General features: G+C 39.0%; 33 protein-coding genes and 1 pseudogene. 6 read left to right on the top strand and 28 right to left on the bottom strand.

All coding sequences use genetic code 11. From position 1 onward, the window contains the following. Positions 1-657: 657 nt before the first annotated feature. A complete protein-coding gene (locus HMPREF2731_RS14840) occupies positions 658-2,367 on the top strand; it encodes a YiiX/YebB-like N1pC/P60 family cysteine hydrolase (protein ID WP_231601482.1) in 1,710 nt (569 codons plus the stop codon). Between the two features lie 269 nt (positions 2,368-2,636). Here the strand turns inward: HMPREF2731_RS14840 and HMPREF2731_RS03590 are convergent, their stop codons facing one another. Then, positions 2,637-3,224, bottom strand: a complete 588-nt coding sequence (locus HMPREF2731_RS03590) for a metallophosphoesterase family protein (RefSeq protein ID WP_002313362.1) — start codon at positions 3,222-3,224, stop codon at positions 2,637-2,639. Positions 3,225-3,353: 129 nt separating this feature from the next. Beyond that, complete coding sequence (locus HMPREF2731_RS03585) at positions 3,354-4,631, bottom strand: MFS transporter (RefSeq protein ID WP_070872336.1); 1,278 nt, start codon at positions 4,629-4,631, stop codon at positions 3,354-3,356. Positions 4,632-4,821: 190 nt separating this feature from the next. On the opposite strand from HMPREF2731_RS03585, the gene HMPREF2731_RS03580 reads away from it, so the two are divergent. Continuing rightward, complete coding sequence (locus tag HMPREF2731_RS03580) at positions 4,822-5,604, top strand: hypothetical protein (RefSeq protein ID WP_002312053.1); 783 nt, start codon at positions 4,822-4,824, stop codon at positions 5,602-5,604. A 108-nt stretch (positions 5,605-5,712) separates the two neighbouring features. Here the strand turns inward: HMPREF2731_RS03580 and HMPREF2731_RS03575 are convergent, their stop codons facing one another. From HMPREF2731_RS03575 to HMPREF2731_RS03560, 4 genes are all read right to left on the bottom strand, one after another. Beyond that, positions 5,713-6,057, bottom strand: coding sequence for a DUF1831 domain-containing protein (locus tag HMPREF2731_RS03575; RefSeq protein ID WP_002286736.1), 345 nt, complete (start codon positions 6,055-6,057; stop codon positions 5,713-5,715). A 136-nt stretch (positions 6,058-6,193) separates the two neighbouring features. Beyond that, on the bottom strand, positions 6,194-7,339 hold the full coding sequence (locus HMPREF2731_RS03570) for a cysteine desulfurase family protein (protein ID WP_002308210.1): 1,146 nt from the start codon (positions 7,337-7,339) through the stop codon (positions 6,194-6,196). Between the two features lie 169 nt (positions 7,340-7,508). Further along, on the bottom strand, positions 7,509-8,483 hold the full coding sequence (locus tag HMPREF2731_RS03565; protein WP_070872334.1) for a ribose-phosphate diphosphokinase: 975 nt from the start codon (positions 8,481-8,483) through the stop codon (positions 7,509-7,511). Between the two features lie 79 nt (positions 8,484-8,562). Further along, the gene (locus HMPREF2731_RS03560) at positions 8,563-9,438 is read right to left on the bottom strand and encodes a hypothetical protein (RefSeq protein ID WP_002308207.1); all 876 of its coding nucleotides are present in this window, start codon (positions 9,436-9,438) and stop codon (positions 8,563-8,565) included. A 131-nt stretch (positions 9,439-9,569) separates the two neighbouring features. Here HMPREF2731_RS03560 and HMPREF2731_RS03555 point away from each other — a divergent pair, with 131 nt between their 5' ends. Continuing rightward, positions 9,570-11,477, top strand: coding sequence for a M13 family metallopeptidase (locus HMPREF2731_RS03555; protein ID WP_002308205.1), 1,908 nt, complete (start codon positions 9,570-9,572; stop codon positions 11,475-11,477). Positions 11,478-11,652: 175 nt separating this feature from the next. Here HMPREF2731_RS03555 and HMPREF2731_RS03550 read toward each other — a convergent pair whose 3' ends face one another. The 5 genes from HMPREF2731_RS03550 to HMPREF2731_RS03530 form a co-directional block, all read right to left on the bottom strand. Further along, positions 11,653-14,922: a right-handed parallel beta-helix repeat-containing protein gene (locus HMPREF2731_RS03550; RefSeq protein WP_083325465.1), complete on the bottom strand. Its 3,270-nt coding sequence runs from the start codon at positions 14,920-14,922 to the stop codon at positions 11,653-11,655. 265 nt (positions 14,923-15,187) lie between these two features. Further along, the gene (locus HMPREF2731_RS03545; protein ID WP_002308201.1) at positions 15,188-15,733 is read right to left on the bottom strand and encodes a cysteine hydrolase family protein; all 546 of its coding nucleotides are present in this window, start codon (positions 15,731-15,733) and stop codon (positions 15,188-15,190) included. An 11-nt stretch (positions 15,734-15,744) separates the two neighbouring features. Then, complete coding sequence (locus HMPREF2731_RS03540; protein WP_002308200.1) at positions 15,745-16,437, bottom strand: 5'-methylthioadenosine/adenosylhomocysteine nucleosidase; 693 nt, start codon at positions 16,435-16,437, stop codon at positions 15,745-15,747. 18 nt (positions 16,438-16,455) lie between these two features. Further along, on the bottom strand, positions 16,456-16,740 hold the full coding sequence (gene macP / locus HMPREF2731_RS03535; protein ID WP_002286760.1) for a cell wall synthase accessory phosphoprotein MacP: 285 nt from the start codon (positions 16,738-16,740) through the stop codon (positions 16,456-16,458). A 12-nt stretch (positions 16,741-16,752) separates the two neighbouring features. After that, positions 16,753-17,316, bottom strand: a complete 564-nt coding sequence (locus HMPREF2731_RS03530) for an NUDIX hydrolase (protein WP_002334953.1) — start codon at positions 17,314-17,316, stop codon at positions 16,753-16,755. A gap of 227 nt (positions 17,317-17,543) precedes the next feature. On the opposite strand from HMPREF2731_RS03530, the gene HMPREF2731_RS03525 reads away from it, so the two are divergent. Both HMPREF2731_RS03525 and HMPREF2731_RS03520 read left to right on the top strand, forming a co-directional pair. Beyond that, positions 17,544-18,206 carry a 5-bromo-4-chloroindolyl phosphate hydrolysis family protein gene (locus HMPREF2731_RS03525; RefSeq protein WP_002308198.1) on the top strand — a complete coding sequence of 221 codons (663 nt, stop codon included), beginning with the start codon at positions 17,544-17,546 and terminating at the stop codon, positions 18,204-18,206. Positions 18,207-18,328: 122 nt separating this feature from the next. Next, entirely contained in the window at positions 18,329-19,525 is a 1,197-nt protein-coding gene (locus HMPREF2731_RS03520) for a toxic anion resistance protein (protein ID WP_002313359.1), read from the top strand. 99 nt (positions 19,526-19,624) lie between these two features. Here the strand turns inward: HMPREF2731_RS03520 and HMPREF2731_RS03515 are convergent, their stop codons facing one another. From HMPREF2731_RS03515 to HMPREF2731_RS03455, 13 genes are all read right to left on the bottom strand, one after another. Next, complete coding sequence (locus tag HMPREF2731_RS03515) at positions 19,625-21,001, bottom strand: amino acid permease (RefSeq protein ID WP_002308196.1); 1,377 nt, start codon at positions 20,999-21,001, stop codon at positions 19,625-19,627. A gap of 36 nt (positions 21,002-21,037) precedes the next feature. Beyond that, complete coding sequence (locus tag HMPREF2731_RS03510; protein ID WP_002291228.1) at positions 21,038-21,904, bottom strand: GRP family sugar transporter; 867 nt, start codon at positions 21,902-21,904, stop codon at positions 21,038-21,040. Positions 21,905-21,992: 88 nt separating this feature from the next. Continuing rightward, positions 21,993-23,018: a two-component system sensor histidine kinase SapS gene (gene sapS, locus HMPREF2731_RS03505; protein ID WP_002308195.1), complete on the bottom strand. Its 1,026-nt coding sequence runs from the start codon at positions 23,016-23,018 to the stop codon at positions 21,993-21,995. Between the two features lie 17 nt (positions 23,019-23,035). After that, entirely contained in the window at positions 23,036-23,710 is a 675-nt protein-coding gene (sapR, locus tag HMPREF2731_RS03500) for a two-component system response regulator SapR (protein ID WP_002291233.1), read from the bottom strand. A 183-nt stretch (positions 23,711-23,893) separates the two neighbouring features. Continuing rightward, complete coding sequence (locus HMPREF2731_RS03495; RefSeq protein WP_002316506.1) at positions 23,894-24,787, bottom strand: class C sortase; 894 nt, start codon at positions 24,785-24,787, stop codon at positions 23,894-23,896. Between the two features lie 74 nt (positions 24,788-24,861). Beyond that, the gene (locus HMPREF2731_RS03490) at positions 24,862-26,577 is read right to left on the bottom strand and encodes a SpaH/EbpB family LPXTG-anchored major pilin (protein ID WP_002313357.1); all 1,716 of its coding nucleotides are present in this window, start codon (positions 26,575-26,577) and stop codon (positions 24,862-24,864) included. Next, positions 26,570-27,883 (bottom strand): pilin N-terminal domain-containing protein, encoded by a 1,314-nt coding sequence (locus HMPREF2731_RS03485; protein ID WP_002313356.1) that lies wholly within the window; start codon positions 27,881-27,883, stop codon positions 26,570-26,572. The genes HMPREF2731_RS03490 and HMPREF2731_RS03485 overlap by 8 nt, the downstream gene beginning before the upstream one ends. Continuing rightward, positions 27,883-32,379: a SpaA isopeptide-forming pilin-related protein gene (locus HMPREF2731_RS03480; protein WP_002320173.1), complete on the bottom strand. Its 4,497-nt coding sequence runs from the start codon at positions 32,377-32,379 to the stop codon at positions 27,883-27,885. Before HMPREF2731_RS03480 ends, HMPREF2731_RS03485 begins: the two co-directional genes overlap by 1 nt. Before the next feature lie 300 nt (positions 32,380-32,679). Continuing rightward, positions 32,680-33,198, bottom strand: a complete 519-nt coding sequence (locus HMPREF2731_RS03475) for a phosphatase PAP2 family protein (protein WP_002312039.1) — start codon at positions 33,196-33,198, stop codon at positions 32,680-32,682. Position 33,199: 1 nt separating this feature from the next. Beyond that, positions 33,200-33,820, bottom strand: coding sequence for a DUF624 domain-containing protein (locus tag HMPREF2731_RS03470; RefSeq protein ID WP_002313354.1), 621 nt, complete (start codon positions 33,818-33,820; stop codon positions 33,200-33,202). Beyond that, positions 33,817-34,671, bottom strand: coding sequence for a carbohydrate ABC transporter permease (locus HMPREF2731_RS03465; protein ID WP_002308183.1), 855 nt, complete (start codon positions 34,669-34,671; stop codon positions 33,817-33,819). The genes HMPREF2731_RS03470 and HMPREF2731_RS03465 overlap by 4 nt, the downstream gene beginning before the upstream one ends. Then, positions 34,668-35,579: a carbohydrate ABC transporter permease gene (locus HMPREF2731_RS03460; RefSeq protein WP_002291248.1), complete on the bottom strand. Its 912-nt coding sequence runs from the start codon at positions 35,577-35,579 to the stop codon at positions 34,668-34,670. The genes HMPREF2731_RS03465 and HMPREF2731_RS03460 overlap by 4 nt, the downstream gene beginning before the upstream one ends. A 40-nt stretch (positions 35,580-35,619) precedes the next feature. Beyond that, positions 35,620-36,954: an ABC transporter substrate-binding protein gene (locus HMPREF2731_RS03455; RefSeq protein ID WP_002316508.1), complete on the bottom strand. Its 1,335-nt coding sequence runs from the start codon at positions 36,952-36,954 to the stop codon at positions 35,620-35,622. A gap of 207 nt (positions 36,955-37,161) precedes the next feature. On the opposite strand from HMPREF2731_RS03455, the gene HMPREF2731_RS03450 reads away from it, so the two are divergent. Further along, complete coding sequence (locus tag HMPREF2731_RS03450; protein ID WP_002286789.1) at positions 37,162-37,992, top strand: manganese catalase; 831 nt, start codon at positions 37,162-37,164, stop codon at positions 37,990-37,992. Positions 37,993-38,052: 60 nt separating this feature from the next. Here the strand turns inward: HMPREF2731_RS03450 and HMPREF2731_RS03445 are convergent, their stop codons facing one another. From HMPREF2731_RS03445 to HMPREF2731_RS03430, 4 genes and pseudogenes are all read right to left on the bottom strand, one after another. Further along, on the bottom strand, positions 38,053-38,313 hold the full coding sequence (locus HMPREF2731_RS03445; RefSeq protein ID WP_227140619.1) for an ArsR family transcriptional regulator: 261 nt from the start codon (positions 38,311-38,313) through the stop codon (positions 38,053-38,055). A 107-nt stretch (positions 38,314-38,420) separates the two neighbouring features. Then, positions 38,421-39,224, bottom strand: a pseudogene (locus HMPREF2731_RS15255) (AAA family ATPase). Beyond that, positions 39,217-39,474, bottom strand: coding sequence for a helix-turn-helix domain-containing protein (locus tag HMPREF2731_RS03435; RefSeq protein ID WP_070872332.1), 258 nt, complete (start codon positions 39,472-39,474; stop codon positions 39,217-39,219). The pseudogene HMPREF2731_RS15255 and the gene HMPREF2731_RS03435 overlap by 8 nt, the downstream one beginning before the upstream one ends. Then, positions 39,452-40,036 (bottom strand): recombinase family protein, encoded by a 585-nt coding sequence (locus HMPREF2731_RS03430; RefSeq protein WP_002308171.1) that lies wholly within the window; start codon positions 40,034-40,036, stop codon positions 39,452-39,454. The genes HMPREF2731_RS03435 and HMPREF2731_RS03430 overlap by 23 nt, the downstream gene beginning before the upstream one ends. Positions 40,037-40,452: the final 416 nt, after the last annotated feature.

Genomic DNA, 40,452 nt, shown 5'->3' with positions numbered 1-40,452 from the left:
CTTTTTAGTGGTAACATCCACACATCTCCTTTCTAATTGATTGATACTTGTCTATCTTCAAAAAAACTCTAAACAAAAAATCTAGAAATTTGTTATTTAAAAATAAACAAATAAAAAATATAATAACGAAACAAAACAAACAGATATACAAATCAACACGTCTGTTCAATACTCATCCCTACCAAGAAATTGTATCTTCTGTAGACTATCTAACCCCAAATAAAATATAACGTCTTTGATTTTATTCGTAAAACTTAAGTTAAATGCTAATTATTTCATTAAAGATAACAGTTCTCAATCATCGATATAGCTGATTTTACTCTTTGGTGTTATGTGCAATATACGCCTAGATTAAATAACTTATACATTTTATTTTCAAGCTATCATCATACTTATTCATATGTTATTATTCTAGCATAAAACAAGGAGGGATTACATTGAAATCAAAAATTAAATTGTTTCTGACTACCTGTTTACTCGCCGTCGCATTTGCCATCCCAATCACGACTGTACATGTGATACAGATACCCAGCAGATATTGGAGGAGTATTATGAAGAATTCAAAAATGAATACGCTTCCTTCGATCAGACATTTGAAGAATTACTTCGAATTATTACAATCAACCATTCAATTCCGCGATTTCCGAAGAAGACCAATTGCGTGACTACCTAAACACCGTCAATGAGCACTATATTCGTAAAGAAGCCGAACAATTATCCAAAGACCCGCCTCTTTGGTCATTTAATATCGGAAATGCTTTGGAGAATATCACTTTTGAAAAAGTACCGACTTATCATAAATATGATCTGATGAATATCGTTCAACCAGGAGATATCATTTTCGAACGGAAAAGGGCTGGAATCACTCCAGTATTTCTTCATCATGTGATGATCGTAGAAGGCATTTATGAAGAGACACATAGCATCAATGGAAAACCAGAGACCTTCACATATATCCGAACTATCGAAGCAACTGATTATAGTCCTATACTTGAAACAAAAGCTGGAGGCGTTGTTTACGGTGTCTTGGATGATGAACGATTCGATTATACTGATTCAACTATTTTAAGAGTTCCAGCAGGGACAACAGCACAAAGAAATGCAGCCATCTCATTTATGCGTGGACAATTAGGTAAACAGTATAGTGTATGGGGAGATATAATGGGACGGGATCGCTCATCCACTAGAAATGACTGGTATTGCTCTTCCCTTATCTGGGCTGCATATATGAACGCAACACCTGATGGTAGAATCGATGAGCTAACTAATGAAAATGATCCTAGTTTCCAAGGTATTGATTTAGAAAGAACAGATTTTATTAACGGAATGGGTGTAACTCCAAATGATATAAAAAAATCCGATAAAGTCGAAAAAATCAATCCTTTTTTCGTAAATTATAAAGATTACGCAGAAAACATACGATGGTCGAACGCCGGCACTCCTATAGATGGCGAAGATTTCATTTTTAGCCGCGGTTCCAACTCATACACCTTAAGGAATGATTATTATTTCATCGCCACGGACAAAAATAACGGGAGACCTTATGCAAGTACACGTCTTACTTTCGGGCGTAATCATTCTGGAACGATCGTCGTAGAATTCGATATGTTCACCCGTTTTCTTTTAACAGACGAAGCAAGAGCCAAATTTTCTGACAGGAATATCCCGCTTATTCCAGAGACGATCGAAGATCATGATGTTCCGAACTATGTGATGAACTGGATCAATACCTATACCCAATGTTCGTTGGAGATCGTTTATTCTAACAATATCTCTACTGACAACAATCACTTAAGATATAATCCTTCTTTTACAAAAATCACGAAGAAAAAACATCCAGTCAATCCTTATCAGATCAACCAAGTCGTCCATACACCGCCTGCCTTCACTCAGCAAAGATTTGACTATACAGAGAACCTCAGTATCTATGACAAATATGAAATGACGCGACCGAATCCTTTCAATGCAGATGTTTCTTATAATCGAGCTACACCAAGCTGGTATTATTTTTACAATAATTATCATGCGTTGATAAAATTAGAGAATGGTACCTATCGCCACGCCTCTTATCTAAGGATCCATGGTTCATTCACAACTGCTGCTTCTGTCAGGAATGGTTATGGCTTCAATCATGATTTCACGATGACGGACGAAGCAAAAGCGATTTATGGGAATTATTTCTATCATATCGGCGTGAATCAGTCAGTGGATTATGCGATTGACTGGCTAAACCGATACACAAAAGAAAACACCCTGATCGTCTATTCCACTAATATAGATAATGATGTTAGGAAATTGAATGATGGTACTGCCACGGTCAGAAAAGCAGTTAATGATCAAGGGAAATTCGTGTACTGTATTTTGTAGTTCCTCCTTACAACATATGACTGTATTACTAAAAAATAGGATAAAAAGCCGCGCCAAAAAGGGACGACTTTTTATCCTATTTTTGAAAATCAGGTACTTCAATTCTTTTATAACATGCAGCGAACTGTTTTTCTATTTTGATCCTTATGGCACAGAATTGGGCAGCAGGCTCAAAAGCTTGTATTTGTGGGGACAAGTCCTACCCAATCAAAAACACGAGAAGCTGTTTTTGATTGCCTGTTCTTATCACTTGATGCAGGGCAGCTTTTTCACGACCTCTTTGCTTCATATATTTCTTTGATTTGCTTTTCGGATAACGGCGTACCGAATGGCAGTTTTTCTTTTAGAAGGTCTCTTTCTGGTGCGTCTACGCCTACATTGACGACATTTTCAATGGGTACACTATAATGATGGATATGCCCGTGAAGGTTTCGAATGGTGTCGTTAGGTCCGAGTAACATTGGATAATGCGTCAAGTAATATTGCTGATGATCGAACTTCACGATAGCACCTACGTCATAAAAATAAAATTTGGGACTGCCATCAGAAAGTCCAGGATCGTTTTTTTCTAAATAACGGAAGAACGCACGACTGTCATGATTCCCTTTGATCAAGTGGATCGTTCCTTGCAGTTGACTGACTAATTCTAAGATGTCTGCATTTGCTTTTTCATACTGCGGATGCATGGCAAGATCACCTAGATGATAGACGTGATCCGTTTCTTTTACTACTGCATTCCAGCTGGTGATCAACTGTTGGTTCATCTCATCTACATTTGCAAAGAGTCGCGGAGCAAAGTCATTTTCTCCTAGTAAACGCTCATGAAAAAAGTGCATATCACTCGTAAAATAATTCATGTTTCTCCTGCCTCCCTTTTCCTTAGAGTAAACAAAATTGCTGATCGGAGCAACTCATAACATCTAAAAAAGCTGTGAAAAAACCACTTGATTTCAAGTAGGAAGAAAATTTTTATCACCGCTCCTTTTCTATTCGTTTTCTTGTTCACGGTGTTCTTTCACCAGTTTTTTCTGTAATTCTTTATCATAATTTCGAGCAACGGGTGTCAAAAATAAAACGATTCCACATAAAAGCGTACCAATTACCGCAATCAGAAACATCTTTTCTACACCAATCTTATCTGTCAAGGGGCCGGCAAATATTAAGCCAGTCGGCCCTGGCAAAGTCATTAATGAGTTGAATACACCTAAGACTCGTCCTAAAACGTTCGGTTCATAACTCTGTTGGATGATCGCCATCAGTAAGGTATTGAAATAAGGTGTGGCAAAACCTGCCCCGGCATTCAGTAAAAGAAAATAAAAGAATCCCTGTGTTGTCCCCGGCAACAATCCACTAGCCCCAATCGTGGTACCTACGACTACATAAGCCATGAAAATCGGCTTCATCCGGTCTTTCCATTTTCCAAAAAAGCCAATCACCGCTCCACCTGCAAGCATTCCTACTGAATAGACTACTTCGACAAGACCCGCCTGTCCTACATTTTGACCAAAATAGCCCATCGTCATCAACGGATACAGACTGGCAGCTGGCATAAACAATAACGTGAACACAGCACCGTTGAGCATGATATGCCAAAGACCTTTATTCTCGTACAATTTTTTCACACCAAATTTTGTATCTGTCAACAAATGAATGGTTTCTCCTTGCGAAATAACCTTAGGGATCGTCACAAAAACAAGTAATCCCACACCAAATACCGCGCCTAGCACATCAAGCAAAATCAGCCAATTGATAGGTATCACTGTAAATAAAAATGCACCTATTGCAGGCGCAATGATAAAATTCGCTGACTGGACCATGCCTAGCTGTCCATTGATACGTGTCAGCTCTTCTTCTGGGACCATCGTAGGAAGGATCGATTGGATCGTCGGCATCTGGAAAGTTTGAGCAATTGCACGAATGAACAACGATACAAACACTAGCCACAACGGAAATGTGTCAGAAATCGTACCGACTACTACCAAGACCATTGCAAACAACGCGACAATGATATCTGTCAAAATCAACAATCGCTTTTTGTCCCAACGATCCACCAACGGACCAGCAAACGGACTCAGCAAAACCATTGGGATCATACCTAATAACGTAGCAAAGCTCAAGATTGTTGCTGAACCTGTTTCTTTCGTCAGATACCAAATGATTGCATATTGCACGATCATACTCGTGATTCCAGATAAAAACTGACCTGTCAAAAACAAGTTGATATTTTTACGCCAATGTAAAACCGGCTCCTTTTCTTCTCCCATATCCTTCCCCCACTTCTTCTAAGACTTATCGTCCTTACGTAGCTAGAATTATACTTGATTATTTCCTTGAAACCTAGCTGTTTGTTCAAATACCATCGTTATATATTTTCAGTTTTGGTAAAAAAGTAAAATTAGCAGAAAAAAATCAGCAATCATGCTAAACTAAGAAAAAACTAGGAGGGCATCAGTCATGAAAATCAACTTTCAGACCACTCTTACCCCTGAAGAAATCAAAATCGTACTTGAACAGACACAAGGTACGATCTGGATCAGCCACAAACTACCTAAGCTTCCAGAAAATGCTTTTTATCTCTTTTATCATCAAAAGGTGTGTACAGCAATTGGGAAAACAGTCCAACCAGAAACAATCGATACCGTCATCATGATCCAGCTTCCTTGGGATATAGAAGCCGATTATATGATCTACATGCTAACCGAACAAGCAGAAAAAGCTGGTCTTACAATAGCCAAAGAATCGTTCCCTTCGATTCCTGAAACGGCTAGAAAGAAAATGGCAGAACACCAAGAGAAGATTGCTGCTATACTAAGTACATTTGGTTATCCAATCGATTCTTCCGTGCCATCTGCCGCTGAAGATACGAAGAAAAAACCAGCAAAAGCTCGTCATCGCTGGTCAAAAGAAGTCAGTGAGATTCCTTTTACCGTCGATTTCAGGGGAAGTCAAGCAACGCTTTACTGGATCAAACGAAATGAATTGCTGATCAAAGCAGGCGCGACGCTCGTCAAAGATCCTCCTTTAAATAAAGACGGCTCATTAGGTTATGCTGCAAAATATGGGCAAAAGCTACGAGATGATTATAAAGACAAGATTTCAGGCACAACCACGATCGAAGATATCATCGTAAAAAGTGTGAATGAGGCAAGCTTGCTGTTGTACTTTGCCGGAACAAATAGTTGGTTGGAAATAGTGGATGAACATGGAAAATCCATTGATGAGTGGACGAGAGTCTGATTTACAGCAGAAAAAATAAAAAAGACAACTATTTTGTGTCGTCCTTTCAAAGTTAGAGATCTAACGATTAGGCCGTTTCAAAACTAGTTGTCTTTTTATATCCACAGGTTATTCGACTTTTTCGAATAACCCTCGACTGATCATCCCATCCATCAAAAAATAGAATTTATCTTGACTCATTTTCTGTTTTGGATCTTTGAAAATATTGACTGCTTTCAGTCCGTTTGCTGTAGTGATCGACATTTTCAATGTTTGGATATCTTTTGATACAGTGATTTTCAGTTTGAAGCCTTCTTTGCTTTGCGGCGTTGCATCTAATGGTCGGATCAATTGATAATTGCCTCCGTTTGTTTCTGTAAACCCATTATCGCGCAATGTATATCTTTTTGCATCAGGATGCAAACGATAGCTGATTGGTGCGCCAAGTACAGTTGCTGTTGTTTCAAATGCCATGATTTTCACCTCGATAAAATTAGTTTCTCTTTATTATAAAAGTTTATCCTGATTTTTACTAGGTTTTTCAGTTAAGTTCCCTAAAAAATGAAGGCGTTCTCTCAGACATCCGTCCACATCAGAATGACTTTATTAGTTATTTTTTGACAGCACGAACTAATTGATCAAGGAAATAATGGATGTCTTCTTCAGTATTATCTAATCCAAAGCTGATACGAATGGATTCTTTTAGTATCGGCGTATCTTCTCCATACATCGCTTCTAATACGTGAGAAGGTTCGATGTTCCCTGCTGTACAAGCCGAACCAGTAGAAATAGCGATTCCGTTCAGATCAAGCTTCATCAGTAGCAAATCATTTGCTTCGCCAATCAAGCGAAGATTCAACACATGAGGGAGTTTATTCGTTAAATCACCATTTACTTGATAAGGGATTTCGTTTGCTTCTAATGTATCAAGAATCAATTGTTGGAATCCTTGATATTTGTTGTTACGTGCTTCACGTTCTTCAGGTGATAGCAGTTCAACTGCTTTTGCCATTCCCCAGATTCCTGCTAAGTTTTCTGTACCTGCACGCCGCTTTTCTTCCTGCTCGCCACCTAAAAGCAAGGCAGGGATATTTACTCCGTCTCGTTTATATAAGAAACCGACGCCTTTTGGTCCATTGATTTTATGAGCAGAGATACTTAATAAATCGATCCCTAATTCTTCTGGGTGGATCGTTTGGTTTCCATAAGCTTGTACCGCATCTGTATGGAAATAAGCTGGATGATCCGCTAAAAGTTCACCGATTTCTTTGATTGGCATCAAATTTCCGATTTCATTGTTCCCGTACATCACAGAGACCAAGATCGTATCTTCTCGCAACGCTTTTTTGATCTCTTCGATCGACAGATTTCCTTTTTCATCTACAGGCAGATATGTAACGTCAAACCCCTTTGTCTCTAAATATTTCATGGTATTAAGAACAGCAGGATGTTCGATAGCTGTAGTGATTAGATGTCTGCCTTCTTTTTGACGCGAGAACGCTGTTTCTAAGATAGCTGTATTATCCCCTTCTGTTCCCCCACTATTAAAGATGATCTCATGAGGTTTTGCTTGCAGACTATCTGCAATGATTTGTCTTGCTGTTTCCATTTTTTCATGCGCGTGGCGGCCAAACCCATGTATGCTTGAAGGATTACCAAACGTTTCTTGCATGATCGCCGTCATCGCTTCAATTACTTGCGGATGCATGGGGGTAGTTGCCGCATGATCCAAATAAATAGTTTTCACTTCATTCATCCCTTCCAAATTATCGCTAGGCACATTCTAGCATAAAACAGCGAATATACCAAAGAAGAGATTACTTTTACCTAGAAGGCACTTAGTGTAGCGAAAAAAAGACTGCCCAAAATAAGGTGCAGTCTTTCTTCTCGTTGCTAATTAATCTTCTCGTTTTTTGTCTTTTTTCTTATTCGAATTCTTTTTCTTCCAGACGGAATAACGGACTCATCGGTGTATTTTCATGGATGCGTTTGACCGCTTCACCCATTAATTCTGAACATGTCACGATCGTTAAGTTTTCTGGATGACGATTTTCTTCTGTGAAAACAGAATCAGTGATACAAATATCTTTGATTGGTGCATTGTCTAAAATGCTTTTCGCATGATCGGACAATAATCCATGTGACGCACAGGCATATACTTCTTTTGCGCCGTTTTCTTTTAATACATTTGCTGCTCGTGCAAGCGTTGCTCCGGTGTTCAAGATATCATCTACCATGATACATGTCTTTCCTTGAACATCACCAATCACATAACCAACCTCCGTTGAGGCATCATCTGCATGGTCTACGATGGCTAATGTACTGTTCAAATATTCTGAAAGACTACGTGCACGCTGAACGCCGCTGTTTTTTGGCGACACAACTACGATGTCATCTCCCATCAGACCTAATTGACGGTAATAATGAGCAAACAATGGCATCGTAAATAAATTATCTACAGGAATATCAAAGAATCCTTGTACTTGAACCGTGTGCAGATCTAAAGTCAGTACTCGAGTTGCCCCTGCTTCTTCGATCAAGTTAGCAATCAATTTCGCAGTGATCGGTTCATGAGGTTTCGCCGTGCGGTCTTGTCTAGCATACCCATAGTAAGGCAATACGACATTGATCGTTTTCGCACTTGCTCGCTTCATTGCATCAATCATAATCAGCAGTTCCATGTAATAGTCATTGACAGGTGCATTCGTTGATTGAACGATGTACACGTGATCCCCACGGATACTTTCTTCAATATTGATGGAAATCTCCCCATCACTAAATTGCTTCACGACGCTTTTACCTAATTCTGTTCCAAACACTTTCGCGATTTTTTCAGCTAATGGACGATTCCCATTCAAACTAAAAATCTTCAACGTGTCATCCTGATACTTATTACTCATGTAGTCCTCCCCAAAACTTCTCTATTCTTCGATAGTTTAACATATTTTCCCAAGATTTTCTGTTAATTTCAGCAAATTCTTAAGGAAGTGAAACTGTTCCGTTACTCCAACTGGCAGGAATAACTTTATGGTAGTCCCCCCAATTGTCGTGTACTTTGTAATAACGTTCCCCTGTTTCAGTTTCAAAATAAGCATACGCCGTCACCCAATGATTGCCGTAAGTACTACCAAGTACTTTCAGGATTCCAATCATCACAGGCTTGCCTTCACGTATACGTTTTGTGGCTCGCTGCCATGAACCTAGAAGAGTTGCTCGTGCACGCTCGTGATTGCCATTCTTCTTTAAAAAACTAGAAATCCCTGTACTGACTTGAAAAGGGATCGTAGGAAGGCCTAGTGGTTGGATTTGGCTACGCAACGCCTTTGTCAATGCCATCGAGTTAGACGTGTTTTTCTTGCGGATCTCTAGGGGAAGCATCCACTCTTTACGATAGTCTTGATAGTAGGCAAGTAAAACCGCCGCCGCATAAGTCCCGCAAAGATAACCTGAAGGAGTAGCCCATTTCTTATATCTTAAAAAACGTTCTTCTGGCAATCCCACCCAACAATTTACGAGTTCTTTTCCTGACCTTTTTTCTTCGATCAAAACAGGCACCTCTTCTTTTCCGTTGATCCATTGAGAGAACTCGATTGGTGCTTCATTGAGCAGTCTCCATTGGCTACGAGAAATGCCCTCTTGATAGGTATATTCTGCTGGAGAATATTCTGTCGGATGTCCTGATTGATCGATGATCACATAACTTTGATCTTCAAAAATCAGTGCTAAAAAAAGCCGTTCGCTTTTTTTTGACTGTAGTTGCTGGGTGCTGGCTAATTTTTTGATTTTTTTATCTATTTTAAAATAGAAAGGTTTATCCACTACTTGTTTCAGTTGGGATCGCCTCCTTTTTTTCATTATAAGTGAACGATTGAAAAAAACAAATCAGTTTGATTGTCCGAATTTTCAAATTTTTTTATGTTCTATTTGTTAATTCCTTCATTTTGTAAGATAATGGGCACACGAAACAAAAAAGGAGCGATCGATGAATGAACAAAGAACGATTGAAACAAGATTTCTATGAAGCAGTCAATGAAGAATGGCAAAAAACAGCAAAAATCCCTGCAGATAAACCAGCTACAGGCGGTTTCCAAGACTTAGTTGACGGAATCGACCAACTTTTGATGGGAGAAACAGACGATCTGCTTGCCCATCCAGAAAAAGTATCTTCAGAAAAAATGAAACATTTCCTTGCTTATTATCAATTGGCAAACGATTATGACCGAAGAAATGAGTTGCATGCTCAACCACTTCAGCCTGTAATCGAGAAAGTTGAATCATTGCAGTCTTTCGACGAATTGAATGAGCAATTCCCGGAATGGTTGTTGGATACACTACCATTGCCATTTAATCTAGATGTAGATGCTGATATGAAGAATGCACAGACGAATGCCTTCTTTGCTTATCCGCCTTCTTTATTTCTTCCAGATAAGACGTATTATGCACCAGAACATCCTAACGGTGCACAACTAATGGGCGTTTTCTTTGATATGGCAGTTCAATTATTGGAGCTTGCTGGCAAAGAAAAAAGTCAGGCAGAAGCAATCACAGAACAAGCAGTGCAATTTGATAAATTGATTGCTCCTCATGTAAAAAGTGCAGAAGAAAACGCAGATTACAGCAAAATGTATAATCCGCAATCTTTTGACACATTTATTCAATACACAGATAAACTTGACTTGAAAAAACTTGTCACTAGTTTGATTGGGACAACCCCAGATAAAGTGATTGTCACTGATCCAGTGTACTTTGATCATTTGAATGACATCCTGACAGAAGCTCATTTTCCCTTATTCAAAAGCTGGATGATCATTAAAACAGTACGTTCTCTTAGTGGGTATCTATCAGAAGAATTCCGCCAAGTCAGCGGAATCTATTCTCGCGTATTGTCTGGAACAGACGAAGCAATGCCTCAGAAAAAAGCAGCTTATTACCTTGCTTCTGGTCAATTTGATCAAGTCGTTGGTGATTACTACGGGAAAAAATATTTCGGCGAAGCTGCTAAAAAAGATGTAGAGCAAATGGTGAAAAAAATGATTGCCGTTTATAAAAAACGGCTAGAAGAAAATGACTGGCTTGGGGATGCAACAAAAGAAAAAGCCGTCATAAAATTAAATAACTTAGGTATCCAAGTCGGTTACCCCGATAAGATCCCAGCACTATTCGACCAATTCAAAACAGTGCCTGCAGATCAAGGTGGTACTTTGCTTTCAAACACCCTTGCTTTCAGCAAACTCACATTGAAAGATCGTTTCAGCAAATGGAATAAACCAGTGGATCGTTCAGAATGGGAAATGAGCGCTGATACAGTCAATGCTTATTACCATCCATTCCGGAATGTGATCGTTTTTCCGGCAGCCATCCTTCAAGCGCCATTTTACAGTCTAGAACAATCAAGCTCTGCTAATTACGGGGGAATCGGAGCTGTTATCGCTCATGAGATTTCCCATGCATTTGATAATAACGGCGCTTTGTTTGATGAATATGGCAACTTGAACAATTGGTGGACAGAAGAAGATCTTGCACAATTCCAAAACAAAGCACAAGCAATGATCGAAGAATTTGATGGTCTGCCTTTTGCTGACGGAAAAGTAAACGGAAAATTAACCGTTTCAGAAAACATTGCGGATGCAGGCGGTCTAAGCTGTGCATTGGAAGCAGCAAAAACAGAATCAGATCTTTCTATCGAAGAATTCTTTGTCAATTGGGCAACGATTTGGCGTACAAAAGCAAAAAAAGAATACCAACAACTTTTACTGCAAATCGATGTTCATGCCCCTGCTAAACTCCGAGCAAATGTGCAACCCAAAAACCTTGACGAATTCTATGAAACATTTGGTGTCACGGAACAAGATGCTATGTATCTAGCGCCAGAAAAAAGAGTGCGAATCTGGTAAGAGGTTGTGAAAAAGCTGTCCTGCATCAAGTAATAAGAACAGCCAAACAAACACAGCAAGTGGGATCTCATCTATAAAAATGATAGAAGGAAGTGGAACGAATGGACGTCTCACTTCCTTCTTTTTTTACTTTCCTCAACTAATTGTTCTACCTTATCAAAAGGATACAGTGCGTTTATTTTTTTCGCTGTTTCATGACATAAGCAGCTACACCGATTAACAAAATTCCTCCAGCTACTGCTAACAACGGGCTATTAGACTCTCCCGTTTGTGGAAGTCCTTGAGCGCCATCTTTTTCCCTTTCTTTTGCTGCCCCATCTGGATCAGAAGGTTTTTCATTTGGCGATCCATTTCCTGGATTTTCCCCTTCTGGTTCATCAGTTCCTGGTGGCACACTGACAGCTTCTCGCACTGTGATCGCTTTTTGCTGGGTAACAGGTTCTGTATGAGCAACCCATTTTTCACCATCAAATATTTCCGAACGATAAGTGACTTCTAGCGTATATTCTCCTTTTGAGGGTGCTGAAAAAATAGCGGTATGATTAGAAAATTGAGCACTTGACTGTGTTTCAACGATTTGGATCTTTTCTGGGAAATAACGCATATCTTCAAAGACAGGTGTTCCTTGATTTGGTGTGAATGTTGACACAGATACTGTAAAAGGCTTCAGTTCGATGATATTTCCTTCTGCATTCTCCGTCACACCATTTGCCTCTTGGATAATGATTGGATTATTTTGTTCGTTTGGTTTTGTCTGATTTGGTTCTTGTACGATTGCATATTCTGGATACTCCGAAGACGGTGAGGTTTCTCCGTCAAAAGTAGCACCTACAGATAGTGGAAGACCATCTACTTTTCCCTTTTCTGTTTGACGATTCTCCGGTTTGATTTGCATCAATCCATGGACATGGATGCTTCCATTCGCATAGCGCGTAACAGGCTGCTGCCCTTCTTGCGAATGTGTATTTAGAGATTCGATCCAATCTTTTGATACGGTATGTCCAAGAGTATTTTCTGATTGTTTCTCTCGTTCATTCCAATAGTAGTTCAACGAGTGATAGATTTGATCTTCGTTTTGATTCAATGGGCGGATCTGCTCTCTCATCTCAAGATTTTCTGTTCGGAAAGATAAGATACCAGAAGCATGGAAGTCTGTGTTTCCTGCCGAAGAGGTATAAAGAGCCACATTATAGGAACCATTGTTGAAGCTTGTACTGCTATTGACGATAATATCTGTTCCACTATTGGAATCGATTCCTTTCGCAAGATTTTCGAAAGACAAACTATTGATCAATTCATGAGGGCCCGATAAAGAGGAACCACCCATTTTGAATCCATTGCCGTTCCCTTCTCCTTCAACTCCCGGTACCCAACCGTTTCGATAAGCAACTGAGTTTTTGATGACTACTTTCCCGATCGAACCTGTTTCATTTTTAGCAAAAAGATCCCAACCATCATCTGCATTATGATAAGCGATACAACCGTCAAATACATTCCCTTCTCCTGTCGTCAGTTTGGCCGCAAATCCATCGGCATCTTCAAATCCCGGGTCAGCATTTTCAAAAGATGTACAGTTCTTGACTAAGTTATGCGCTGGCCATGCTTCGAAAGGATCATTTGAGCTACCACTGATTTGGATTCCTGTATTTCCATTCCGATAAGCATGAATCTCTTCAATCAAATTATGGTTTCCAGAAATCTGCAATCCTTTTTGCATAGCAGCACTATTTGTAACGTCAAACCCACGTAAAACCCAGTAGTGACTAAACAGTGTCATCCCATTTCCAGTTCCTTTAAAATCAAGTACAGGTCGCTTGTTTTCTTGATTTTTCTCTGCAATCAATTGAATCGGGTTTTCTCTAGTCCCGTTAACTCCTTTTGGAATCGTTAATCCTCTTTCAAAGGAATAAGTTCCAGGAGCCAGGACGATTGTCTGCCCAGCATATGCGTATCTCAATGCTTGCGTCAGAGATAACGGATTTTGTCTGCTTCCGCTTCCTGTATCTGACCCTTCCGGTGTTACATAAACTGTCGAGTATTTAGGTTTATGGTAGTCAACTGTATGCAGGATCTCCTTTGTTTCATAACTAGCCATCTCTACGTATTCTTCTGGCGGATAGTTTTTATCTGGCGTAAAACTGAAAGTAAATTCGTTCGTTCCTTCCATCAGTTTTGTCTGATAATCAAATTCCCGATTTGCAGTGATTGCCAAGTCTTTCGCGTTCTCAAGTACCTCTCCTGTTGCTTGATTTTTGATTGTTAATAATCCGTCAGCATTTGCTCTAAAGGACATAGTATGGTCTTGGTTTCCTGAATGATTACTAGAGGTCACAGTGTAAATCGGATCAATCAAGCGAGTGGGCCTTTCTTGTCCAGGAGGATCTGTCGCAGGATCTGAGTAAGCCACTTCGATTCCTTCTACCTTGATCGTCATATTCCTTGCTGCAGCAAATCCTGCATAGATAACCGATTCATCGGAAGCATATAGCTTTTCCCAGTCATACATGATGTTAGAAGCTAGTTCTTCCCCTGTTTCAGGATCGTAATAATATGCCTCTAAACCAGTGTTCGTTTTTTTCATCTCTACATCTAGTTTAGTAATCGAATCCGTAGCCGGAAACAGATTCCCATGACCGTTTCCGAATATATTATAAGAACCTGCTTCTTTTTCTAAGAGCCCTGCTGAAGTCTCTAAAGGCGTTGTTTCCACTGAGACACTCCCAGGAGCAGGTGCGGCTTGAGGATCTTCAGATGATATCCCTGTGATTGCCCGTGTCCCCAATCCAAGTCGCATCGTATATTTACTGCCGTTCGTGTTGACCACTTCTTGTCTATCCGAGTCCCAGACATATTCGATCCGACTGCCCAGTATAGCAAATGAATTCGAATAAAATGCTTGCCCAAACAAATGATCTTTTGGCACTGTGTCTCTCACCATCAAAGCAAATCCTTCTTGAGCATTCGTATAGGTCCAAGATTCTATTTCAATCGTCGCCCGTATCCTAAAATTGGTATCTTTCGGAATGGCTTGATAATAATAGGTCATTCCATCTGATCCGCTTGACTGGAATTTCCCACCGTTATTCGTGGAAGAAAGCCGCACGCCGTCTTCTAATGGTTCAATCGCATATCTACTGGCACTTGTGCTTTCTCCGAAAACTACCCCTTTCCACTCTTCAGGAACTTCATCAGATTGCTTTTCTTCCTTTTCATTTTCTGATTCTTTTATCATAGGATCATTTCCTTCTTCCACATCCTTCTCTTCACTAGCCGTTGATTCTTCCTCCAATATTGACGTTTCTTTGCTGTTCACGTGTGCATTTTGTTCGTTCACAGTCTGTTCGTTAGCAGCAACTTCAACGACAGAAGTCAAAATCGAGGTACTAAGCATGAGGATATTCATCATTAGTGCACTGTATTTTATTCGTTTTTTTATCAAGTCCATCCCTCCTGAAACAAGTTAGAAAGCGTTTACCTAAAGTATTACCTAATTTATTTTTGCTGTCAATAAAAAACAAAATTATAATAAGTGATATTTTATAAAAAGAAAAATATAACTTTAGTTGTTAATAATAAAGGGATTTATTATAATTGAAATTATATTTTTGATAAAAAATAACAAATAAAAGAAGAGCGCAAAACAATGTAATTCGTTTTACGCTCTTCTTTTATTATTTTTTGATTTTTATTTTAAAAAAAGTTTTGTTTTTTTATAGAATCTCTGCACCTAACGCGGATTCAAAATGTCTCAATGCCCATTCGTGTCCGACAGGATCAAAACTTGCCACGGCATCTTTGAAAATATGGAGTTTGTATCCTAGATTATACGCATCAACTGCTGTATGCAACACACAAATATCTGTACACACGCCGGACAAATAAACATCTGTGATCTGACGTTCTCGCAAACGAATGTCTAGATCTGTTCCACTAAAAGCGGAATAATGCCGTTTGTCTATCCAATAAACATTTTCCTGCTGCTCATGCTCTTGGTACAAATTTTTTAAAGAGCCGTACAATTCCCGTCCACTCGTTCCTATCACATTATGCGGAGGAAATAAGCGGTTCTCTGGATGGAAAGAATCTTTTGGATCATGTGCATCAATGGCAAAAATGACAAAATCCTTTTGCTCCATAAACTTTTTTGTGTGGGCAGTCAGCTTTTTTTCAATTGCTTGACCTGCTGCACCAGTCGTCAGCTTTCCATCCTCTGCAACAAAATCATAGGTATAGTCAATCGAAATCAATGCGTTCATCTTAGTCCTCCTTATACGAGATGTTTGACAAATTCGATCACCATTTCTGCTGATCGCTTGCCTGCGTCTTCGATAAATTCATCAAAGCTTTGTGTCGCCGAGTGATCTGCTGTGTCACTCATTGCACGTACGATCAAAAATGGGATATTGAACTGACGGGCCGTCTGTCCAACAGCGGCTCCTTCCATTTCACAAGCTAAAGCTTCAGGGAAATTCGTTAAGATTTCTTTGATTTTATCTGGAGAGTCGACAAATGTATCGCCTGTAACGATCAATCCTTCTTTTGCATTCAAATCCGTTGCTTTTGCTGCTTTAGCCATTTCACTGCGCAAATATGTGCTTGCTTCATAATATAGAGGCATTCCTGGTAATTGACCTGGTTTGTAGCCAAATCCTGTTGCATCTGCATCAAAGTAAGCTACTTTGTCTGATATAACAATGTCGCCTACTTGTAAACCTTCACCGATCCCGCCAGCTGAACCTGTATTGATCACCATGTTCACGCCGTATTGTTGGATCAACAGACTTGTGGTAATAGATGCTAAGACTTTTCCTATACCGGAACGTACGACAATCACTTCGTGGTTACCTAATGAACCTGAAATAAATAAAGCGCCTGCGCGTTCCCATGATAATGGTTCGCTTAGGTTCTCTCTCAAAATTTTTACTTCTTCTTCCATTGCGCCGATAATACCGATTTTCATCTTTTTAATTCCTTCTTTCTATATAAATGCGATTGCTAAAAAAACCACACATAACATTAGGATAACAATAATAAGAGATTTCATCAAAAAAGAGTTCCATTTGGTCGTCTTTTCTCGTTCACTGATCCTTGTTTTCGTGATTGGTTTATTCTTTTTGCTTTCTTTACGATAAAAGCTGGCAATCTTTTTTTCTTCTTGCTGATAAGCTGTTTCTGCTTTTCGCTGTTTTTTTAATGACTCGCTTGCTTGTGCTTGTTGTCGCTTGCGAAGTTCGCTTCGCGTAATAAGCGGTCCTTTGGCCATAAGCCGATCCCTCTACTTTCCTTTGGTCAATAATTCCCAGTATTGAATCGCATAAATCGTCTTTGCATCACAAATCAACTGATCTTTCATCGCTTGTTGTGCCTCTTCAAGAGTTAGATGATACAGCTCCAGTACTTCGTCTTCATCTTGAGCTAAAGGATTCTCGACCTTCTCTACTCCTTGTGCATGATAAATATGAAGGACTTCATTTGCAAAACCTGGTGAAAGATACATCGAAATAAGATGGCTCAGCGACTTCGCACGATAGCCGGTTTCTTCTTCTAATTCTCTGGCTGCAGTCATTTCAGGATTTTTTCCTTCTCCTGGATCGATTTTTCCAGCTGGGATCTCCAAGATCACTTTTTCTAAAGGCTTTCGAAACTGTTTGACAAGGAGCAGGCGGTCATGTTCATCAAAAGCAATGATCCCAACACCGCCAGGATGAAATACCAGTTCCCTCTTCGAAGTTCCTCCGTCTGGTAAACGAACTTCATCTACAGCAACATCGATAATTTTCCCGCTATAGATTTCTTTGCGACTGATTGTTTTTTCTTCAAATTGCTCATTGTTCAGCATATCTTCTCCTGCTTTCTTTGTAATCATAACTGCTTTTTTTTCATTTTTCAATTTTTCTCGAAAACTCCCTATTAGTTTACCATAGATAAACCTTAGATTTTCTCTAAATATAGAAAATCCTTCTTTAGTCCGATACTCTTTCTAGTAGTCAGTATGCTAAAATAAGAATGTAATCGAATAACGGAAAGAATTCAATACTCAATGATAAATGACTTGGAGGGCTTATTATGATAAAACGAAATTGGCCGTGGCTTCTAGCACTGGTCTTGCTGTTTCTCTTTGTCCGAAACAATGGTTTTTCTTTTGTTCTAGGACTATTATTGATAGGCGTAGTTTTAGTTTTGTGGGGGCTCTTCGGTTCGCGCAGGAAAAAGGGAAAACAAGAAGAAATTCCTGCACTGACTGACGAACTTGAAACTCACTATGAAAAAAACGGTATGACAGCGAATGAAATCTCATTTTTTCGACAAACAATGAATCAAACAAAAAATGAGATCAATCAATTGCAAATGAATATGCAGCAGACAGCCAAACTTAAAGCAATCGATCTCCGCCATGACCCAGTCAAAGCAGCAAAAGCTTTATTCAAAGAATTGGTGAAAGAACCAAACCGACTGCATGAAGCAAGTCAGTTTCTTTATACGCATCTGCCGAATCTAGTTGATTTGACAAATAAGTATAATGAGATCAATGACCATGAGATCAAAAACAAACAGACCTATGAAAAGCTAGAAGAAAGCGCGCAGATCATCGACCAGCTGTCAGCTTTGATCGCACAAGATTATCAAAAATTCGTCGCTGATGACCTAGACGACATCGACGTAGAGATATCTGTTGCGAAACAAAGCTTAAAGCGTGATAATAAACATGAACCAGAACAAAAAGAGTAACTCTTTTGTTCATAAAAAAGACTCGGAACATTCAGATGATGTCTGGTTGTTTCGAGTACTTTTTCTAAAGTAGAGATATTCATGTAAGAATCGAGAACAGATTCGACAAGGAGGAATTTTTTATGGATCATAAACCGACTGAAACAAAAGATGTCACACCAGTTAACGATACACTTGAAGACTTATTGAACAACCCGTTTTCAACCCCAACAGATACGCTGACCACTTCACAACAAGCGGAGATTGATCAGCTCCAAGAGCAGCAGACAGCTGCTCGCTTAATTGACAAACTACCGGCGGAACGTCAAGAACAAGCAAAACAGCTGGCAGCAAAAATCGATGCCAATGATGCACAGTCTGTCACCAGCTATGGCTCAGCTGCTCAAGCGAAATTAAGTGAGTTCTCACAATCAATGTTGAATCACGTACAAGCTCAAGATATTGGCCCAGTCGGAGATTCGTTGACTGAACTAATGTACCGTCTCCAAGAAGCCAACCCTGACGAACTGCGTGCCGGAGAAGGAAATATCTTCCAACGTGTCTTCGGTAAGGTCAAACAATCGATTTATGAAGTGACAGCAAAATATCAAAAAATTGGTGCACAAATCGACAAGATCTCAGTGAAATTAGATAAAGAAAAAGACGGACTATTAAAAGATAATCTGATGTTAGAACAGCTTTACCAAAAAAACAAAGACTACTTTGATGCATTGAATATTTATATTGCTGCTGGAGAATTGAAAATGGAAGAACTTCAATCAACGATCATTCCAGAAGCAATGAAAAAAGCAGAAGAAACTGGTGACCAGATGGATGTCCAGATTGCCAACGATTATACACAATTCCTAGATCGTCTGGATAAACGTACACATGACCTTCGCCTAGCTAGACAGATCACGATTCAGCAAGCCCCACAAATCCGCTTGATTCAAAACACGAATCAAGCCTTAGCTGAAAAGATCCAAGCATCTATCGCTACAGCCATTCCGCTGTGGAAAAACCAAGTCGTGATCGCATTGACTTTGCTTCGTCAAAAAGATGCAGTGACCGCTCAACGCCAAGTCTCTGAAACAACAAACGACTTATTGAAGAAAAATTCAGAGATGCTGAAAATCTCAGCCATCGAAACAGCGAAAGAAAACGAACGCGGAATCGTGGATATTGAGACCCTGCAAACTACACAAAACGATTTGATCGAAACGATCCAAGAAACTTTGCGTATCCAAAAAGAAGGAAAAGAAAAACGTCGTCATGCAGAAGTAGAACTTGGACACATGGAAGAAGATCTGAAACAAAAACTTTTGGATTTAACCCAATAGACCATTTTTCGTTCGTTACTAAAACAAACGCCCATCAACAGTTTATTACACTGTTGGTGGGCGTTTTTCTTATCTTTCTTCTAACTTCTCCATTGGAGCCTATTTCTCGTTCATCTTGCTGTGTCCATAGCCATAGCCAAAATAAATGATCAGTCCAATAACCATTACGATACCGAACACGATCCAAGTCACCGTTTGCAGACGAAGCATCAAGACGATACAAGTCAAGATCGAGACGATTGGCAAGATAGGAACGAATGGCACTTTGAATTCTCCTGCTTTTGGTTTGCCAAACATTTTTCTTAACTTCAGTAAGCCTAGACTAACTAGCATCAAATAGGCAAGCGCCATGATATTCGTTAGTTCCGCTAATACATTCAATGGGAAAAATCCGGCAAAGAATATGGCTGCCACACCAGCGGCATAAGTCGCTTTTTTCGGTGTACGATGCTTTTGATCGATTTCTGTCATAAATTTAGGCAGCAAACCATCCTTGCTGACAGCAAACAACAAACGAGCGAGTGAATACATCATCGAGATCGTCACCGTCAGCAACGTCAAGATTGCCCCTACAGCGATCACTGCGCCAACTGTCCCATGTCCTACATACCTCATGGCAAAGGCCACTGGATCATTAACGCCTAGTTCAGTATAAGGAACGATTCCTGTCAAAATCAGCGTCACGATAATGTAAAGGACCGTAGCGATCAGTATCGAACCAATAATCCCTCTTGGTACGTCTTTTTGTGGATTTTTGACTTCCTCAGATGCCATTGCAACAGCATCAAATCCCAAGAAAGCAAAAAAAACAAGAGCTGCACCATCTAGCACACCGGAAAAACCAAAAGGCATGAATGGCTGCCAATTATCAGGCTTAACGAAAAATATCCCTACAATGATAAACAACGCGATGATACCAAATTTGACATATACCATGACATTATTCAAACGTAATGCTTTCTTGGCTTCAAGCGACACGATGTAAGTGACGAATATCACTACGAGCACCGCAATCAAGTCAATGTATGTACCATTTTCCGGATTGTACCCGCCAGTTAATGCTTGTGGAAGTTCGGCCCCTAAGCTTTTCAAGAAACCTTGCATATAGCCAGACCAGCCGGAAGCCACAGAAGAAACTGCTAGCAAAAATTCCCCGATCAACAACCACCCTGTCAACCAGGCAGCAAATTCACCAAAGACAACATACAGATAGGCATATGGCCCACCGATCACTGGCACTCGCGAAGCAAACTCTGCGAAACTCAGTCCAGACAAAATGACAACGATTGCAGCTAAAACAAATGAAAGTGACAGTGCTGGACCAGCATTTTGATTGGCCGCAACCCCTGTCACCACAAATATTCCCGTACCGATGATCGCGCCAATTCCAAGCATGATCAAATCAGACGTTTTTAGTTCTTTTTTCATCTCACTCGTATGATTGAGATTGATCTCTTTCTTACGAAACAAATCCATTGAAGTTCCTCCCCATTTTAGGTTGGAAAACAGTGATTAAACTGTTTTCATGTACCCTAAAAGGATACCACCTAAAATGACTAAAAGGCAACCAACAATAACATAAATGAGCTCTTTTTTCGTTTTTCTTTCGCCAAGGATGAAAATCCCACCTAAAGTAGAAATAATGATCCCCATTTGTGAAAGTGAGAATCCAACAGCTAAACCAAGGGATTTGACTGTAAGAAGCATACAGATATTACCTAAGCCCCATAATAATCCACAGATCATGTTTTTCCATACAAATTGATCTACTTTAACTTTACGGAAGGCAAAGAAGCTTGCGCCTAAGATCATTCCGATACTTTGAGGTAAGATAATTGACATCGCATCCAAATTCGCCCAGTTGACAATGATCGTATATACGCCATAACCAATCGTAGAGAAGATCAATGCTCTAAAGCCCTTACCAAAATCAAGCATTTTATTATCTGTATCTATTTTTCCTTCGTCATCTTGTCGTGCCGTCAAATACGCACCGCTTACAAGAAGAGCTAAAGCAATAATACCGTATACATAATCTTTCGTTTGTGTCCATTCTTGGAAGAAAACGGCTCCCGCAATCGTATTCAAAATTAATTGAAAACCAGTAGACAATGGTAACCCTACAGAAACACCCATGTACTTCATTCCATGGAATTGTCCATTTTGTCCAACACTCCAAGCTAAGCCAGATAAAAATCCGATCAAGAAAATCCAAGGGGTGATTACAGGACTAACAACGAAAAAGACAACTAAAGAAAACAGAAATGCACCAATCGTCATTCCTAGTGTTTGTTGATTGGCATCGCCACCAATTTTACCACTTACTAAACCAATACTACCCCATGCCAACATAGGGACTAATGCTATTAAAATTTCCATAACCAATCTCCTTTTATTTCACATGATAAGAAACTTATCAGCGAAAACGTTAACAACACAAGCGTTTTTTTTCGTTTCTAACGATTTTCTAACGTTTTTCATTATAAAAATTTAAGATTGGGAAAAATAAAGTCATTGTCGTCCCTTTTCCTTCAGTTGATTCAGCCGTCAATTGGATACCTAATTTTTCTGCCAGATTTTTTGCCAAATACAGGCCTAATCCTGTTGAATGCGTTTTACTAAGTCGTCCATTTCTTCCAGTAAATCCCTTATCAAAGATTCGTTTCAAATCTTCCTCCGGGATACCGATTCCTGAATCTTTAACAGAAAGGCTGACTCCTTGCGCTTCCTTTTTTATGCTCACCATGATATTTCCGTGATCCGGCGTATATTTGATGGCATTGCTAAGCAGTTGGTTGAAGATAAAAGCGACCCATTTAGCATCAGTCAGAACAGTATGATCCTCACCAATGATTTCGTAGCGAAGATTTTTTTGGATAAAATAATTGGCCTGACTGCGTATCACAGGCTGGATGATTCCTTTCAATCCATACTCTTGGATGAGATAGTCCCGCGAGAAACTGTCGAGTCTTGCATAATACAAGACTTGCTCTACGTATTCGTCGATTTTTGATAATTCATTTTCGAGTAAGGTATACTTTTGATCGTCAATATCGAACTCGATCGAACGAACCAGTAACTTGGAAGCGGAAAGTGGCACTTTGATCTCATGGACCCATGAGTCAATATAATCTTTTTGGTCTTGTTGATTGCTGATTGCTGATTGCATCACTTCTTGATGTTCGCGGATCAGCTGATTGATATATTCTTCCACCAGTTTTTCTTCTTCTGTCCGCCCGCCACTCAAATAATTTTGCAAAGGAGATGTTTTTTGTATGTCAGCTAACTTCCCCCACCATCTTCTTTTGCTCAAGTAGCCACCTAGCAGATAAAAAATCAGAAAGACTCCCTCGATCAAAGCTAAATAAGCAATCGTGCTCAAATCCACTTTGATATTTGGGGCTAGCCACATCACAAAGATCGTTAAGGCAATAAAAAACAGCCATCCCAAGATTAATGTCCACTGATCTTTCAAATATTTAAAGAAATTCATCTTAACCGATCATCCTTTCAGGGAACGATATATCCCTGTCCTACTTTTGTTTCGATATAGCCTTGGATACCTGCCTGTTCGATTTTTCGGCGTAACCGATTGATGTTCACTGTCAATGTATTGTCATCTACAAACCGCTCGTCATCCCAAAGTGCTCGCAGCAATTTTTCACGGCTTAAGATCTTTCCGTTGTGTTTCATCAAAATAAATAGCAGGCGGTATTCATTTTTGCTCAAATCAATGATCTCTCCATTGATCTCCATACTTCCGTTGTCGACATTCAACGTAATACCATTATGGCTCATCATTTCACTGGATAATTCTGTGTAATTATAAGAACGGCGAAGCAACGCATTGATTTTGGCAATCAGTACATCGATTTGGAAAGGCTTTGTCACAAAATCATCTGCTCCCATGTTCATGGCCATGATCATGTCCATATTCGTATTCCTGCTGGAGATAAAAATGATCGGTACTTTCGATACTTCACGTATTTTTTGACACCAATAATACCCATCCAAAACAGGAAGATTGATGTCTAGCAATACAAGCTGTGGTTCTTCTCTTTCAAAGTCTGAAAATACTTGGTTGAAGTCGGTCGTTCCAAAGGTTTCGAATTGCCATTTCTCAAGTTCTTCCATAATCAATTGTCGAATGATTTCTTCATCCTCGACTACCATGATTTTTGCCATAAAAAATCCCTCCATCTTTCTTCTTGCTTCTACAATATCAAAGAAGCCTTTGTGAAACAAGTTGGCTTACCTGTAAAATGTCATTTTAGAAAACGTTAAAAAAAACTGAAAATAGGCGATTTAATCGCTTTTGTCTCTTCCAAGCAGCTGAAATTTATTATGTTATTCTTAATAATTGGTCTATCATCTGTTATTTTTCTTTGGTTGTTTTTGTCTTTTAAATTTTCGATAACCCCAATAACCGAAAAGAGTTAGTATTAACAATACCCCTAGTAAGAGCGCAAGTAATCGATAAAGATGGTATCTTTTTGTCTTTTCCATCTTCGAAGAGGCTTCTTCTGTAAAAGGGAATCGCTTTCCTGTCACCAGTAACCTGTGGGTGTTCACAGTATAAGGTGTGCAAGTAATAAGTGTGACCAGATCCTGTTTTTCTCTGATTGCTAATGTATCTGTTTTTGTTGGAAGGACAACGATTTTCTCAACGACTTCATAAGCGAGCATACGACCATATACTTCAAGATAGAAACGGTCATTTTTCTCCATTTTTTCAAGATCTGTAAACAATTTTTTCTCAGCAACACCGCTATGGGCGGTAATGACGGAATGTGTACTTTCTCCTCCAATTGGAAAAGAGGTACCTTGTAGAACTGTCGCTCCTCTATCTAATAAAAGATCATTTGTTTCATCGAATAAAGGCAAGCTAACATTGATTTTCGGAATATAGATTGCTCCGATCATATGTTGTTCGTAGTATTCTTTTCCTGGATTTCGGACATCTCTAACCGCTTGTTCAAAAGGATCTTTGACTTGACCCATTCCTGGGATGGCTGCCGTACGAGCAAGCGCCTGATTTTTCTTTTCTTGTACCGCTAATCGTTGCTCATTTTTTTCTTCTTTCTCTCGTGCAAGCTGTTTTTGATAATTCTCGATCCTTCTTTGGTCCAAATAATTGCTGAGAGCATCAGCTAAAAATGGATATGTAAAAACTGCAGCTCCTGTAAAAAACATCACTGCCATGAATAATTGTAATAATATACTGATTTTTGTTTGAGGTCTTTTCTCTGTTTTCTTTTTCATTTTCTTCACCTTCTTATTTAAAAAAACCGCAGCAACCTTTATAAAAACCGATTGCTGCAGCTTATTTTTGTTGCTTATACTTCAGACTTCATTTTAGATTTACGGTACCAGCTGTAGGCCCCAATCATCAAACTTAGACCGATCAGCAAGAATGCTAAGATCCCGTTTCCTCCAGTAGAAGGAAGAAATCCTTGTCTTACGTTTGGTACGCGTGCTGCTCCTGGATACTCATAGCCCACAATCACAAGTTCATCATCATAGCTACCAAGTTCTACATTGAACTCTGTGAAAGCTGCTTCACCTGTTGGTAAAACATATCCTTCTGGTGCTACTGTTTCTTTCATGAAATATGTTCCGTAATCTAATCCAACAACTTCGAAGTATCCTTGGTCATTTGAGACAAATTCTGTTGCCTCTACACTATTATCACTTATCCAATCGATTGTGATTTCTTCTGCATCAGCACCTGACTCATAAATAGGTAATCGTACGCCATCTTTATAGAAAACAGCATAAGCAGTTTTCTCTTCGTTCCACAATTCAAATCTTGCACCGTCTAGTAAAGCATTACTTGAAGCATCAAACTTTTCAAATCTTCTCCCGCCAGTCGTTACTTCTTCTGGTGGTACGCGACGTTCGTTGTAGTCATACTCGTCACCTCTACCGATTTCGATCAACGCTGTATTGTTATGGAATTCGTCTGCATTGATGACTGCATTGACTTGTAAGTCATAGGTAACAGTTAATTTCCCGCCGCGATGATTCCCTAATTTTTCAAGCGTTGCTCTGTTCGGTATACCTCCTGTTTCAAGAATGATCTCCACGACAAAACCGTTACCCGCTTTTGTTACTGTATAATCAGTATCTTTTATCAGTGTTGTATCTCCTGCTTGTACAAGGATATCCTGATCAAAATAACTCAAACCTTCTGTTGGCGTATCTGTGATCGTGAAATGCGTGATGACTGTTCTATTGTCCTCATTGATTTCATCAATAAAGTAAGGAATCGGTGCAGTTATTGTATAAGAAACTGTTTTTCCTTTTTCCAAGTCAACATATCGGATCGTTTCTTCACCATTTTCATTGCGAATCGTCACTGTTCTAACGTCCGCTTCATCTACATTCATTTCTTTGGAAGAATCTTGGATTTCATTTTTAGGATACAAGTGTACATCGGTGTTGTACGTATCTTTCCAAGAGGTTCCATCCCATACACCGCCAATAATATCTGGCATCATAACTGGCATCATGACAACCATTGGAGACGCGATTCTTGAAATATGAGCTGGTGAATATGTTTCTAAGAAGAGATAGACTTTATCTCTTAATTCTCCCGTTGTTTCAGTTACCTGTACCTTTTCAAAAACAGCTTCACCATTTTCGCCAGTCGTCTGCTTATCTATACTTTCGATACCATAAGATACAAACCATGCTGCTGTGTGATCTGATTGGATCAAAGCAATCGCAGCAGCAGGTTCTAACCCATCATCATCTATGTCAGTTGTTCTAGGGTCATCTTTCAGCAAATTATAATAGACATCTGTAACATCAAACATTTCAAAATCGACGCCTGGAAGATTTTCATTGCCAAAATCATCTGATATCAACCCGCTGTTCGGTCGTTCTTCAGGCACAGTCGTGAATGCTTTTTTGTGTAATGTGATTGTCACTTCACTTGGTTTTTCCGTGACTTCTTCAGCGTGAACTAATTTTCCATTTCCAAAACTTCCTAAACCTACAGCTGCGAGCAACAGCGCACTCATCCCCATGGTCATCATTTTTTTATTCATTTTTTTCTCCCCGTTCTTTTTTTATTAATAAAACAGCACCTAACAACAAAAGGATTCCTAACAAAGAAATCAATGTTCTTGCTTCATTGGTTTGTGGAAATACGGACCCTTTCACAGGTTGATTTGGATTGCTTGGTCCACTTGGTTCTTTCGGTTTGTCCGTTGTTTCTTTTATGGTCTCGTTATACACGCGTGGTGTTGCTGATTCATAGGCAGAGGCTGGAACTTTTCCGGATTCCAATTCAGCCATCTTCTGCCCATTGACCATTACATATTGCGGCTGTCCTTCTGCATCCACCCAAGATTCAGGGACAATGACCTCGATTTGCTTACTTGCTTCGTCCATTTCGTACCCTTCTACACTTTTCAATTCCTCAAAATAATAGGTACCAGAGGGCAAGAATCGTTGACCTGTCGTGACTAGACCGTCTTTATCTGAAATGAATTTGCTTACATTTTTATCATTCAAAGGATCGTTGTTTGCTGGTTTGATCCATTGATTTTTCAAGTCATTCGCAGGAGCCATGTCTAAATAATATTTTTCGCCTTCTATTATCTGATACAGAGCAAAAACAGCACCTTCTAATGGGCGTCCTTTTTCAGTTGTTCCTCTTTGTCGTCCATACTTGAAAAAGTATGGATCTCTTAAATAACCGACATTTTTAGGATAGATATGGATTTCTTGCAGTTCCTCGGTTGGTTCTGTTGGATGATAGATTGGCAAAACAGCAGCAATCGGGATCGCTGTTTGATCGATATCCACATTCAACCCGATTTCCGGATCAATTGATTCTTCAAAAATCAAATAAACTGCATCTCGATCTTGGTTTTTCTTAGGTACTTGGATGCGTGCAATCCCATCTCCTAATCCACCAACCGTATCTTTTCCAGTCGTTACCGATTCCCCAACCTGAGCAAGTCTTTCTTCTGTGATTAACTGACGGATATTGTTTCTGCTCGTTTCAGCGATTTGCTGGACGAATTCTCTAGAGGTCATGTTCTCAGCAGCTTTTTTGTCATGATAATAATCGGTCATATCGTAAACGGCGAATGTCGCTCCATTTAGCGGAACTGTCTGCGAAATGATATCTGCTGTTTTTCCCGCTTCCTCAGAGATAGCCAGACCGTCATTTTCATGGAATTCAAATTGGTCGTTATAATCGATATCTCGAATCATCCGTTTATGCAATACGAATTCCACAACGTCTTCCCCTAATTCTTCTGCCGACATCGTTTGAGGAAGAAGGACTGCTACAAATGGCAGTACAACAAGTAATTGAAGCATCAAACACAACAGCTTTTTCATTACCTTGCCCCCTCCTTTTTAGATTGTCTGACATACAAACCATAGGCTGCACCGGCAAGTGCCACGAAGAATGCAGCAAGCAGGATATAGAATAATCGTCCAGATCCCCCTGTAGCAGGCAATGGATTTTCAGGATCATTCCCGACACTAAGCTGTAGCCTGATTCGGTTCGTATCCAAAAGTTCATACTCTAATTCTTGCTGCAGATCAGGAGTCTCTGCTTCTTCGTTTGGATAATAAGAAATCTCAACTTTTAGTGTCCCGGCTTCTTTTCCTGGAACGACCCGATCATTTTCCACTTCTGGTTCTTCTCGATAACTAATTTCTAAAATAAAGTAGCCTGGAAGTTTCCTGTAGCCGTCCGGCGACTTCACTTCCTTGATCCGATAGAATCCTTCCGTCAAATCCAAAGCATTGAATAGGGAAGAATCGTTTGGATCTGGTGCCAAGCCTCCGTCGATGAGTTCATAGTCTCCTGCACTATTTTGTTTCTCAATTGAAAATTCTGCGCCTTCAAGACGTCGACTACTCATACTGTCAACTTTCAAAAGTTCCAGATCGATTGGTGCTAGTTCATCTTCTAAGGTTACTTGTAATACACCATCGATGATGTCATAACCCTCCGGTAACGGATCAGTTTCGTCTTCGATGACTGTCTCTCCAATGACAAATTTCCCTTCTTCATTCAGTGCAAACTGGAATACTTGATCAGACAATTGATACCCATTTGGTGCAACAGATTCCGAAACTTCATATTCACCGATAGACAAACGGAGTGGTTGACTGTATTCTAAATCGACGTACTTCTCTACACCGATCGTATAAAGATAGAAGTAACCGATTCCAGACAAACGTTTCGTTTCTTCTGGTTCTAATGGATTGCCTGTGTATGCTCGATACAGCGGGAAGGAAGAATCTCCTATTTTCCTAATGTCAAAACCTGCACCATCTAAAGGATTACCTTCATGATCTAATTTTCTAACCCGGATCTCCCGGTAATCAAACGTATTGTAAGCAGTGAATGCCACCCATAATCGGCCCTCTTCGTCTGTTGAATGGGTGAGATATTGCCAACTTGCTTCACCTGTTCGTCTAAGCTGGATGATGCCTGTTTCATTGTCGTAAAGTCGCAAGATCCATGTGTCGTTTTCGCTAGGTTCTTTGAAACCTTCTGGGCTTTGACTTTCAACGATTTTGTATTCTGCATAGTTGGCATTTTCTTCACTGTCCGTATGAATAAATGAATCTGGTTCTCCAATAGGATGAATGACTTTCTCACCCTCCACGAGCAAATATTCTCCATTTTCATTTACTGAATAGAACGTGAGCATTCCTTTCTCTTCGTCTGCTTCATTTGCACCAGAGATTCCTTTAGCTACCGGCGTTCCAATTTCAAGTCCGCTTCCATCGGTTTGATAAAGTTCAAACTCTGCCCCATTGATTGGCGTAGTGCTTCCTTCAATTAATTTATTGATGTTCATGTGGACTGGCTTGAATTCATTCCGCATTTCCAGTTTGACATACAAGTCTTCATAATCCGTTTCGTCCTCATTGACATTTTGAACAATTGAAAGTTTGTGGTATTCGCCTTCATAATAAGAATCAGGATCGCTACCTTCTTCTCCACCAACTCTTACTCCTGAAGTATTTGCTGCTACCAACTCATAGTGACCAAGCGCTGTATCTCCGCTGGAACTATATTTTTTGATTTGGAATTGATACGTCTCATCCACTAACTGATAACGTGGCGGTCCAGCGATCTCTCTGATCCAGAAAATATCACTGACAGCACCTGTTTCATCCCCCAGCACAGGGATCTTCGTTTCAAAGATTGCGAGTCCATCGTTGGTAGTTGTTCTCGTTTCAATCGGTTCCACATCCCCGCTATCCGGGTCCTGATCATATAGAGCAAATTCGACTCCTGCTAAAGGTTCCCCATTTTGCCCTGTTTTGCTAACTTGCAAATTACGGTCTTTGTGTTCATAACGAATAGAGGACGTTGGGAAATACATTCGACCAGATGTGATATCGTTATCATAATCTTCCAGATTTTGGATATATGCCTGATTATTTACAGCATAGAAATTCCCGTCTTGTGCACCTGCATCCAGTTTTACTTGATACTTGATCCTGACCATTTCCCCTTCACCTAAAGAAATCGGAGAAAATTTATAGGCTTGATTTTCTCGTCCGACATACGTTGTCGGTGTCGCCACTACTTCTGGCGGTGCTTGCCCATGACGTGTGACATCCCATATTTCTGGTTCTTGGTACTTCATGCCATTTTCTCCTGGATCTAGATGGTAAAACTGAATATCCGCCGATCTGCCAGCTCCAAACGGTGAAACATTAAATCCAGTTTCATCATAAAGTGTGGCTTGTTGGATCGTTTTCTTGAAAGTAGAGGAGATGTCCTCCAAGGCTGTAATGATGTCATTCTTGTTGTTCGCATCGTAATAACGCGGTGTTGTGCCATCATCGTTTAAATCAGCAATGTTTTTTAATACATTTCGTCCAATTGCATCGAGCCGCTGTCTGCCGGCAACACTTCCGTCAATGCCTAACCCAATGGAAAAAATACTTGGTGGGTTCTCTTGGTACTTGTTTTTCAGCCAATGATGATATGCAACAGTATTGATGGCAGATGATTTTTCTTGGGTATCCGGTTCTCCTGTAGTACCATTGCTAGCAGCACCAGTACCAACCCAGTGAAACGCTTTATCATCACCTTCTTTTACTTCTCCGTAACGATAATTATAATCCCACGTATCTTCTGGACGATTAAATTCTGAAGGATAGACAACAGGATAACTAAAACCTGCCCCTGATGTATTTCCAGAATATGTTTCAAAGTTTTTAAATAAATCGCCTGTATCTCGAGCGATCATATTATTCATAACTGCCCAGTTGGTAAAATCTGGTCTGTTACTTCTTTCAATTGGAGCATAACTGAAGGTGGGTGTTCCGTCTCCTACGACGATCAGGATCTTTTCGGGATTTCTATTTTCTCCGCCATTATCCGCGTACAATGTTTCATAGCCATTTTTAAGTCCTAGTGTAAGCGGCGTTCCTCCGATGGGTGTACGATTTAGTGCTGTATTCTCACTTCCCGTTAAACGATTGATGTCATTTGTCAACGGAAAGATGTCCGAACTGATTTGTTCCTGGTTATTGATGACTGTACTATTATGATAAAAATTCACCATACCGATCCGAATATCCATATTTGGGTCGGATAGCAGATTTTCACTAATTTCATTTACTGCTTCTATCAGTGCCGCATTTTTACTCTGGCCTCCGCCTTCTAGTGTCCCCTCATTCATACTGGCTGATTTATCTAGAACAAAAACGATATCGATCGGGCTGATTTCTTGTTTCTCACTTCCGATCACATCTAGATAAACGTTATAAAGTGTCGTTGCATCTTCAGGATGTAGATCAGATGTTGGGTTGTTTGATAGAACAGGTTCTACCCATTTTTTGATATACGCTCCGTTATAATCCAAGTAACTGTTTTCAAAATTCCGTTCATCTCCCCAAAGCTGAACGGTTTGAGCCGGAACATTTACATCTTCTTCACCTGCAGTTGATCCATTATCAGCCGCATAGTCATAATTTCGCCAGTTCGCTCCCCCGATTGTGTAATCACTATCATCGATCAAGTTCTCTCCATCATATGGTGAGCCTTTTTCTCCCTGATAGCGTTCATTGCTTTGTGACCAATTTCCTAATACTTTTGTATAGTCATTCGTTGTAAATCGTGGATAGCGGTGCTGATCGTTTTCAGCTATTCCGCTAGGATAGATATATTCATATGGATCTTGCGTAGCTGTTGGTCCAAGACGTTCTAAAATACCGTTGAATAACCGGCGTTGAATGCGTTGGAGTGCTTGACCGCTGGGCACGATTGGTGTGTCCAGCTCTTCCGTTTCATTTTCTTCGCTACGTTGATTTTCAGCGGAATCCTCTGTATCTGTTTCATTTTCTTGTAATTCTTGATTAGCTATTCTTTCATCGACCACCACTTGAAGAGGTAGTTCCCCTTCATTCACATCTGGAATCTTTTCTGTTTCAAAAACCAATGTGCCGGTCTCAGCTTCTTTTGAATAAAATTTTCCGACATACCATTCTTGACCATCGATTGTCTCGACTTTTAAGTCTTCTCCATCTTCATCGTAAGAGGAGAGACCTGTTCCCCGAACGTTTTTTACGGTACCAATACCGGTAGCAGCTGTATCGATTGCTAAACGTATTCTACCTTCGTTCGCACTCTCTTTCTTTTCAAAAGCCAGATGCCATTCAAACGTTTCTTCTTTTTCGATATACCTCCCTTCGATTTTTGCATAATCCTCATCTAGAAATACCTCATCCTCCTTCACTTCTGTTGACTCAGCAGCTACATCCAATGCTGTCATATGATAGACAGACTGGAAATACGGTCCAAATAGCAGACTGACAGCTGCTAACTGCAAAAGCTTCAATTTTATCCCTTTCACATTCTTATACTCCTTTCTAAAACATGTGTCTTCTTTCACAACAAACACCAAAAACAACGTCTATCTAATTATAATCTAATTTAATTTTAACTTTAAATCAAATAATATCCATTTTAGTTAAAAAACACCAATTATACAACATTTATTATTAAAATTAGATTATAAAGTTTTATAACGTTCTCATTTAACAGAACTTAAGTTATTAAGACAGGTAAATAATCCCCGACTGTTTCCCTGAAAAACAAAAAAATAAAGCACAAATGCGTATTTACGCACTCATGCTTTATTCATACAATTGATTCAGATAACGGCAGCACACAAGATGCCGATAACACTTCCTAAAATAGCTCCTCCTAAAACATCAGTAGGATAATGTAAAAGTAAAAAAATTCTTGAATAAGCGATCAAACAAGCAAATAGAAAAGCTAATATTCCTGCAATACGACTTAACTCGAACAACGCTGCTACAGATAAAAAAGCAAGTGCCGTATGCCCTGAAGGAAAAGAAGAAGTCTTCGGTTTACTTGTGTAAAGGATAAGCCGACGATTTTTTTCATAGGGTCGTTTCCGCCTTGTCGTTTTTTTAATGAGAAGTAGACCAACAAAAAAATAGATTAGACTGCCTATAAGAATAGCTAGACCATATTCTCTTGTATCAGGTACCAAAACTAAAACCGTAGCAAGGAGCAGCCAAATAAAACCGCCATTAGAGATATTACTGATAAATTTCAAGAAATTGATTTTCCGATTGTCCGTTTCTCGTTGCTTAGCGAACTTATTGATAATACGATCATCGATTTTAGCAATCAAACGCAGCATGTTATTCCTCCTTTTTAAGACCCTTTTCTTGCGTACGATGGATAAAAAGCAGGACTTGAAAATAAAACAAGAAGCTAAAACCTAATAAAGCAAGGTAGATTGGTCCTGCAAACCATAATACAATCAGAAGTATCGACGTGCCTGCTAAATAAAAAAGTGCACTTTTAAAATCATTAAAAAACAAGAAAAATGCTGCAATCCAAGAGACTTCTTTTTGATTTTCCAGTTGAAGCAAGATTTTGTAACTAAAAAGAACCGCACTTAATAGAAGCAAAAACAACGTAGTATACATCAATGTATAGCCAATTCTCCCACCCCAATAATGGAAAATCCGATAATCGATGAATAAAAGAAAAAAATAACTACTTGCTAAACTATCTTGCTTTCCATAAAGAGAAATATTCTCACGGAACTTCTTCCAGTATAATGAACTGAGCTTTTTCTCTTTATTTTTTTTGTAATAATAAATCATATACAGAACTGTTCGACTTGCAGATCCCAATGTGAAAACAGGCAAGACGCACAGGAACCACAGTAGCTGTAACTGGATAAGACGTGGTATCCATTCAATGATTTCTAAGAAATAATCATTGGCTCTTTTACCAATCGACCGATTCATCATCCTTTTGATCCTCCTGTCAAATCCATTCCTTCAATGAAATAACGTTGTGCAAAAAAGAACAGCAAGATCGTCGGGATCAAGACAAGTGTTGCTCCTGCCATCAGATAATTCCATTGTGTCGTCGCTTGGTTCTGAAAAACTTGCAAGCCAATCTGCAACGTGTATTTTTCTTGATCTTGGATATATAAAAGAGGACCTAAGAAATCATTCCAAGCCGCATTGAAGGAATTGATTGCAATCGTGATCAAAGCAGGTTTCGTCAATGGAAGCATCAAATGACTCCAAATATACAAATGATTCGCTCCGTCGATTTCAGCAGCTTCGATCAATTCATTATTGATCGATAAGTAAAATTGACGCATCAGAAATATATTGAACGCATTGCCGAAGAACGATGGAACGATCAGGGGCAAATAAGTACCTACCCAGCCGATCTTGGAGAATAATACATATTGAGGAATCATCGTTACAAACCCTGGGATCATCATCGTAGAAAGAACCAAAGCAAACATCAGCTTTTTCCCAGGAAAATCAAGCTTCGCAAATCCATAAGCAATAAAAGAATTCGAAAGGACATTACCAATCACTACTAGCACAGTGATGAATAATGTATTTCTTGCATAGCGCCAAAAAGGAAATGCGGCAATCGTATCCAGATAGTTTTCCCATACGATTTTTTCTGGGAAAAAGGTCGGAGGATAACGAACGATTTCTTCCATTGGTTTCAATGAAGTAAATACCATCCAAAGCAATGGAATGAGCAAAATAATTCCTATTACCGTCATAAGCACATAGCTTAGCATTTTTTTTGATTGCCGATTCACACTGGTCTTTTTAAAATAATCCATCATTTGCCGTCACCTCCAGAATAATAGACCCATTTAGGTGCAAGCTTCAAATTGACAAAAGTCAGAACCAAAACGATCAGAAATAGGATCATCGACATAGCCATCGCATACCCCATATCAAAAGCGACGAACGCCTTGTTCCACATATGCAGATTATAAAAAAGCAAGGAATTTGCAGGCCCACCTGTTCCATTTTTCGTCATGACATAAGCTTCTTGAAAAATTTGGAAAGAACCGATCGTAGAGGTGATCACATCGTAAAAAATAATAGGAGTGATTAATGGCAAAGTAATACTTTTGAACTTTCCCCAAACGCCTGCTCCATCGATTTCTGCTGATTCATATAAAGATCTAGGAACATTTTGTAATGTAGCTAAGTAAAGTAGCATTGCTCCTCCAGAACTCCATATTTTCATCAAAATCAACGCTGGTTTCGTCCATTGTGGATCAAACAACCAAGCTGGTCCAGGGATGTGGAACCAGCCCAGAAATGTGTTGATCAATCCTGCAGATGGAGAAAGCAGCTGCATCCATAAGATGTAGACTGCTACTCCTGATAAGACTGCCGGTAAATAGAAAACTGTACGGAATACACTGATTCCTTTGATTTTTTGATTGAGTACTGTGGCTAAAAACACACTGAAAATCGTCGTCAGCGGTACATTGAAGATGACGAAATAAACGGTGTTGTATAACGATTTCCAAAATAAATCGTCATGAACGAACATTCTTTTGAAATTTGCTAGACCAATGAAATTCATCTTGGATGTCAAATTATAATCGGTGAAACTACCAATAACTGAAAAAAGCATAGGCCCTAGCATAAAGATTAAAAAACCGATAATAAAAGGCGAGATAAATAAATAGGCCCATCTTGCTTCTTTTTTCTTTCGGATAGATAAACGCTTCAAATTTTCTTGCCTCCTCTTTACCTAGACAGTCAAAAACGGATTATTGATTTTGCTTGACTAAGTTCTCTACTGCTTTTTGTGCATCTGCCAATCCTTCTTTTGCTGATTTTGTTCCTAAAAGAATCTGGTCGATCTGTTCATTCACTAATGTCGTATAATCCGGTGCATCTAAAGGAACTGGTGTGATCACCGTATTTTTAAAGTTTTCGTCCGCCATTTGATAGATCATTTTCCCTTTGTCCGTTAGGTTGTCATTATTCACTAAATTCTCGTTGGCTGTCTTGCTTGCCATGATGTCAAAACTTTTTTCGCCGAATTTTTCTTGTACTTCTGGAGAAGAAAGATATTTGATGAATTCATAAGAGGCTTCAGGATCTTTTGCTCCGTATGGTACTTCCAAGACGAATCCGCCACCCCATGACCAATGACCTGAACCTTCCTCTTTTTCTGGAAGCTGCATCACGCCAAAATCAAAATCATCCGGTGCGTTTTCCATCAAGCTAGAGTAATAATTGATGTTTTGGGCGCGCATGGCTACTAATCCAGAAATAAATGGATCAGACACACCAGAACCAAATTCTGCTTCTAATTTGTTGATTGTATTTTTTCCATAATAATCCTGCCAGTCTTGAATCCATTCCAAGGCTTCCACTTTGTTTTTAGTATCAATCTTGACTTTTTCGTCCTTATCAAACCAACTAGTCCCGTTGTCTGCGTTTAGCGCCCATACATCCGCGCCTAAATTCCATAATGGATAAAAACCGATACGCGTAAACTCTTTTCCATCTTTTTTATCTAGTTTACGTGCTGTTTCTTCTAATTCATCCCAAGTTGTCGGTAGATCTTGTTCGCTGATTCCAGCTTCTTTAAATAACTTTTTATTATAAAAAATGACTTGTGTATCTGTATTGAAAGGGATGGCATAAGGATCACCTTTATATTCTACTGTATCCCAAAGCTGCGGATAAAAATCCTTAGAAGTGTCTTTATCTACATACTCAGAGAGATTGGTTGCTTGCTGTGCTTCTGCTCTTTGCGCAACGGAATTTATGTCCTGTACAATAACATCAGGTGCATTTCCAGCCGTTATTGCAGATAAAGATTTGGTCCAAATATCCCCCCATGGCTGATACTTATAATTTACATGGATCTCGTCTTGTGATTGGTTGAAATCCTCAATGATTTCTTCGATGGCTTCTTTTCGTGCGCCCGACCCCCAAAAGGACCAGAAATCAATATTTTTTCTTCCATCACTTGTTTTTTCAGAAGAATTTGCTGCACTTGAGCTGGCATCGCTTGTATTACTTGATCCGCATCCTCCTAATAAAAACAATGCTGAACTTGCCAACAATCCTGTAAACAATATTTTTTTCATATTTTACCTCCAAATTTTAATGTAACCGATATCGGTTTTAATATAACGATATCATTTTGTTCTGAAAATAACAATTTATAAGGTATGATCATCGAAAAATTATTAATGATACCAACACTTTATATAATTCGCGAGCGTTTTCTTTGAATTTTTTAATTTTTCATAGCAGAATGAGAATGTATTAAAAAAAGATTAGGAGGAATTTTGATGTTTAGACACCAGAAAGAATTGCAGTTTGAGGCAAAACCAGATCGTCCGAATCCATTAATCGCGAAATATCTGCAGGAGCTGATCGGCGGCCAATATGGCGAGATGAGTGTAGCTATGCAGTACCTGTTCCAAGGTTGGAGCTGCCGAGGAGAAGAAAAATATAAAGATATGCTGATGGACATTGCAACAGAAGAAATCGGCCACGTGGAAATGTTGGCGACAATGGTTGCTCGTTTATTAGAGGGTGCGCCTGTTGAAGATCAAGAAGCAGCAATGCAAAAAGATCCAACAATTGGTGCCATTATCTCTGGAATGAATCCACAGCACGCGATCGTAGCTGGCTTAGGACCTCGTCCTGCTGACAGCGTGGGCAATCCATGGAGCGGTGCCTATATCATTGCGAGTGGCAACTTGTTAGCAGATTTTAGAGCTAATTTAAATGCCGAATCACAAGGAAGACTTCAAGTAGCACGTATTTACGAAATGATTGATGATCGTGGCGTAAAAGATATGCTGTCTGTTCTCCTTGCAAGAGATAGTTATCATCAAAATCTATGGGAATGTGCAGTGAAAGAATTAGAAGAAAAAGAAGGTTCGATCTTAGTCCCAAGTACTTTCCCACGTGACAAAGAACGAAAAGACATTGCTTATGACTTCTATAACTTCTCAGAGGGAGACCAAAGTAGTGAAGGTTCTTGGGCTAGTGGCAAAGCACTGGACGGAGAAGGCGAATATCAATGGTTGAAAGAACCTAAGATCGAAGGCGCTGCACCAAAATTAGAACCAGTAACACCAAAAATGTATGGGACACCTCCATTCAAGAAATAAGAAAAAAGGTTGTGACAAGATTTTTGTCACAACCTTTTTATTGTATTAGAAACGACTTTCCTATTGGCTCGCTTTAAATTTCTTGAAAAATAAATTTCCTTCAGCAGTTAAGCGAACACCTCTGTTTTCTGGATCCAATGTGATATATTCTTTCTCTTTACACCATCGGAAAAACGCGTTCCCGAGATTTCCTCCTAAATGAAATGTTCGTTCTGTCCAATCTAAGCAAGGTTTCACAAATGCTCCAGATTGTTTTTTCAGTGCGTCAATATCTATTCCTAAGTCTTTGAAATAACAAACGCCTTCTTCTGTAAGTTCCACATGATGGTTTTCCATCACAAGATAGTTGTTGTGAATGTCACTTTTCTATTTAAATGGCAAAAATTTTTAGTATTAAATGACAAAAGCTACCAATTTTTGGTAGCTTCTTATATACCTATCACTAAACTATCTCTTGCTGCTTCGACAACTTCTACAGTAATCTTATCTATTTGATTGATTCTTAAAATACGATCAATCTATGCAAATAAACGATGAATAAGCCTAAAATTTCCTTTTGTAATTTTAATGATAGTTGTGATAGCCTCATAATCAGAAAAATCTTCTAACTTAATATCAATTCCTAAGTCTGACCATTTGTATTCCAAAATATGATGTGTTTCATCCTTACTAAGGTTATCAAATTCATGCGCAAATCCTATGCGATAGTAAAGTTGCGGATAACGAGACAACCTTTTTTCAATACCAGGCATACCGATAAGAACCATTGCCAGATCATTTCTATCATAAATATCTCTTAGCTGTTCTAAATGCTGAAGCTTTAACCGATCAATTTCATCGACAATAATTAAATCAATTGCTTCATAGGTTTTAGGAACAGAAGGATCTTCTTGATTGTATTTTAGTACCATATGCATTGCTTTAGTCAGACCTATTCTACTAGTTATTGTGTTAATATCAGAACTGACACGAGACATCTTTTCAGTTGGTGCAGTATAAAAAACTTTATTTACACTTAATATTTCATCTGTTGCATTTTTTCCAATATCATCAGCACGATGCTAGGCAATTTGTTTTTCTATATTATCCCAATTACAGTAATACCTCGAAGATAATGTTTTACCTACGCCAGGAGCACCATAGCAAATTCCAATATACTTATATTTAATACATGCGTCACAAAATTCAGCAAATCGTTTATATTCTTTTGTTTCAATAAAGGTTTTATTCATTTTTTTGTCTAACTTCTTCTGAAACCCTAATTTGCTCAAAATCAGTTCGTATCTTCCTAATTAAACCAACTAGACCATCATGTTCATATTTTTGTACCCAGCGATAAAGTGTACGAGTAGGTACTTTATTTTTAATAGCTATTTCTTTTATCGTTTTTTGTTTATTAAGATAAGGCTCAATAATTTTATATTTTTTCATCGCATCTATTCTTTGCTGTTCTGAAAAATTAGTGAGCGTTTGTTTTTCCATCTTTTCCCTCCATTTTATCTAAATAACGATAAATCGTTGTTCGAGAAACATTCCAACGTTCGGCAATAGTTTTAATAGGTGTTCCACTATCAACTAGAGTCTTTAATAATTCTAAGTCTTGTGCTTTTAATTTTTCAGGACGTCCTCCAAATCGCCCTCTTGCTCGAGCTGCTGCTCGTCCTGCTGCGGATCTTTCTAAAATCAGGTTGCGTTCAAATTCTGCGAATGCTGCAAACAAATGAAACATTAGCTGACCAGTCGAACTAGATTTATCCATTGTAATATTTTCCTGAAGACTATGAAAACTTACGCCGCGTTCATTCAATCGATTGACAATTGAAATCAAATCTTCCATATTCCGTCCTAATCGATCCAATCGCCAAACGACAAGTGTATCGCCAGAGCGAACAAAATCAATCGCCATTTCTAATCCTGGTCGATTACTTTTTGCCCCACTCATATGATCGGTAAAAATTTTTTCACAACCAAATTTATTTAGGCTGTCTTCTTGTAAATCCAAATTTTGTAAACCAGTAGATACCCGGGCGTATCCTATTTTCAAAAAAATCACTCCCTCATTAATTTTATTGTAACATAACTTTATACCGATGGTATAAATGAACATAGATTTTGATATGGGTTTATGAACACATAATAGAATCAAAATTATAGAAATAAGATAAAAAAATAGACTGTTCAGAAACGCCTGATTTTCTGTCCACTCTATTTATGAGCTTCATTCAGTATAGAAACAAAATAATGAATATAAAGCAAATAAATATAGGATAGGTTTTACTTATTCTTCACTGCTGCTATTTTACTAGGAAATCCTACGACAATTTTGGGATTACTTTTTTTCTTCCTGAAGACAAAAAGATGCACTTATATACAAATAAAAACTCCCTATATAGTAGTTAGGGAGTTTTATATCTTATCAACGCATCATGGTAGCGTCAATAATTTTGTGTAAATAACTCG

Origin of the sequence: Enterococcus sp. HMSC072F02 (assembly GCF_001837725.1) — a bacterium.
Lineage (GTDB): Bacteria > Bacillota > Bacilli > Lactobacillales > Enterococcaceae > Enterococcus_B > Enterococcus_B lactis.
The sequence above is the reverse complement of the archived record's forward strand: the minus strand, read 5'-3'. Positions and strand labels throughout refer to the sequence as shown.

Bases quoted from the DNA above. Each gene is read 5' to 3' on its own strand.
- HMPREF2731_RS03590 (WP_002313362.1), bottom strand. From the start codon at position 3,224: ATGAATTATTTTACGAGTGATATGCACTTTTTTCATGAGCGTTTACTA.
- HMPREF2731_RS03585 (WP_070872336.1), bottom strand. From the start codon at position 4,631: ATGGGAGAAGAAAAGGAGCCGGTTTTACATTGGCGTAAAAATATCAAC.
- HMPREF2731_RS03580 (WP_002312053.1), top strand. From the start codon at position 4,822: ATGAAAATCAACTTTCAGACCACTCTTACCCCTGAAGAAATCAAAATC.
- HMPREF2731_RS03575 (WP_002286736.1), bottom strand. From the start codon at position 6,057: ATGGCATTTGAAACAACAGCAACTGTACTTGGCGCACCAATCAGCTAT.
- HMPREF2731_RS03570 (WP_002308210.1), bottom strand. From the start codon at position 7,339: ATGAATGAAGTGAAAACTATTTATTTGGATCATGCGGCAACTACCCCC.
- HMPREF2731_RS03565 (WP_070872334.1), bottom strand. From the start codon at position 8,483: ATGAGTAATAAGTATCAGGATGACACGTTGAAGATTTTTAGTTTGAAT.
- HMPREF2731_RS03560 (WP_002308207.1), bottom strand. From the start codon at position 9,438: ATGAAAAAAAGGAGGCGATCCCAACTGAAACAAGTAGTGGATAAACCT.
- HMPREF2731_RS03555 (WP_002308205.1), top strand. From the start codon at position 9,570: ATGAACAAAGAACGATTGAAACAAGATTTCTATGAAGCAGTCAATGAA.
- HMPREF2731_RS03550 (WP_083325465.1), bottom strand. From the start codon at position 14,922: ATGGACTTGATAAAAAAACGAATAAAATACAGTGCACTAATGATGAAT.
- HMPREF2731_RS03545 (WP_002308201.1), bottom strand. From the start codon at position 15,733: ATGAACGCATTGATTTCGATTGACTATACCTATGATTTTGTTGCAGAG.
- HMPREF2731_RS03540 (WP_002308200.1), bottom strand. From the start codon at position 16,437: ATGAAAATCGGTATTATCGGCGCAATGGAAGAAGAAGTAAAAATTTTG.
- macP (WP_002286760.1), bottom strand. From the start codon at position 16,740: ATGGCCAAAGGACCGCTTATTACGCGAAGCGAACTTCGCAAGCGACAA.
- HMPREF2731_RS03530 (WP_002334953.1), bottom strand. From the start codon at position 17,316: ATGCTGAACAATGAGCAATTTGAAGAAAAAACAATCAGTCGCAAAGAA.
- HMPREF2731_RS03525 (WP_002308198.1), top strand. From the start codon at position 17,544: ATGATAAAACGAAATTGGCCGTGGCTTCTAGCACTGGTCTTGCTGTTT.
- HMPREF2731_RS03520 (WP_002313359.1), top strand. From the start codon at position 18,329: ATGGATCATAAACCGACTGAAACAAAAGATGTCACACCAGTTAACGAT.
- HMPREF2731_RS03515 (WP_002308196.1), bottom strand. From the start codon at position 21,001: ATGGATTTGTTTCGTAAGAAAGAGATCAATCTCAATCATACGAGTGAG.
- HMPREF2731_RS03510 (WP_002291228.1), bottom strand. From the start codon at position 21,904: ATGGAAATTTTAATAGCATTAGTCCCTATGTTGGCATGGGGTAGTATT.
- sapS (WP_002308195.1), bottom strand. From the start codon at position 23,018: ATGAATTTCTTTAAATATTTGAAAGATCAGTGGACATTAATCTTGGGA.
- sapR (WP_002291233.1), bottom strand. From the start codon at position 23,710: ATGGCAAAAATCATGGTAGTCGAGGATGAAGAAATCATTCGACAATTG.
- HMPREF2731_RS03495 (WP_002316506.1), bottom strand. From the start codon at position 24,787: ATGAAAAAGAAAACAGAGAAAAGACCTCAAACAAAAATCAGTATATTA.
- HMPREF2731_RS03490 (WP_002313357.1), bottom strand. From the start codon at position 26,577: ATGAATAAAAAAATGATGACCATGGGGATGAGTGCGCTGTTGCTCGCA.
- HMPREF2731_RS03485 (WP_002313356.1), bottom strand. From the start codon at position 27,883: ATGAAAAAGCTGTTGTGTTTGATGCTTCAATTACTTGTTGTACTGCCA.
- HMPREF2731_RS03475 (WP_002312039.1), bottom strand. From the start codon at position 33,198: ATGCTGCGTTTGATTGCTAAAATCGATGATCGTATTATCAATAAGTTC.
- HMPREF2731_RS03470 (WP_002313354.1), bottom strand. From the start codon at position 33,820: ATGATGAATCGGTCGATTGGTAAAAGAGCCAATGATTATTTCTTAGAA.
- HMPREF2731_RS03465 (WP_002308183.1), bottom strand. From the start codon at position 34,671: ATGATGGATTATTTTAAAAAGACCAGTGTGAATCGGCAATCAAAAAAA.
- HMPREF2731_RS03455 (WP_002316508.1), bottom strand. From the start codon at position 36,954: ATGAAAAAAATATTGTTTACAGGATTGTTGGCAAGTTCAGCATTGTTT.
- HMPREF2731_RS03450 (WP_002286789.1), top strand. From the start codon at position 37,162: ATGTTTAGACACCAGAAAGAATTGCAGTTTGAGGCAAAACCAGATCGT.
- HMPREF2731_RS03435 (WP_070872332.1), bottom strand. From the start codon at position 39,474: ATGGAAAAACAAACGCTCACTAATTTTTCAGAACAGCAAAGAATAGAT.